Raw genomic sequence first — 56,618 nt, forward strand, 5'->3', positions numbered from 1 at the left:
GCTGACGGCGATCGCCGGCACCGCGCCGCGATGGTTCCGTGCCGTGGTCGGCATGGCCAACCCGTTCGTGGCGAGCGCCCTGCGCGAGCACGGCCTGGCCCGCGTCGCCTGGAGCGCGCGCGGCTTCGATGCGGTGGCCGCGGATCCGCAGGCGGTGGTCGCGCGTATCGAGCGCGATCTTGCGCCGGGCGCGATCGTATTGATGCACGAGGGCGCCCGGCACGGACGCAACGTGGAGACGCTGCGGCTGCTACTGCAACTGCTGGAAAACGAAGGATTCCGGACGCTGGTGCCGGCGGGGGAGGGGTGAGATCTGCGCACAGCAAAACGCCGCCCGGAGGCGGCGTTTCACCGTACGGCAGATGCTGCGCGAACCAGGGTTCGCCGGTCAGTAATCCAGCGCCGACTTCTCGCGCGCAAACGGGTTGAGCTTGCGCCAGTCGCCGGGGTACTTCGGCCAGTTGCCGGCCAGGTACGGGTGCCCCGGATCGGCCTTCTGCAGGCGTGCGCGGGTGTCCGCGGCCAGGGTCTCATTGCCCAGGCCCGTGTACGCAGCGGCGAGCGCGGCGATCGCGTCGTTCTGGTATTTGCTGTCGGGGTAGGTCTCCAGCAGGTAGGTCGCACGTTCCACCGCCGCGACGTAGGCCGTGCGGCGCAGGTTGTACAGCGAGACTTCCAGCTCATGCCGGGCGAAGGTGTTCTGCAGCTCGGCCATGCGCTCGCGCGCGTCGGCGGCGTAGAGGCTGTTGGGGTAGCGCTCCACGACGATGGAGAAGTCGTTGTAGGCCTGGTGCGGGGTGGCCAGGTCGCGGCGGCTGGGATCGAGCTTCCAGACCTTCTGCAGGAATACGGTGTCGCGGCTGGAGTTCACCAGCCCGCGCAGGTAGTACAGGTAGGCGATGTTGCGGTGCGTCGGGTAGGTACGGATGAAGCGGTCGATGCTGCTGATCGCTTCCTCGTGATTGCCGGCCTTGTACTGCGCGTAGGCGGTCTCGATCAGCGCCTGCTCGGTGTAGGCACCGTACGGGTACTGGGCGACCAGGCCCTTGAAGTTGTCGGCACCGGCCGACCAGTTGCCGCGCTTCATGGCGGCGTGGCCCTTCTCGTACAGCTCCTCCACCGGCGCGGCCTCCGGAGTGGTGTCTTTCTTCTTGAACATGGAGCAGCCGGGGCCGATGAAAGCGACGATCAGCAGCAGCGGCAGCACGCGGAGGGGGGCATAACGATGGGTCATGGTCGATATCACGGGCGCCGGGGGCACGAAGCGCCGATAATAGCAGTCCCGCGCCGTGTGCCCTTAACCGTGTCCTGCCAATGAGCCAACCCGACATCGCCCTCCAGGCCACCGTGCCCGCCGCCGCCGCGGGACGCCGCTTCGATGCCGTGGTGGCGGAACTGTTCCCGTCCTATTCGCGCTCGCGTCTCTCCACCTGGATCAAGTCCGGGGAAGTGCTGCTGGACGGCAACGCCGTGCGCCCGCGCGACCCGGTGCACGGCGGCGAGCTGGTCAGCCTGAACGTGACGCCGGACGTGCAGACGCGCTCGGAGCCGGAGGACATTCCGCTGGACGTCCTGTTCGAGGACGAGCACGTGATCGTGATCGACAAGCCCGCCGGCCTGGTGGTGCATCCCGGCGCCGGCAATCCGGACGGGACGCTGGTCAACGCGCTGCTGTACCGCCAGCCCGACCTGAACGCGCTGCCGCGCGCCGGCATCGTCCATCGCCTCGACAAGGACACCTCCGGGGTGATGGTGGTGGCGCGCACGCTGGTGGCCCACACCGCGCTGGTCGAGCAACTGTCATCGCGCGAGGTCTATCGCCAGTACCTGGCCGTGGTGTCGGGTGCGCTGGTGTCGGGCGGCACCGCCAAGGCGCCGATCGATCGCCACCCGCGTGACCGCATCCGCATGGCGGTGCGCGAGGACGGTCGCGACGCGATCACCCACTTCCGCCTGCGCGAGCGCTTCCGCGCACACACCCTGCTGGAGTGCCGGCTGGAAACGGGCCGCACCCATCAGATCCGCGTGCACATGGCCCACCTCAAGCACCCGATCATCGGCGATCCGCTGTACGGCGGGTCCTTGAAACTGCCGCGTGGCGCGAATGTGGCGCTGGTGACCGCGCTGAAGGGGTTCAGGCGTCAGGCCCTGCACGCCGAGACGCTGGAGTTCGTCCATCCGGTGACCGGCGAGGCAGTGCGCTGCAGCGCGCCGATGCCGGCGGACATGCAGGCCCTGGTGACTGCTCTGCGCGACGACACCGCCGAGGCCATCGAGCGAGCGCGCTGAGTGGGCGCCTCGCCCCTACTGTCCGCTGACTGGCCCGCGCCGCGCGGGGTGCACGGGCTCACCACGCTGCGTTACGGCGCGGGTGTGTCGGTGGCGCCGTTCGAGCGGTTCAACCTGGGCAACCGCTATGCCGCCGATGGCGACGATCCCGCGGCGGTGGACGCCAACCGGGCGGCGCTGGTCGGCGTCGCGGGGCTGCCCTCGGCTCCGGTGTGGTTGCGGCAGGTGCATGGCGCGGGGGTGTTTCGCGCGGCAGGGAGCCATGCCGCTTCAACGGCGTCGACGGGCAACGGACCGTCGAGCGGTGGCGCTCAGGTTGAAGCATCCAACGAGCCGGAAGCCGACGCCGCGGTGACGTCCGTGCCCGGCACGGTGCTGGCCATCCTCACGGCCGATTGCCTGCCGGTGCTGTTGTGCGCCGATGACGGCAGCGAGGTGGGCGCCGCCCACGCCGGCTGGCGGGGCCTGGCCGGTGGCGTGCTGGAAGCCACCGTGAACGCGATGGCGACGTCGCCGAAGCGCCTGATCGCCTGGCTGGGACCGGCCGCCGGTCCGCAGCACTACGAGGTAGGTACCGAGGTCCGCGATGCGTTTGTCTCTCGCGACCGCTGGGCGGAGAACGCCTTCATCGCCACCCGTCCCGGACACTGGAATGTCGACCTGTACGCGTTGGCGCGTCGGCGGCTGGGGCAGGCGGGACTGGCGGCCGAGCGCATCTTTGGCGGCGGGCTGTGCACGATCGCCGACCCGGCGCGCTTCTACTCGCACCGCCGCGACCAGCGCACCGGGCGGATGGCGTCGCTCGTCTGGCTCCAGCCCGATTCCTGAACCCGCTCGAAAGCAGGCGGGTGCGGATCGAAGCCGCTATTTGCCGTCGAACGCGTTCAGCCCCAGTCGCATCCAGCGTTTCGCCACTTCGTCGCGATCCACCAGCACGTCCCACAGGGTGTCCTCGCTGAGGATGCTGTACTCGCCGTGGCACTCGAGGGGCACGTTGTTGGCGTGGTCCTCGCGCCACTGCGGGCTCTGGTAGTACGCCTGCAGTTCGTGCAGCAGGGCCTGCGCCTCCAGCCACTGCTGTTGCGCCTCTTCCTGCTGCCGGTGCAGTTGGCGCCATCGCTCGTACTTCTGCTGCATTGCCTGGGGATCGTATTGGGGCATGTGGCGTTCTCTTTTTTGGGGATCATGGCGCAACGGCGATGACCGGCGTGCAAACAGCCGCGGGCATCTTGAACTGGCGTCCATAAACCACATGTCTTGGGTATCGCGACCCGGCGCGGTCGCCCTGAATTTCGAGGACACGACATGCGGATGGACAAGCTCACATCGCGCTTCCAGCAGGCGCTTGCGGACGCGCAATCGATGGCGGTCGGGCGCGACCACAGCGTGATCGAACCGGTGCACCTGCTGACGGCGCTGGTCGACCAGAAGGATGGCAGCACGCGCCCGTTGCTGTCGCAGGCGGGCGTGAACATGCCGTTGCTGCGCGAGCGCCTCGGCGAGGCGCTGCAAAAACTGCCCACGGTGTCCGGCCAAGCCGGCAACGTCAGTGTCGGCAACGATCTCTCGCGCCTGCTCAACCTGGCCGACAAGTACGCCCAGCAGCGCGGCGACGGCTTCATCGCCACCGAGCTGTTCGTGCTGGCCGCGTTGGAGGATGGTGGAGAAGCCGGCCGCGCGCTGAAGGCCGCCGGCGCGGACAAGTCCCGCCTGGAGGCGGCGATCGACAGGATTCGTGGAGGTGAGGCCGTGCAGTCGGAAAACGCCGAGGACCAGCGCCAGGCGCTGGAGAAATACACCGTCGACCTCACCGCGCTGGCCGAGTCGGGCAAGCTCGACCCGGTGATCGGGCGCGACGAGGAAATCCGTCGCACCATCCAGGTGCTGCAGCGCCGGACCAAGAACAATCCGGTGCTGATCGGCGAGCCCGGCGTGGGCAAGACCGCGATCGCCGAAGGCCTGGCCCAGCGGATCATCAACAACGAGGTGCCCGAAGGGCTGCGCGGACGTCGCCTGCTGTCGCTGGACATGGGCTCGCTGATCGCCGGGGCGAAGTTCCGCGGCGAGTTCGAGGAGCGCCTCAAGGGCGTGCTCAGCGACCTGGCCAAGAGCGAGGGCCAGGTGATCCTGTTCATCGACGAGCTGCACACCGTGGTCGGCGCCGGCAAGGCCGAGGGTTCGATGGACGCCGGCAACATGCTCAAGCCGGCGCTGGCGCGTGGCGAGCTGCACTGCATCGGCGCGACCACGCTGGACGAGTACCGCCAGTACATCGAGAAGGATGCCGCGCTGGAGCGCCGCTTCCAGAAGGTGCTGGTCGGCGAGCCCAGCGTGGAGGACACCATCGCGATCCTGCGCGGTCTGAAGGAGCGCTACGCGGTCCACCACGGCGTGGAGATCACCGACCCGGCTATCGTCGCCGCCGCCACCCTGAGCCACCGCTACATCGCCGACCGCCAGTTGCCCGACAAGGCGATCGACCTGATGGACGAGGCCGCCAGCCGGATCCGCATGGAGATCGACTCCAAGCCCGAGGAACTGGACCGCAAGGAGCGCCGCCTGATCCAGCTGAAGATCCAGCGCGAGGCGCTGAAGAAGGAGAAGGACGAGGCCAGCAAGCAGCGCCTGGCCGACCTGCAGGACGAGATCGCCGTGCTTGAGCGCGAGTTCAACGATCTGGAAGAGGTCTGGAAGGCCGAGAAGGCCACCCTGCAGGGCGCGACGAAGATCAAGGAGAAGATTGAGGCCGCCAAGCTGGAGCTGGAGGCCGCGCAGCGCGCGCAGGACTACGGTCGCATGAGCGAGATCCAGTACGGCCGCCTGCCCGAGCTGGAGAAGCAGGCGCAGGCCGCGCACGAAGCCGAGACCAAGGGCTTCACCCTGCTGCAGGACAAGGTCACCGACGAGGAAATCGCCGAGGTCGTCAGCCGCTGGACCGGCATTCCCGTCTCGAAAATGCTCGAGGGCGAGCGCGAGAAGCTGCTGCAGATGGAGGACCTGCTGCACAGGCGCGTCATCGGCCAGGACGAGGCGATCAAGGTCGTCTCCGATTCGGTGCGCCGCTCGCGCGCCGGGCTGTCCGACCCCAACCGCCCCAGCGGCTCGTTCCTGTTCCTCGGACCCACCGGCGTGGGCAAGACCGAGCTGTGCAAGGCGCTGGCGGAGTTCCTGTTTGACAGCACCGAGGCGATGATCCGCATCGACATGAGCGAGTTCATGGAGAAGCACGCGGTCAGCCGGCTGGTCGGCGCGCCCCCGGGCTATGTCGGTTACGAGGAGGGCGGCTACCTGACAGAGGCCGTCCGCCGCCGGCCCTACAGCGTGATCCTGCTCGACGAGGTGGAGAAGGCGCATCCGGACGTCTTCAACATCCTGCTGCAGGTGCTTGACGATGGTCGCCTGACCGACGGCCAGGGCCGCACGGTCGACTTCCGCAACACGGTGATCGTGATGACCTCCAACCTGGGCAGCCAGATGATCCAAGAGATGGACGGTGATGACTCACCCGAGAGCTACACCCAGATGAAGGCCGCAGTGATGGGCGTGGTGCAGAGCCACTTCCGGCCGGAGTTCATCAACCGGCTGGACGACATCGTCGTTTTCCATTCGCTGGACAAGCAGCAGATCCGCGAGATCGCCAAGATCCAGCTGCACGGCCTGGACAAGCGCCTGGCAGAACGCGGCCTGGCCCTGGAGTTGTCCGACAGTGCGTTGGCCCTGCTGGCCGATGTCGGCTTTGACCCGGTGTACGGGGCGCGGCCGCTGAAGCGCGCAATCCAGCAGCAACTGGAGAACCCGCTGGCGAGCAGGATCCTGTCGGGCGAGTTCCTCAGCGGCGAGACGATCCACGTCGATGCCGAGCGCGGGCATCTGGTGTTCAAGAAGTCCTGACGCGCAGCCGGACTGAACCGCGTCCACTGCAAGCCGCTTGACCGAAATGGAAAGAGCCCCGCAAGCGCGGGGCTCTTTTTTTATCGCTCCGGGCCGGGCCGGCGCCGGCTACACAGCGAAGGTGCTTACCACTTGTAGGCGATGCGGCCGTAGACGAATGCGCCGTTGAAGCCGCTCGGCGACTGGCTGCTGTAGGGGAACTGGTTGTGGTTGGCGTTGGGCGCGATCGTGCGGTCGGGATACTCGTTGAGCAGGTTGTCGGCACCCACCGTCAGCGCCCAGCCCTGGCTGGGCTTGAAGCTGGCCGAGGCGTCCACCGTCCAGATGGCGCCGTAGGTCTGGTCGAAGTCCGGGTTGCCCGTCTCGCCGACGCGGGTGGTGAACTCACCGTAGCGCGTGGCACCCAGCACGAAGTCCCAGCGGTCCAGGTTCCACGCGCCGCTGAGGGTGGTCTTGTCGCGCGGGAACCCTTCCTCGATCCGGCCCTGCTCGTCGCGGCCGACGCGATAGAAATCCGCGTCCAGGGCGGTGAGCACGGCCGGGTTGGGCGCCACGCGGGTGATCTCTGTCTTGTTGTAGTTGTAGCCGGCGGTGAGGGTGAGCTTGCCGGTCTGCAGCGGAATGCCATAGCTGCCGATCACGTCCACGCCGCGGGTGCGCGTGTCGATCGCGTTGTTGAAGTACCGCGCGGCGGTCACGCCGTTGATCCCGAGGCTTGCCAGCAGTGCCTGCGCGGCGGCGTTGGAGCCCAGCGGCAGGTTGGACGAGAGCACGATGCGGTCGTCGATTTCGATCTGGTAGGCGTCGACGGTGACGTACAACTGATCGATCGGCTGCAGCACCAAGCCCAGGCTGTAGGACAGCGAGGTCTCGGCCTGCAGCGGCTCCGCGCCGAGGGCACGCGCCGCGGCGCTGCTGGCGGGGAAGGTCCCGGAATCAAAGAATCGGTCCAGCGCCCCGTTGTAGTTGGAGGTCACCACCTGGTAGTGCTGCTGCGACAAAGACGGCGCGCGGAATCCGCTGGCCACCGTGCCGCGCAGCGCCACCGCGTCGGTGAAGGCATAGCGCGCCGAGAGTTTGCCGGACGTCTCGCTGCCGAAATCGCTGTAGTCCTCGTAGCGCCCGGCGATGCCGGCGGAGAACTTGTCGGTGAAATCCGCCTCCAGGCCGATGTAGGCCGCGTAGCTGTCGCGATCGAAATGGCCGGAGTTCTGCGGCGTGAAACCCTGGAAGCCCTGTGCGCCGCCGTTGGCATAGGAGTTGGGCTCGCCGGGTGACTGGTTCCACTTCTCGCGCCGGTACTCGGCGCCAAACGACAGCGTCGCCGGGTACTGCATTCCCCAGTCCAGGGTCCTGGTGACATCGGCGTTGGCGACGTTCTGGGTGTACTCCAGCGCGCCGTCGTAGAACCGGGTCGGGCTGGCGCTGCCCAGGCTGTAGTTGAGCGTGTTGCGGGTCTGGAAATCGATGTGGTTGTAGCCGTAGTTGTAGCTGACGTCCCACGTCCAGCCGCTATCGGTGCCGCCTTTGAGGCCGGCGACCAGCGACCGGTCCTGCGAGAGCATCGCGATTTCCGGCACGTAACCGGCGTCAAAGAACTGCGAGATCAGCGCGCCCTGGCCGCTGTGGTTGCGCGAGCGGTGGAAGGCGTACGAGGTGATGTCCCGATTGCTGGCCGCCGCGGTGGCGTAGGCGCTGACGTTGTCGCTGAAATCGAAGCCGGCGTTGGCCGAGACCACGCGCGAGTCGACCTGCGGATCGCCGTACATGTAGGCCACCTCGCCCAGCCCGGGGTTGTTGCCCTGGTTGGGCAGCGCCGTCGGCGAGTAGGGCTGGAACGGTCCGGCGCGGTTGGTGGCCTCCTGCTGGCCCAGCTGCCCTGCGACGTGCACGAACCCGCGGTCTTGGGAGAAGCGCGCGCCGGTGTCGCCGGAGATCTGGAACTGCGAGCCGTCGCCAGCCGAGTAGCGGCCGAAGTCCACCGCCAGTCCGCCGCCGCCTTCGCTGCCCTTGAGAACGATGTTGACCACGCCGGCGATCGCATCCGACCCGTACTGGGCGGATGCGCCGTCACGCAGCACTTCCACGCGCGCGATCGCCGCGACCGGGATCGCGTTGAGGTCCACCGCCGACGACCCGCGGCCGATGCTGCCGTTGACGTTGAGCAGGGCGGATACGTGGCGGCGCTTGCCGTTGACCAGCACCAGCACCTGGTCGGGCGAGAGGCCGCGCAACTGCGCTGGACGGATCGCGCTGGTGCCGTCTGTCACCGCCGGACGCGGGAAGTTGAGCGAGGGAAGGGCGCGCGCGAGCGCCGTCGCCAGCTCGGTGGTGCCCGTGGCCTGCAGGATCTCGGGGGTGATGATGTCGATCGGCGACTGCGACTCGGCGACCGTGCGGTCGGTGACCCGGGTGCCGGTGACGATGATCTGATCGAGCGTGGTGGGGGTTTTGGGAGCCGGGGCGGTCTGCGCGAAGGCGACGGGCGCAGCGATGGCCAGTGCAATGGCGAGGGGAAGGCGTCGGGGCGTCATGGGGGACTTTTCCGGATTTGGCCGTATGCACGGCGTCCTCCCTATTAACGCAATTTTAGCGCTCCGGTCAAACCATCCGCATGGAATGCCGGGTGAACACGCGTGCAACGACGGGCTGCCCGCAAGATGAATGGGCACCCGCCCGTTTCTCAGTCGCTTGCGACGCGAGGGAGATGGTTTGCACCGCGGTAGGGAGGCGTGGCCATCACCATCTCCGCCAGGCTGTGGGCCAGTTCGCGCTCGGCCAGCACCACCCCGTCCGCGCCGTGGGCAAGCAGGTGTTGCACTTCGCCGTCGCTGTGCGCGCGTGCCAACAGGGTCAGCGAGGGGTTGATCGCGCGCAACTTGGCCATGGTCTCGCCGGCCTCCAGCGGTTGCGGAATGGCGAGGATCGCGATGGTCGCGTTTTCGGGGTGTGCCTCGGCCAGCACCAGGTCGGCGGCGGCGTTGCCGCGGATCGCCGGGATGCCCATCGCGTGCGCGCGGTCGACGTGATGGCCGCTGTCGTCGATCACCAGCACCGGCACGTCGTTTTCTCGCAGCAGCTTGACCAGCTCGCGGCCGACCCGACCGAAGCCGATCACGATCGCGTGGTTGTCCAGCTCCAGCGCGGGACCGGCCGTGGGTACCGGCGCTCCCTGCTCGGCCCCGCGCTGTTCGTTGCGCGCCTGCCAGCGATCCACCAGCACGAAAATCAGCGGGTTGAGCATGATCGTGATCAGCGCCCCGGCCAGTACCAGGTCCTGCGCCTCGTCATTCATGATCCCCAGCGCCACGCCCAGGCCAGCGATGATAAAGGCGAACTCGCCGATCTGGGCCAGGCTGGCGGAAATGGTCAGCGCGGTGATGTTGGGGTAGCCGAACGCGCGCACGATGACGTACGCCGCCGCGGATTTGCCGAACAGGATGATCAGCACCGTGGCCAGCACATGCAGCGGCTGTTCCACCAGAATCCGCGGGTCGAACAGCATGCCCACCGAGACGAAGAACAGCACCGCGAAGGCATCGCGCAGCGGCAGCGAGTCACTGGCCGCCTTGTGGCTGAACTCCGACTCGTTGAGCAGCAGCCCGGCGAAGAACGCGCCCAGCGCGAACGACACCCCGAACAGCTCCGCCGAGCCGTAAGCGACGCCCAGCGCGATGGACAGTACCGCCAGCGTGAACAGCTCACGCGACCCGGTGCCCGCCGTGCGCTCCAGCACCCACGGAATCACCCGGCGCCCGACCACCAGCATCACGGCGACGAAGGCCGACACCTGCATCACCGTCAGCACCATCGAGACCACGATCGACCCGAAGGTGTGGACCTCGCCGCCGGGGCTGGGGTTGGTGATCTCGCCCAGCACCGGCATCAGCACCAGGGCGACCACGCAAAGCAGGTCCTCGACGATCAGCCAGCCCACCGCGATGCGGCCGCGGTTGGTGTCCAGCAGGCGGCGGTCCTCCATCGCCCGCAGCAGCACGACGGTACTGGCGGTGGCCAGCGAGAAGCCGAACACCAGCCCGTGCACGGTCGACCAGCCCATCCACGAGGCCAGTCCCCAACCGAGCAGCGTGGCGACCGTGGTCTGCGCCAGCGCGCCCGGGATGGCGATCCACTTCACCGCCATCAGGTCCTTGATCGAGAAGTGCAGCCCGACCCCGAACATCAGCAGCATCACGCCGATCTCGGCCAGCTGCGCGGCCAGGTCCTGGTCGCCGACGAAGCCGGGGGTGAATGGCCCGGCCACGATGCCGGCGGCGAGGTAGCCGACCAGCGGCGAAAGCCGCAAGCGGTTGGCCAGCGCGCCGAACACGAACGCCAGCAGCAAGCCCACGGCAATGATGTTGATCAGGTCGGTTTCGTGGGGCATCGCCGGTCCGTGCGCGTTCGGGAGTCGATCATGTCGGTGCCACTGTGCATCCACAAGCGCGATGGTCGCGTGCGACGGTGCGTGCCCGGCGGCTGAATGCATCGGCCCGCGCGTGCTGACCCGGACCCGCGCGCCCGTTGCCGCGGGCGGCGCCCACGTACAATGCCGCGATGATTGCCTTCAAAGATTTCGCCCTTCGCCGCGGCGAGCGCCTGCTGTTGTCCAAAGTCGACCTGGTCCTGCAGGCCGGGTGGCGGGTGGGCGTGATCGGCCGCAACGGCACCGGCAAGTCCTCGCTGTTCGCCGCGATGCAGGGCGAGCTGGAGGCCGATCGCGGCGATCTGGACATTCCCGGGCGGGTGCGTGTCGCGAGCGTCGCCCAGGAGACGCCGTCGCTGCCCGATGCCGCGATCGACTTTGTCCTCTCCGGCGACGCGCCGGTGCATGCGGCGATCCAGGCCGAGGCCAATGCCTTCGCCAGCGAGGACTGGGAAGCCGTCGCCGAGGCGCACCAGCGCCTGGAAGAACTCAATGGCTACGACGCCAGCGCGCGCGCCGGCAAGCTGCTGCACGGGCTGGGCTTTGCCGCCGAGGCCCACTCACGGGCGGTGAGCACCTTCTCCGGCGGCTGGCGCGTGCGGCTCAACCTGGCCCGCGCGCTGATGACCCCCAGCGACCTGCTGCTGCTGGACGAGCCGACCAACCATCTGGACCTGGACGCGGTGCTGTGGCTGGAGCAGTGGCTGCTGCACTACCCCGGCACGCTGCTGCTGATCAGCCATGACCGCGAGTTCCTCGACGAGGTCACCAGCCACACGCTGCACCTGCACGACGGCAGCGCGCGCCTGTATACCGGCAACTACACGGCCTTCGAGCGCCAGCGCGCCGAGCATCTGCGGCTGCAGCAGATCACCCACGAGAAGACCCAGGCGGAGCGCGCCCACCTGCAGAGCTTCGTCGACCGCTTCAGCGCCAGCGCCGCCAAGGCCAAGCAGGCACAGTCGCGGGTCAAGCGCCTGGCCAAGATGGCCGACACGGAAGCGGTGCGCGTCGAGCGCGCGTTCCGCATCGAATTTCCGGCGCCGGCCAAGCTGCCCTACGCCCTGCTGCGCATCACCCATGCCGATTGCGGCTACAGCACCGCATCGGGGCCGGCGACGATCCTGCACGACATCGGCTTCATCCTGGAGGCCGGCGACCGGATCGCGCTGCTGGGCCCCAACGGCGCCGGCAAGTCGACGCTGGTCAAGACCCTGGTCGGCGAGCTGCCCCTGCTGGCGGGCGAGCGCAGCGGCCATCCGGACCTGCGCATCGGCTACTTCGCCCAGCACACCGTAGAATCCCTGCGCGCCGGTACCAGCGCCATCGACCACCTGGCCGACATCGCGCCAGGCGTGTCCACCCAGCAGCTGCGCGATTTCCTGGGCAAGTGGAATTTCCCCGGCGATCGCGCCTTCGAGTCGGTGGACACCTTCTCCGGCGGCGAGCGCGCGCGGCTGGCGCTGGCCCTGATCGCGTGGCGGCAGCCCAACGTGCTGCTGCTCGACGAGCCCACCAACCATCTGGACCTCGACATGCGCGAGGCCCTGGCGGAAGCGCTGGCGGTATTTGAAGGCGCGATCGTGCTGGTCAGCCACGATCGCCACCTGATCGGCCTGGTCTGCGACACGTTCTGGCGCGTGGCCGACGGCACTGCGCAGGAATTCGATGGCGACCTGGATGCGTACGCGGTCTGGCTGCGCTCGCGCGACAGTTCCAATGATGGCAAGGCGCGCGAAAAGAAGGTTGGTGTCGCACCTGAGGTGACGTCCGCGCCTGCTGCCGCCCCGGCAAAGCCGCGTCGCGGCAAAGCCAACGCCCACAAGCTGGCGCGGGCGGAGGAGCGGGTCGGCGAGCTCGAAGCGCGTCTGGCGAAACTGGAGGCCCGTCTCGCCGACCCGTCGGTGTACGCCGACGGCGGCGCGCAGGCGGTCGAACTGGGGCGTGAGCAGGCGCAGCTGCAGGGCGAACTGGATGCCGCGGAGGCCAAGCTGCTGGAGCTCTACGAGGAAGACGCGGCCTGAGTCCCGGCGCTCGTGCGAGCCTTGCGGACGTAACCGTATCGCGGAAGCCCGTCCGGGCCTGGTACCGACGCACATTAGGCAGCCGCGGCCCTCGCGCTCAGCCTCGCGGATGGTGGTTGGCGTGCAGTTGCTTGAGCTTCTCGCGCGCCACCAGGGTGTAGATCTGGGTCGTGGACAGCGAGCTGTGGCCCAGCAGCATCTGCAGGGTGCGCAGATCCGCGCCGTGGTTGAGCAGGTGGGTGGCGAAGCTGTGGCGCAGGCCGTGCGGGCTGATCTTTTGTGGATCAATGCCGGCACCGGTGGCGTAGCGCTTGACCAGCTGCCACAGCTGCTGCCGCGACAGCGCTTCGGCGGAGCCGTCGATGAAGACCGCATCGCGGACCGCGCCGCCGGCCAGGCGCGGGCGCGCCTCGGCGAGATAACGCTCCACCCAGTGCCGGGCCTCATCGCCCAGCGGCACCAGGCGGTCGCGATTGCCCTTGCCTGTGACCCGCAACACGCCCTGGCGAAGGTTGACTGCGCCCATCGACAGGTCCGTCAGTTCGCTCGCGCGCAGCCCGCAGGCGTACATGAGTTCCAGCATCGCCCGGTCGCGCAGGCCGAGGTCGGTGCTGTCATCGGGCGCGGCCAGCAGGGCCTCGACCTGGCTCTCGCTGAGCGCCTTGGGCAGCAGGCGTGGCAGGCGCGGTGGTTCCAGCAGCGCGGTGGGGTCGTCGCGCCGCGCGCCGCGGCGGACCTGCCAGGCATGGAAGGCGCGCAGGCTCGACAGCAGGCGCGCGGTGCTGCGCGGCGAGTAGCGCTGGCGGCTGCGCCATTGCAGGTAGTCGTAGAGCGCCGCGGGATCGGTGCCGCCCAGGCCCCCGGCGCGGCCGTTGTGCCAGCGGGCGAACCCCTGCAGGTCCCGTCGGTAGCTGGCCAAAGTCGGTTTGGCGAGGCCGTTTTCGGCCCAGATCGCCTCCAGGAACGATTCGATCAGCAGCGCATCGGCGTCTGCCAGTGGCGGCTGCGCCATGGCCACCTGCCGGCGCTCGGCAGGCGTGGTCGGCGTGGTCGGCGTGGCGGGAAGTGTCGGGTCGCTCATGCGGGCAGCTTAGCGGAGCGGTCCGCGGCGGCGTGGCCTAGAATTCGCGGGCTTGCCGACAAGCGATACCCCCGATGCCGTGCCGATGAATCCAGCGCCCGCCCCGTCCTCCCGCGCCCCGCGGCATCCAGCGACGCACTCCGCCTCGCCGTTGCTGGGCTGGCGACTGCTCGCGCTGGTGTACGACTTCTTCCCGGCGCTGGGCCTGTGGCTGCTGGTCGCGGCGATGTTTGTCGCCGCCCACCACGATGCGATCACCGGTGGCTTGCTCGGCTCGCTGGAGTTCATTGCGCTGTGGCTGGTCACCGCGGGTTACAGCATGGCCAGTTGGCGCTTCGGCGGCCAGACGCTGGGGATGCGGCCCTGGCGCCTGCAGGTGGTCGGGGCGGACGGAGGCGTGCCGTCGTGGCGTGCGCTGCTGGTCCGCTACGCGGTCGGCAATCTGTCGCTGTTGCTGGGCGGGCTCGGATTCTGGTGGGCGTGGTGGGACCGCGATGGCCTGACCTGGCACGACCGCGCCAGCGGCACCCGGATGCGGCGCCTGGCAAAGGCCGACTGAGCAAAGGCCGACTGAACCGGCGCTCAGCCCGAGCGCTTGCGGAACAGCAGCATCGACACGCCGACCATGATCACCGTGGGCAAGGCGTACGCGACGCGGAAGTCGAACTTGAACGCGCTGGCCATCTTCACGAACTGGGTCTGCAGCAGCCAGAAGCCCAGCGCGAACACGATCCCGATGAACAGCCGCTTGCCCAGGCCGCCGCTGCGCAGGCTGCCGAAGGCGAACGGGATCGCCGCCAGGCACAGCGCCAGCACGTTGAGGGGGTAGAACCAGCGGCCCCAGTAATGCTCTTCGTAGTCGCTGGCGTCCAGGCCGTTGCGCTGGCGGTAGGCGACCGATTCGTGCAGTTCGCGGGCGGTCAGATAGCGCGGACGGTCGATGTCGGCGCTCAGCGCGGTGGCGTCCAGCTGCGAGTCCCAGCGCTCCTCGGCGACCTGGGTGCGCGTCACCGAGTCGGCGTCAAAGGTGGTGCGGGTGACCTCGCGCAGCAGCCAGCCGCCGGGGCGATGCTCGGCGATCTTGGCCACCGCCAGCGACTGCAGCCGGCCGTCGTCTTCGAATTCGTACAGGCGCACGTCACTGAGCTCCAGCCAGCGGTCGTCGCCGTCGCTGCGCTCCTCGCCGCCCTCGGCGTTGAGGATGATGGCGCCCTCGCGCGCCCACACGCCCGAATAGCGCGCAACGATCAGGTTGTTCGACCGCGACGAGGCCTTGAGGACATCCGCGCTGCGCTGGCCCATCGGTGCCAGCGTTTCGCCATTGATCACCATCAGCGCGGTCAGCAGGGAGAGAGCGATCATCACCGCCAGGGTCATGCGCCGGCGGGAAAGCCCGATGGCGCGCAGCGCAGTGAGCTCCGAGGTGGCCGCCAGTTGCCCCAGCGCCATCAGGGCACCGATCACGGCCGCGGTCGGAAACAGCGTGTAGGCGTGGCGCGGGACGGTGTAGAGCACGTAGGTCAGCGCCTGGACGACGCCGTAGCTGCCCTCGCCGACATTGCCGAACTCGCTGACCATCGACAGCATCATGTCCAGGCCGAGCAGCACCGCCCAGGTCAGCATCACAGTGGTCAGCACGGTGCGTGCCAGGTACAGGTCGTGGATCTTCGGGAAACTCACCGCGCGGCCCCTCATGGCGCTGCCGCCTTGCGCAGGCGCAGGCGGGGAATGGCGATCGCCCCGTCCTTGACGTACATCCACACGCCCGCAGCCAGCAGCGGCAATACCAGCCACCACAGTCCGAGCGCCGGCGGAATGCGTCCGCTGCCCAGCCAGCCCTGGCCGACCTGCATCAGGTTCATGCCGATCAGGTAGGCGAAGAAGCCCATCATCGCGCCGCCAAAGCGGGCCTGGCGCGGGGTGCTGCGCGCCAGCGGCACCGCCAGCAACGCGAACGCCAATGTCAGCAGCGGCGGTGCCAGGCGACCGTGCAACTGGGCGATGGAGGCCCGGCGCGGATCGCCCAGCAACTCCAGCGTGGGCATCGTCCGCGGGTCATTGGGGTCGTAGCGCTCCTTGCCGGCCGGCAGGCGCACGTCGTTGCTGGCGTAGCGCATCAGGCGGTAGTCCTTGCCGCCATCCACCGGTCCCTCGACCTGGAAGCCGTTGTCCAGGGTGAGGTAGCGCTCCCCGTCGTCCTCCACGCTCAGCGAGCCGGTGTTGGCGGTGGTGACGTCCAGCCGGCCCTCGTTCTTGCGGTAGATGAAGATGCGGTGGAAACGGGTGCCATCACCGGACATCGAGCCGACATAGACCACACCGCCGCCGCCGGGAATCTCGGTGAAGCTGCCCGGCGACAGGCCGGAGATGACCAGGTTGCGGTTGGCTTCGTTGATCATCTGCCGCGATATCCGCTCCGCCGTCGGCCCCAGCCACAGCGAGCACAGCGCCACGATCACCACGACCGGCAGCACCAGCGCCATGACCGGACGCAACAGGCGGACCGGGCCGACGCCCATCGCGTGGATCACCGGCATTTCCGAGTCGCGGTAGAGCCGGCCGATGCCGAGCATCATCCCCAGCATCAGCGCCAAGGGCAGGATCAGGGGTAGCCAGCTCAGCAGGACCAGGCCCAGCTGGCTGAGCATCAGCCCCGCCGGCAATCGCCCGGAAGCGATGTCCTTGAGCACGTCGGTGATCACGCCGCCGACGCTGACGACGAGCAACACCACCAGCGTGGCAAAGGTGGATTGGGCGAGTTCGCTCAGCAGGTATCGGTCGAGCTTGAGCATCGGAGGCCTTGGACGTGCGCGCCACGCGGCGCTTTTTTTAATAGGACAGGGCTTGCTTTAGACTTGCAGGTTCGTTCGCTCGCTTCCAGCCTGGTCGAACCGGCCGGTATTGTCGCCCGGATCGGCGCTTTCCGCCGCCGCGACAGCGCGAACGCTCCCTCCCACTTCCCGGAAGTTGCTGTATGGCCCTCGAATTCGACCTGAACCATGGTGAGCTCGCCACTGTAAAGGCGGACTGCATCGTCGTTGGCGCTTACGCCAACAAAACCCTGAACGCCGCCGGCTCCGCGCTCGACAGCGCGACCAACGGCCGCCTGAAGGCGCTCGTGGAGCGCGGCGACGCCAGTGGCAAGATCGGCAAGACCGCCATCGTCCACGACCTGGACGGCGTGACCGCACCGCGCGTGCTGATCGTCGGCCTGGGCGATGCCGACAAGCTCGACGCGGCGCAGTACCTCAAGGCGGTCGACGCCGCCGCGCGGGCGCTGACGACCGGGCCGGTCGAGCATGCCGTGTTCGCCTTTGCCGATGCCCGGATCAAGGGCCGCGATGGCGCCTGGGCCGTGCGTCACGCGGTGATTGCCGCCGACCACGCCTGCTACACCTACACCGCCACCCTGGGCGAGAAGAACAAGGCCAAGGCCGGTGAGCCGGGCCTGCGCCGGGTCTCGGTCAGCGTGCCCTCGGGCATGGCCGATGCCTCCCAGGCGCTGGAGCACGGCGCCTCGATCGCCGCCGGCGTCGCGTTTGCGCGCGAGCTGGGCAACCTGCCGCCCAACGTGTGCAACCCGGCGTACCTGGCCGACCAGGCGGTCGAGTTCGCCGGTCGCTCCGGTGACACGTCCTGCGAGGTGCTCGAAGACACGGACATGGAGAAGCTCGGCATGGGCTCGCTGCTCGCCGTCGCCCGCGGCTCGGCCAACCGCCCACGCCTGATCGCGATGAAGTACAACGGCGCCGGCGACGACAGCAAGCCCTACGTGCTGGTCGGCAAGGGCCTGACCTTCGACACCGGCGGCATCAACCTCAAGGTCCAGGGCGGCATCGAGGAGATGAAGTTCGACATGTGCGGCGGCGCCAGCGTGATGGGCACCTTTGTCGCCGTGGTCGGCATGAAGCTGAAGATCAACCTGGTGGTGATCGTGGCCGCCGTGGAGAACATGCCCGACGCCGACGCCTACCGTCCTTCGGACGTGCTGACCAGCATGTCGGGCACGACCATCGAGGTCGGCAACACCGACGCCGAGGGTCGCCTGGTGCTGTGCGATGCGCTGACCTGGTCGAAGAAATTCGAGCCGGTCGCGCTGGTCGACGTCGCCACCCTGACCGGGGCGTGCATGGTCGCGCTGGGCAAATATGCCAGCGGGCTGATGACCAAGACCGACGACCTGGCCGAGGAGTTGCTGGCGGCCGGCGAGAAGACCTACGACCGCGCCTGGCGCCTGCCGCTGTGGGACGAGTACCAGACCATGCTGGAGTCCAGCTTCGCCGACGTCTACAACATCGGCGGCCGCTGGGGCGGCGCGATCACTGCCGGCTGCTTCCTGTCGCGGTTCACCGAGGACCAGCGCTGGGCGCACCTGGACATCGCCGGCAGCGGCAGCGAGGAAGGCAAGCGCGGCATGTCCACCGGTCGCCCGGTCGGCCTGCTCAGCCAGTGGCTGATCGACCGCGCCGCGCAGTAAGCGCCGACCGTGCGTGCCGATTTCTACCTGATCCAGAAGCCGCGGTTCCGCGAGGAGCCGCTGCTGCTGGTCTGCGAACTGGCCCGCAAGGCCCAGCAGGCGGGGCAGGCGTGCATCGTGCTCGCGCGCGATGCCGCCCAGGCCGAGAAGCTCGACGACCTGCTGTGGTCCTTCGATCCGGACGCCTTCATCCCGCACCAGATCGTCGATCCGGACATGGAGGAGGGCGACGATGAGGAAATCGAGGTCCTGATCGCCACGCCCGAGCACGACGTGGCCCTGCGTCCGCTGGTGATCAACCTGCGCGACGCGGCGGTGGATGGCGCGTTCGAGCGCGTGCTGGAGGTGGTGCCCGCCGACGATTCCGCACGCGGCCCGCTGCGCCAGCGCTGGGTCCAGTACAAGGACCGCGGCTTCACCCTCAACAAGCACGACATGTAGCCGATGGCGCCCGGTCCACGGGTGCCTGTGTTCCTTTTTCCGCGACGATCCCGATGACCGACACCCTCGCCTCCAGCTACGACCCGACCCAGTTCGAAACCCGGCTGTACGAGCAGTGGGAGGCCAGCGGCGTGTTCAAGCCGAGCGGGCAGGGCGAGCCGTACAGCATCCTGCTGCCACCGCCCAACGTCACCGGCACCCTGCACATGGGCCACGCCTTCCAGCACACCCTGCAGGACGCGCTGGTGCGCTACCACCGCATGCGCGGCTTCGACACCTTGTGGCAGGTCGGCAGCGACCACGCCGGCATCGCCACCGAGATGGTGGTGGCACGCAACCTGGGCGTGAAAGGCAAGGGCGAGACCCGCGACTCGCTCGGCCGGGACGGCTTCATCGACAAGGTCTGGGAGTGGAAGCAGCACTCCGGCGACACCATCGAGCGGCAGATGCGCCGCATCGGTGCCTCCGGCGACTGGTCGCGCAGCGTGTTCACCATGGATCCGATGGCGGCCGAGGCGGTCATTGAGGCCTTCGTGAAGCTGCACGAGCAAGGCCTGGTCTATCGGGGTCAAAGACTGGTCAACTGGGATCCGGTGCTGAAGACCGCGATCTCCGACCTGGAGGTCCTCAGCGAGGAGGAAGACGGTTTCCTGTGGTCGATCCGCTACCCGCTGGCCGACGGCGCCAGCTACGAACACGTCGAGCAAGACGCCGACGGCAACGAGACCCTGCGCGAGACGCGCGACTACCTGGTCGTTGCCACCACGCGCCCCGAGACCATGCTGGGCGACACCGCGGCGATGGTGCACCCGGACGACGCCCGCTATGCCGGCCTGGTCGGCAAGGACGTGGCCCTGCCGCTGACCGCCCGCCGTATCCCGGTGATCGCCGATGACTATGTCGACCGCGAGTTCGGCACCGGCGTGGTCAAGGTCACCCCGGCGCACGACTTCAACGATTACGCGGTCGGCCAGCGCCACGGCCTGCCGCTGATCAACATCTTCACCCCCGACGCGGCGACCAATGACGACGTGCCGGAGCCATACCGCGGCCTGGACCGTTACGAGGCGCGCAAGGTCGTACTCGCCGACCTGGAGGCCCAGGGCCTGCTGGTGGAGACCAAGCCGCACAAGCTGCAGGTGCCGCGCGGCGACCGTACCGGCCAGGTCATCGAGCCGTACCTGACCGACCAGTGGTTCGTGAAGATGGACACCCTGGCCCAGCGTGGCCTGGAGCTGGTGCAGGGCGTGGACGGCCAGCCGGGCGCGGTGAAGTTCGTGCCGCCCAACTGGATCAACACCTACCGCCACTGGATGGAGAACATCCAGGACTGGTGCATCAGCCGCCAGCTGTGGTGGGGCCACCGCATTCCCGCCTGGTACGGTGATGACGGGCGCATCTTCGTCGGCCGCGACGAGTCCGAAGCGCGGGCCAGTGCGGAAGCCGCCGGCTACACCGGCCCGCTGCGCCAGGACAACGACGTGCTGGAGACCTGGTTCTCCTCGTCGTTGTGGCCGTTCAGCACCATGGGCTGGCCGAATCCGCAGAGGATGGACGAGCGCGGCTTCGAGCGTTTCGTGCCGTCCTCTGCGCTGGTCACCGGCTTCGACATCATCTTCTTCTGGGTCGCCCGGATGATCATGATGACCGACCACTTCACCGGCCAGGTGCCGTTCAAGGACGTCTACATCACCGGCCTGATCCGTGATGCGCACGGCCAGAAAATGTCCAAGTCCAAGGGCAACATCATCGATCCGCTGGACCTGATCGACGGCATCTCCGCCGATGACCTGGTCGCCAAGCGCACCACCGGCCTGATGCGGCCCACCGACGCGCCCAGGATCGAGAGGGCGACCCGCCGCGAGTTCCCCGAAGGCATCCCGGCGTTCGGCGCCGACGCGCTGCGCTTCACCATCGCCGCGCTGGCCACCCACGGCCGCGACATCCGCTTCGACATGGGCCGCGCCGAGGGCTACAAGAACTTCTGCAACAAGCTCTGGAACGCCACCCGGTTCGTGCTGATGAACACCGAGGGCGCAAGCTTCACCGGCGTACCGCAGCCGCAGACCGATGCCGGGCGCTGGATCCTGTCCCGGCTGGACCAGGCGGCCGCGCAGGCCGAAAAGCATTTCGCCGCCTACCGCTTCGACCTGCTGGCCCAGACCCTGTACGAGTTTGCCTGGAACGATTTCTGCGACTGGTTCGTCGAACTGGCCAAGCCGGCCTTGCATGGCGAGGACAGCGAGGCCGCCCACAACACGCGCCACGTCCTGCTGTACGTGCTGGAGCGGCTGCTGTGCCTGCTGCACCCGCTCATTCCGTTTGTCAGCGAGGAGCTGTGGCAGTCGGTGGCGCCGCGCCTGGGCATCGATGGCGCCACGATCATGCTGCAGCCCTATCCACAGGCCGGCGACATCAGTGTCGAGGACGCCGACCGTGCAACGGCCGACGTGGAGTGGCTCAAGGCGATGGTGTCCGCGGTCCGGCGGGTGCGCAGCGAGCTCAACGTGGCGCCTTCCAAACAGGTCACCCTTCTGCTGGCCGGCGCCTCCGACCGCGAGCGCGAGCGCACCGCCCGCTTCCATGGCTCGCTGTCGTTCCTGAACCGGCTGGAGCGCATCGAACTCATCGATGACGTCGACAACGCGCCGGCCGCGGCAACCGCGGTGGTCGGCGAACTGAAGCTGCTGGTCCCGCTGGAAGGACTGGTGGACCTGGACGCGGAGCGTGCGCGGCTCGACAAGGAGCTGAAAAAGGTCGAGGTCGAGATCGGCAGGTGCAAGGGCAAGCTGGCCAGCGAGACCTTCGTCAACAACGCGCCGCCGGCGGTGGTCGAGCAGGAGCGCAAGCGCCTGGGCGACTGGAACTCGCAGCGCGAGGCCTTGGCGGCGCAGCGGACCCGGCTGGGATAAGCTCCGCCGCGAGCGCCGGCAGCGTCCCCGTTTCCCCGGTTTTCGGTTTTCGCCTTCGCCTTCGCTCGGAGCTCGGAGCTCGGAGCGCGGCTGGCCGTGCAGAAGACGCCGATCAGTCGTCGTTGAACAGTTCCAGTGCCATCACCAGGGCGTCCTCGCGGCCCTTGCGCGCCGGGTAATAGCGCGGCCGGCGGCCGATCTCGTTGAAACCCTCGTCGTGGTACAGCGCAATGGCGTGTGGATTGCTCGGCCGCACCTCCAGGAAGATGCGTTGCACGCGACGCGCACGGGCGATCTGCAGCAGCACGTGCAGCAGCGCGCGGCCGTGGCCTTGTCCCTGCAGTTCGGGAGCGATGCAGATGTTGAGGATGTGCGCCTCGCTGGCGGCGATGCTGAGCAGGAAGTAGCCGACGATGGCGCCATCGCGCTCAACCACCCGGGCCGGGTAGTCCGAGGCCAGGCAGTCACGGAAGATGCCCTGGGTCCACGGAAATTCGTAGGCGCGCACTTCCAACGCGTGCACCGCGGCCAGGTCCTCCGGGCGCATCGGCCGGTGGGGCAGCGGCTGGAAGGACGGTTCAGCGGCCATGGCGCTCACCCGTCCCGGTTTTGGCGCGCCTTGCGCATCTGCTGCCACAGGCTGCGCTTGGCCGCAGGATCGCTGCGCAGGCGGACCAGGTCGATCCGCCAGGCCTGCGCCGCGACCTCGAACACCGGTGCCTCCATCCCGCTGACCCGCAGGATTGCCAGCAGGAGCGGATCCTCGCTGGGCAACAGCGGCCGGCGTATCGCCCGTCGCGCACCGCGTGCCGCGTCCAGGGCAGCCCTTTTCGCCGCGGCATCGGTGCGCGCCGCTCGAGCCACCGGTTCGCGTGCGGGCGCGTCGGGCGCGCTGGGCGGCACGATCACCGGAGACGGTCGCGCCGCTTGCTGCGGGTGACCCGTGTCGGCGCTCCGGGGTTGTGCAGGGGCGGCCGGCGCCTGCAGGGACGGATCCCCGGCGAGCAACAGGACCGGGTGGCCGAGGGCCTGCAACCACTCGTGTTGCTGGACCGTCCACAGGCTCATGGCGTCGCCGCTTCCACCGGCGTTCGGCGCACGCGCCGGTAGATGGCATGCACGGGACCGGACATCGCGTACAGTGCAATGATGGCGAGCAGCACCCGCGGCGGATCAATGGCGATGGCCGCTACCACCGCGACGACCACCAGCACGGAAAGGAACGGCAGGCGGTCGTGCTTGGGCCCGCCGCCCTTGAAGCTGAAATAGCGGATCGGACTGACCATGAGCAGCGCCGCGACTACGGTGGCGAACACGGCCAGATAGCGCAGTTCGACTCCCGAGTAGCCCATCGCGAAACAGGTCCAGACGAAGCTTGCGAGCAGGCCGGCGGCGGCCGGACTGGCCAGGCCGATGAACCAGCGCTTGTCCACCTGGCCGACCTGCGAGTTGAACCGCGCCAGCCGCAGCGCGGCGCAGGCGGCGTACAGGAACGCCGCCACCCAGCCGATCTTGCGCGCGGTGACGCCGTCCAGCGACATCGAGGCCAGCGACCAGTGGTACATCACCAGCGCCGGCGCCAGGCCGAAGCTGATCAGGTCCGCCAGCGAGTCGTATTGCACCCCGAACTCGCTCTGGGTATTGGTCAGCCGGGCGACCCGGCCGTCCAACCCATCGAGGATGGCGGCAACGAAAATCGCGATGCAGGCATTGTCGAAATGGCCCTGGGTGGCGGAAATGATCGCGTAGAAGCCGGCAAACAGGCCGCCCGTGGTGAACAGGTTGGGCAACAGGTAGATGCCGCGCGGTCGCTGGCGTGCCGGCGGGGTAAGGGGTTGCGTAGGTTCCATTTCAGCAGTCTAGCGCTTGCTTGCGTTGCGGCGGAATGCTGCAATCATGGCGATGTCATCCCCCGACACTGCAATGGAAGCGCTCATGACCGGTCTGCCTGCTCTGCCTGTACGTCGCCTCGCGGCCCGCCTGGCCCTTGCCACCTCGTTGGTGGCCGGCCTGGTGGTGGCCTTGCCGCTCTCGGCCGGTGAGCTGTTCCAGTGGAAGGATGCCAGCGGGGTCACCCATTACTCCGATGCGCCACCGCCCAGCGGCAAATACCAGAACCGTCGCATCACCACCGCGGGCGCCGGCACCGCCAGCGAGACGACCGCGCAGGCGCCGGTCGAGAACAGCCAGTGCACCACCGCGCGTGCCAACCTGGCGCTGCTCGATGGCGAGGGCCCGATCCAGATGCAGGGCAGTGATGGCAATGGCGATGGCACCGCGATGAACGCCGAGCAGCGCGAAGCGCAGAAGCAGCTCGCGCAAGCGGCCATCAACGCCTACTGCAGCGGCGCGGCCAACCAGTAGCGGCCTGCTACGAGCGCCGCGCCGGCACCTCAGGGCCGCGCGCGCCTGCACGGGCTGACTTACAATGGTCGGCCCGTCGACCTGTGGTTTTCCGCACATGATCGTGCTCGAGGGCGCCTCCGCCCTGTCTGCGTTCCGACGCGAACGTCTCCAAGCCCGGCTGCAGAGCCACCACCCCGACGTGCGCCTGCTGGGCGCCTGGCCGGTGTACTGGGTCAAGCCCGACCAGGGCGCACGGGTGGATTGGCCGGTGCTGGGCCGGATCCTGCAGGCCGGGCCGGAGTTTGCATCCCGCCAGGATGGCGCGGTCTCGCGTTTCGTCACGCCGCGCCTGGGCACCCTGTCGCCTTGGGCGAGCAAGGCGACCGAGCTGGTTCGTGATGCCGGGCTGCCGGTGTATCGCGTCGAGCACGGCACCCGCTTCGACCTGGCCGGCTGGCCGGAGGATCCCGCGGTCTGCGAGCGGCTCGCCGCCGAGCTGCACGACCCGATGACCCAGTCGCTGCTGTCCTCGCGTGAGGCGGCGCTGGCGCTGTTCGAGGTTCCGCAGCAGGTCGCGCTGGAACGGATCGAGCTGGATGGGCTGGAGGCGGCCAACAGCCGTCTCGGCCTGGCCCTGGCCGATGACGAGATCGCCTACCTGCGCGAACGCTATGCGGAGTTGGGCCGCGCGCCATCCGACGTCGAGCTGATGATGTTCGCCCAGGCGAACTCGGAGCACTGCAGGCACAAGATCTTCAACGCCAGTTGGACGATCGATGGCATCGACCAGCCGATCTCGCTGTTCGGGATGATCAAGCACACCCACGCGACCACGCCGCAGCACACCCTGTCGGCGTACAGCGACAACGCGGCCGTGGTGGCGGGCTACCCCAGCCATCGCTTCCGGCCCGATCCGATCAGCGCTGCCTATCGCCTCGAGCCGGTGGTGGATTCCGCGTTCTGCATCAAGGTCGAGACCCACAACCACCCCACGGCGATCTCGCCCTTTGCCGGCGCCGCCACCGGGGCAGGCGGCGAGATCCGAGACGAGGGCGCCACCGGCCGTGGCGGCAAGCCCAAGGCCGGCCTGTGCGGCTTCACCGTCTCGCACCTGCGCATCCCGACCCTGCCGCAGCCGTGGGAAGGCGAGCGCGCACTCAACCCGCGCATGGCCAGCGCGCTGGCGATCATGCTCGACGGCCCGCTGGGCGCGGCGGCGTTCAACAACGAATTCGGCCGCGCGAACCTGACCGGCTACTTCCGCAGCTTCGAACTGGCCGATACGGCCAGCGACGCGACGACGCTGACGCGCGCCTACGACAAGCCGATCATGCTCGCCGGCGGACTGGGCGCGATGGACCGCATCCAGGTCGAGAAGCTCGGCCTCAAGCCCGGGCATGCGGTGGTGGTACTGGGCGGTCCGTCGATGCTGATCGGCCTGGGCGGCGGCGCCGCCAGCTCGGTGGCGTCCGGTGACAGCGACGAGGCGGTGGACTTTGCCAGCGTCCAGCGCGACAACCCGGAGATGGAGCGGCGCTGCCAGGAAGTCATCGACAGCTGCGTGGCGCTCGGCGCGGACAACCCGATCGACACGGCACACGATGTCGGCGCAGGTGGCCTGTCCAACGCGATCCCCGAGCTGCTGCACGACTCCCGCCTGGGCGGTGTCATCGACTTGGCCAAGGTGCCCAGCGACGACCCGTCCCTGTCGCCGATGCAGCTGTGGTGCAACGAATCCCAGGAGCGCTACGTGCTCGGCATCGCCGCCGACCGCGTGGCCGAGTTTGCGGCGATCTGCGAGCGCGAGCGCTGCCCGTTCGCCGTGGTCGGCCATGCGACCGCCAACGAGCGGCTGGTGGTGGGCTACGGGGTGACCGTCGACACCATCTACGGCGCGGACGGCGCCACGGCCGCTGCGGATGCCCGGGTTGCGGCGGACGCTGCCGGCCACCCGATCGACCTGCCGATGGACGTGCTGTTCGGCAAGGCGCCCAAGATGCACCGCGACACCCGCCGCCCCGCCGCACCGGCCTGGCCGTCGCTGGCCTGGGACGGCCTTGACCTGCGCGACGCCGCCCTGCGCGTGCTCGCCCACCCGGTGGTGGCGGCCAAGCAGTTCCTGATCACCATCGGCGACCGCAGCGTCGGCGGCCTGACCGCGCGCGACCAGATGGTGGGCCCGTGGCAGGTGCCGGTGGCCGATTGCGCGATCACGTTTGCCGGTTTCAGCGGCTTTGCCGGCGAGGCCATGGCGATCGGTGAGCGCACCCCGCTGGCGCTGCTGGACGCCGCGGCGTCCGCGCGCATGGCCGTTGGCGAGGCGATCACCAACCTGTGCGCGGCGCCGGTGGAATCGCTGGAGCGGATCAAGCTGTCCGCCAACTGGATGGCCGCCGCCGGTCATGACGGCGAAGACGCCCTGCTGTTCGATGCCGTCAAGGCGGTGGGCATGGAGCTGTGCCCGCAGATCGAGTTGAGCATTCCGGTCGGCAAGGACTCGCTGTCGATGCAGGCGCAATGGGACGTGGACGGTACGTCGCACAAGTCCGTATCGCCGGTATCGCTGGTGGTCAGCGCGTTTGCGCCGGTCACCGACGTGCGCCGCCAGCTGACGCCGCTGCTGACCTCCGGCCAGGACTCCGAGCTCTGGCTCATCGGCCTGGGCGCAGGCAAGCAGCGCATGGGCGGCTCGGTGCTGGCGCAGGTCCATCCGCACGCCACGGCCGGCGGCAGCGCGCTGCCGGCGTTTGCCGGGCAGTCGTCCGAGGACGGTCGCCGGACCTCGGGCGTGCCGGACCTGGACGATCCGGAGCGCCTGCGCGCCTTCTTCGAACTGATCCGCGACGCTCGCGCCGCCGGCCTGCTGCAGGCCTATCACGACCGTTCCGACGGCGGCGCATTCGCCACCCTGTGCGAGATGGCGTTCTGCTCGCATACCGGCCTGGACATCAACCTGGACGGCTGGGGCGAGGACGCGTTCCGGACGCTGTTCAACGAAGAACTGGGCGCGGTCGTGCAGGTCAACGCGGACGACCGCGTCGAATTCGCCGACCTGCTGGCCCGTCACGGACTGGTCGATTGCGCGCAGCGCATCGCGCGGCCAAGCACCGCGGCGGGCATCCGCGTGCACGGCGGGGGCGAGCTGCTGGCGCAGTGGGCGTGGGACGAACTGTTCGATGCGTGGTGGTCGACCACCCACGCGATGCAGAAGCTGCGCGACAACCCCGAGTGCGCCGACCAGGAACGCGCGGCCATGCGCGATTTCAACGCGCCCGGCCTGTCACCGAAGCTGTCCTTCGATCCGGCCGAGGATGTGGCCAGCGCCTTCGTGCACGTCCAGCGCAGGCCGCGGGTGGCAATCCTGCGCGAGCAGGGTGTCAACGGCCAGATCGAGATGGCCGCGGCCTTCGACCGCGCCTGTTTCGAGGCCGTCGATGTGCACATGAGCGACCTGATCAGCGGCCGGCTCGCACTGGACGGGTTCAAGGGCCTCGCCGCCGGTGGCGGTTTCAGCTACGGCGACGTGCTCGGCGCGGGCCGCGGATGGGCCACCTCGATCCTGGAGCACCCGGCCTTGCATGACGGTTTTTCCGCGTTCTTCCAGCGCGAGGACACTTTCACCCTGGGAATCTGCAACGGCTGCCAGATGCTGAGCCAACTGGGCTCGATCATCCCGGGAGCGGGCCATTGGCCGCGGTTCCTGCGCAACCGCAGCGAGCAGTTCGAGGCCCGCCTCAGCCTGCTGGAAATCGCCGACTCACCGTCGATCTTCATGGCCGGCATGGCCGGCTCGCGGATTCCGGTGGTGGTCTCGCACGGCGAGGGCCGCGCGGCGTTCGCGAACCCGGCCGACCAGGCGGCGGCACACCCGGTGGCGCGCTATGTCGCCGCGGGTGGACAGCCGGCGGTGGATTATCCGGCCAATCCGAACGGCTCGACCGATGCGATCGCCGCGGTGACCAGTACCGACGGCCGGGCAACGATCCTGATGCCGCATCCCGAGCGCACCCTGCGCACCGCCAACCTGAGTTGGGCCCCGTCGGAGTGGGGCGAGGACTCGCCGTGGCTGCGGATGTTCCGCAACGCGCGCGTGTTCACCGGCTGAGTTCCCGCCACGGGGCGGCGCACACTGCGCGTCGCCCCGCCGACTTGAACGCGTGTCCGGACCGGCTGCGCGGCGACGTACATCCGGACAGGAAGTGACCACTCAAGGGCCGTGGTTGCAGGCATTTCGATGGGGGTCGCGATGCACGGGGTGGACGACAGGCATTGGCGGGTTGACGGTCGGGTCCCATCGGTGTCGCGCGCATTGCGCCTCGTTGGGGCGACGGTTGTGGCGCTCGCACTGCTGGCGGGCTGTACTGCCGGGCCCGCCACTCCGCCGGCGCTGGCCGGACCGCCCGACACCGCTGGCGACCCCCGCAACGCGCCCTGCGCGGTAGTCACCCGCCAGATGGTGGCATCCGCCTTCTCCATCGATGCAGCACTGATCGAGCAATCCTCGATGTCGTCGCTGTGCGCCTACCGCTGGGAGGACGAGCGCGACCTGCTGGAGGTGACCGTGCATGTCCGCGCGGTCGCCGCAAGCCGCGCGCAGGCGCGCGAGCTGTTCCAGGAAGCCACCGCCGGCGAGGCGCCACGGCTTCCGCCGGCGAACCCCTCGGGCCCGTTTGAGGAGGTCGCCGGGATTGGTGCAAAGGCACGGCTTGATACCGGAACCAGTGACCTGCACGTCCTCGGCGACGGTCTCTACTTCACCCTCAACGCGTATTCCGGAGCAGGCGGGCGGACCGCCGCGGACGGCGCGGGGACGGCGGGCGCAGTGGATGCACGCACCCGCTGGTGGCAGCACACGCTGCCGCAGCGGCGCCAGCACACGCAGGCGTTGGGCCGTGTGTGGAGCGGATCGCGCCAAGAACCTTGAGGCCGGCGCGTCCGCGCTGCAGCCCACTCGCCCGCACTCGGCCGCCGGACCTGCGCTGATGGCCATGGCGCCTGCGGTGTATCCTCCCGGCCAAGGGAGGCGACGCCGGCATCGGTCGCGCATCAGGAGAGGGACTCCGCGATGGGGAAGGGATTGAAAGCCGTTCGGGTCGAACCGGACGGGGGTTTGGAGCCGGACATGGCCGGGGCGGGCGCTGCCGATCTGGCACCGCTGCTGTACCCCGACCTGCGGCGCGCCGCGCGGGGCATCCGTGCGCGCTCGTCCGGCAGCGCACTGCAGACGACGGCGCTGATCCACGAGGCCTACATGAAGATGGCCAACGTGGGGCCGTGGAAATCGCATCGGCACTTCCTCGCGTCCGCTGCGGTCGCGATGCGCCACGTGATGGTCGATGAGGCGCGCTCGCGGTTGCGCCTGCGCCGCGGCGAGGGTCGCGTGCCGATCTCGCTGGACGATCCGGACAACCACACCCAGGCCCAGGCGGCGCTGATGGTCACCGAGTGCGAAACCCGTGTGGTGGTGGGCGAGGCGGTCGAGCAGCTGGCCGCCATCGAACCGCGGATGGCGCGGGTGGTGGAGTGCCGGTATTTCGCCGGCTATACGGAAGTGGAAACCGCCGACATCCTCGGCGTGACGGAGCGCACCGTGCGCCGGGACTGGATCAAGGCGCGTGCGTGGCTGCAAAAGGCGCTGGGTGACTACCGCGGACACGCTTCCCTCGACGGGGACGAAGCCGGCGAGGACGGGGAGCGCGACGGCGGCTGAGTTGCCCCGCAACTTGCGCTGGACGATGCGACCGCACGCCCGCGGTTACTCGCGCCATTGCTCCTGCAGGGTCTCAAGCTGCGCCAGATAGGCGGCGCCGGCCGGCCCCATCGCCTGCAGCCGTTGCCTGGCCAGCCCCAGCGCGGCGCTGGCTGCGTCGGTATTGCCTTCAGCCCGCTCCACCCGGGCCCGCGAGATCTCGAGCATGGCCGCGAACGGATGCTCGCTGCCGAAGGTCGCCATGATCGCCGGGGCCAGGCTGTCGAGCTTTTCGCGCGCCGGTGCGATTTCGCCGATCCCGGCCAGCGCGTCCACCAGGCCGAGGCCGGCGGCGAGCGCGATGGTTCCGGTCTCGCCACCGGCGTGCTCGTGCCCCATCGCAATCGCCTCGCGCAGCAACGGGACGGCCTCCTCGTGGCGGTCCAGCTGGCTGAGGGTCTTGCCCAGGTTGTTCATCAGTGCCGCCAGTGCACCGGAGGGGCCGTACAGCTTGCGCCGCAGCTCCAGTGTCCGATAGTAGATTTCCGCCGCCTCTTCGCGTCGGCCGGACTGGACCGCGGCGCTGGCCCAGTTGTTCAGCGTATTGAGCGCATCGGAGCTCTTTTCCTGGCCGAGCGTCTGCCAGATGGCGTGCGCACGCTTCAACTGGACGATCGCGTCGTCCAGCTGGCCGAGCTGGTAGTAGGCCAGGCCGAGGTTGTTGATCAGCACCGCGGTGTCGCGGTGTTGCAGGCCGGACAGTTCGACGCGCTGCGGCAGCGCTTCCTCCAGCGTGCGCAGGGCAAGCCCCGGATCGCCCAGCGCCCGCTGGATCTGAGATTGCAGCAGGCGGCTGTCCAGCAGCTCTGCGCGGTACGTGGCCGGCTCCGCGTTCCAGAACTTCTGCGCCTGGTCGAGCAGGTCGCGCGCCTGGTCGGTCTGGCTCTCGCGGAAGCTGACCTGGGCCAGGTCGTGCATCGCCATTGCGCGGACGTGCTCGGCGACGCCGGCGTCGTCGCGCAGCAGGCGCACCAGCAGGGGCCGTGCGCCGGTGTAGTCGTTGATCTGGAAATACAGCTCGGCCAGCGCCAGGGCCACGTCGGCGTAACTTTCGGGGTCACCAGCGAACTCGTCATGGACCCGCTTGGCGGCGCCGTCCAACACCGATTTGGCGGTGACTTCGTCATGCTCCTGGGTACCGCTGGCGGTGCGGAACATCAGCGTCAGGTACTGGCGGACGGCGTCGTTGCGTACCGCCTGCCGGCGCGCGTGGTCGCGTTCGATGGTGGCCTGCCGGCCCTGCCATGCCACGCCCACCAGGCCCAGCGCGAGGCTGGCAAACACCGCGGCAGCCAGGGCGTAGGCGACGCGGTGGCGGCGGATGCGGCAGCCCAGCCGATAGCCAAGCGTCTGCCTGCGTGCGGCGACCGGATGTCGACCCAGATGCGCGCGCAGATCCGACGCCAGCTCGGCCACCGTGCGATAGCGTTGCGCCGGGTCGGTCTGCAGCGCCTTGAGCACGATGGCGTCCAGGTCGCCGCGCAAGGCCTTGCGAATCCGCCCCTCGACGCGCGTGCTGGGCGGTTGCGGGGCCGGCAGTGACAGACGCTCGAGGGCACGGATCTGGGCCGCGCCGGTCAGCTGCCAGGGCCGGTGCTGCGTCAGCAATTCGTACAGGATCACGCCCAGCGAATAGACGTCGGTCGCGGTGGAGATCGGCGCGCCCGTCAGCTGCTCGGGCGCGCAGTAGTCCGGCGACGCGTGCCCGGTGGCGGCGGGTTCGCTGTCCCGCTCGGCTGCCGGCGCCAGGTGTTTGGCAATGCCGAAATCCAGCAGCTTCAGCCGTCCTTCCGGGGTGACCAGCATGTTGCCCGGCTTCAGGTCCCGGTGGATCACCAGGTGCTGGTGGGCGTGGCTGACCGCGTCGCACGCCTGCAGGACCAGCGCCAGCTTCCGCTCCAGGCCGAGGTCCGGGGCGCGGGTCAACGGCACCCCTTCCACGTATTCCATCACCGCGTACGGAACACCGTTGACCTCGCCGCCGTCCAGCAGGTGCGCAATGCCGGGATGCTCCAGGCGGGCGAGGATCTGCCGCTCGGCGACGAAGCCGGCGCGGTCCTGCGCCGAATCCATCCGCATCAACAACTTGAGCGCGGCGCGCTGTTCGAAATCGCCGCCGAAGCGGTGCGCCATGTAGACCTCGCCCATGCCGCCACGGCCGATCAGGTGCTCGATTTCCCAATGACCGATCCGGGTGCCGGGTGCCAGCAGCGGGGGCGGCGGCTGGCGCAGCGCGTCGGTATGGACAGTGTGGGTGTCGGCGTCGTGGAACAGCGCCTGGACCTCCGCGCGGATCGCCGGGTCGGCCTCCAGCGTCTCCAGCTCGGCGCTCCGCACCTCCGGGGCGCGCTCGGCGAGCAGGTCGAACAGCTCCCACACCCGTTGCAACCGCTTCGCATCCTGCATCGAACCGCTCCCCGTTTCGCTGGTGGGGGCAATGCACGGCCGTGCCGCGTCCTGCGATCCGCGTCCCGCTTCTCCCCCGAGTCTCCGGATGATAGCCAAAGCCGGTGTCGGGCAGCGATCCGCCGCCACGCGCAGCTGATAAAGTCGAGGGTGGCAGGCAAAAGGACGCCACGTGGAAGCTGGAATCATTGCCCGGGTTGACGACACGGACGGCGGGGTCGATGCCTCGCTGGTCGATGCGCTGCGCGCCAAGGGGCGGCTGAAGGACGTCGACCTGGCCCGCGCGCGGCGGCTGCACGAGGAGACCGGCGGCAGCCTGCTGGCGCTGCTGGCCCGACTGGGTCTGGTCTCCGAGCGCGACCACGCCGAGACCGTGGCCGAGGTGCTGCAGTTGCCGCTCGTCAGTGCCAAGGACCTGCCCGAGTTGCCGCCCGAGGGCGTCACGCTCACCACCAAGTTCATGAAGCAGTTCGCGATCTGCCCGGTGGCCGAAAGCGCGGAGGCGGTCGAGGTGCTTGCGGCGGACCCGCAGGATCCCTACACCCTGGACGCGGTGCGCCTGGCGACCGGCCGCGAGGTGCGCGCCAGCGTCGCCCTGCGCTCGGAGATCGATGAGCTGATCGAGCGCTGGCATGGCCAGGGCCGCAGCGCGATGGGCACCATCATCGAGACCGCCGAGGGCGAGAGCGGCGGTGACCTGGACGACGTGGAGCACCTGCGCGATCTCGCCTCCGAGGCGCCGGTGATCCGCCTGGTCAACCTGGTGATCCAGCGCGCGGTCGAGTTGCGGGCCTCCGACATCCACATCGAGCCGTTCGAGAACCGGCTCAAGGTGCGCTACCGCGTCGATGGGGTGTTGATCGATGGCGAGAGCCCGCCGGTCAACCTGACCGCGGCGGTGATCAGCCGGATCAAGATCATGGCCAAGCTCAACATCGCCGAGCGACGGCTGCCGCAGGACGGGCGGATCATGCTGCGGGTGCAGGGTCGCGAACTGGATTTGCGCGTGAGCACGGTGCCGACCGCGCACGGCGAATCGGTGGTGATGCGCCTGCTGGACCGCGAATCGGTGGTGCTGGATTTCCACCGGCTGGGATTCACCGATGAATTCCTGCCGCAGTTCGAACACGTGTTGCAGCAGCCGCACGGGATCCTTCTGGTGACCGGGCCGACCGGCTCGGGCAAGACCACCACGCTGTACACCGCGCTGAGCAAACTCAACACGCCGGGGGTGAAGATCATCACCGTCGAGGACCCGGTCGAGTACCAGATCGAAGGCATCAACCAGATCCAGGCCAAGCCGCAGATCGGCCTGGATTTCTCGCACGCGCTGCGCTCGATCGTGCGCCAGGATCCGGACATCATCATGATCGGCGAGATGCGCGATCTGGAAACCGCGCGCATCGCCATCCAGTCCGCCCTCACCGGACATCTGGTGCTGAGCACGCTGCACACCAACAACGCCGCCGGCGGCATCACCCGCCTGCTGGACATGGGGGTGGAGGACTACCTGCTGACCTCCACCATCAACGGCATCCTCGCCCAGCGGCTGGTGCGGCGGCTGGAGCCGACCCACGCCGAGCGCGTCCCCGCCACGGTCGAGGAGATCGAGCGCTTCGAGCTGCGCCGCTACCAGCCCGAGGGCGAGATCCTGCTGTTCCGCCCCAGGCCGTCCGCACTGGCGCCGACCGGCTACCAGGGACGCACCACGATCATGGAGTTCATGGTCATCAACGACGCCCTGCGCAGCGCCGTGATGCGCCACGCCGGCATGGGCGAGATCGAACGCATCGCCCGCGACGGCGGCATGCGCACGATGTACGAGGACGGCATGCTCAAGGCCTTGGCGGGGCTGACCACGATCGAGGAAGTCCTGCGGGTCACCGAGGACGCCTGAGCCGATGGCCCTCTACACCTACAAGGCGATCAACGCCCGCGGCGAGATGCTCGACGGCCAGATGGAGGCCGCCAGCGATGCGGAGGTCGCCGCGCGCCTGCAGGAGCAGGGCCATCTGCCGGTGGAGGCGCGCTTGGCCAGCGAAGGCAGCGGCCTCCCGGTGTGGCGCGCGCTGTTCAAGCCGCGTCCGTTTGCCGGCGAGCGGCTGGTCCAGTTCACCCAGCAACTGGCGACCCTGCTGGGCGCCGGCCAGCCGCTGGACCGCGCGCTGACGATCTTGCTGGAGCTGCCCGAAGACGAAGCGGCGCGGCGGGTCGTCAGCGACGTGCGCGACGCGGTGCGCGGGGGCGCGTCGCTGTCGAGCGCACTGGAGCGCCAGCACGGCACGTTTTCGCGGCTGTACGTCAACATGGTGCGCGCCGGCGAGGCGGGCGGCAGCATGCACGAGACGCTGTCGCGCCTGGCCGACTACCTGGAGCGCTCGCGGGCGATGCAGTCGCGGGTCATCAACGCGCTGATCTACCCGGCGATCCTGCTGGTAATGGTCGGACTCAGCCTGCTGTTCCTGCTGGGCTATGTCGTGCCCGAGTTCGCCCAGATGTACGAAAGCCTGGACGCGCCGCTGCCGGGGTTCACCAAGATCGTGCTGGGGGTAGGCCTGTTTGTGCGCGACTGGTGGATCATGCTGGTGGTGATTCCGGCAGTGGCGTTGCTGGTGTTTGATCGCAAGCGCCGGGATCCGGCATTCCGCGCGAAGCTGGACGGCTGGCTGCTGCGCCGGCGTTTCTTCGGTGACCTGGTCGCCAAGGTCGAGACCGCGCGCCTGGCCCGCACGCTGGGCACGCTGGTGCGCAACGGCGTGCCCTTGATGGCCGCACTGGGCATCGGCCAGAAGGTGCTGGGCAACCGCGTGTTGGCCGCGGACGTCCTGCTGGCCAGCGACGAGGTCAAGAACGGCGTCGCCCTGTCCACCGCGCTCGCGCGCGGCAAGCGCTTCCCGCGCCTGGCCCTGCAGATGATCCAGGTCGGCGAGGAATCCGGTGCGCTGGATACCATGCTGGTCAAGACCGCCGAGACCTTAGAGCACCAGACCTCGATCGCCCTGGACCGCATGCTCGCGGCGCTGGTGCCGATAGTTACCGTCGTCCTGGCCGGACTGGTCGGCGTGGTGGTGATGGCGGTGCTGACGCCGCTGTACGACCTCACCAGTTCGATCGGATGACCCGCGCGCCTCCGGTGGCCGGCTCACCGGCAAGCACTCTCCCCCTAAAGGACCTTCACCAATGCGCAACAAACGTTCCCTGACCCGTTCCCCCGCCGCGTCGCAGGCCGGCATGAGCCTGATAGAGATCATCATCGTGATCGTGCTGATCGGCGCGGTGCTCACTTTTGTCGGCTCGCGCGTGCTGGGGGGTGCCGACCGCGCCAAGGCGAACCTGGCCAAATCCCAGGTGATGACGCTGGGCCAGAAGGTCGAGGCATTCCAGATGGACACCGGCCGGCTGCCGGCCACGCTGGATGAGCTGGTGACCGCGCCCGGCAACGCCGCCGGCTGGCTGGGACCGTACGCCAAGCCGGCCGAGCTGAACGACCCGTGGGGGCATCCGGTGGAGTACCGCACACCCGGTGAAAGCGGCCCGTTCGATCTGGTCGTGCTGGGCAAGGACGGCAAGGTCGGCGGCACCAGCGTCGACAGCGACATCCACTACGACTGACCTTGCGCGCGCTCCTGCCAGCGGACATGCGCATCGGGGGGAGCGCGGGACCATCGTCGAGCCGTCGCCAGCGGGGCATTTCGCTGCTGGAGATGCTGCTGGTGATCGGCCTGATCGCAGGCGCCAGCCTGCTCGCGGCTGCGGCCTTCAGCGGCGGGATGAAGGGCACCCAGCTGCGCGCGGAGGTGAAGGAGGTCGCCGCGCAGTTGCGCTTCACCCGTACCCACGCGATCGCGACCGGTGAGCCGCAGCGCTTCGTGATCGATCCCGCTGCGCGAACCTGGCAGGCGCCCAAGGGCCGCGCCGGCACCATTCCGGCCGCGATCGATGTGCGTTTCATCGGTGCCCGCCAGATCCAGCCCGCCGAGGGGCAGGGCGCGGTGATGTTTTTCGCCGACGGCGCCGCCACCGGCGGCCGGGTCCAGCTCAGCCGGGACGGCGCGGTGTGGGACATCGACGTGGCCTGGCTGACCGGGCAAGTCAGCGTCAAGCGCGCCGGGAGCGGCAACTGATGCAGAGGCCCACAACCCAGCGCGGATACACCCTGATCGAGGTGATCGTCGCCTTTGCGTTGCTGGCGCTGGGGCTGACCCTGCTCCTGGGGACCTTGTCCGGCGCGACCCGCCAGGTGCGCTGGTCGGCCGACGCGGGACGCGCGGCGCTGCACGCGCGGTCGTTGCTGGACACGGTCGGCATCACCGAGCCGCTGCGGCCGGGGCGCCGCGACGGCGATTTCGAGGACGGGCGCTACCGCTGGACCCTGTCGATCAAGCCGTGGCAGGACCCGGCATTGGCCAACCTGCCGCAGTCTCCGGCAGACCAGCGCTTGCTCGAGCTGGATATGACCGTGCAGTGGCGCGCGGCTGGCCCGGGCGAGCAGTTGCAGGTGCGCAGTTTGCGGCTGGCGCCGCCCGATACCTCTGTGGGCAGTGTCCCGTGAGGTGCTCTGTGGAAACAGGAGGCGGGGTGCGCGGGCGCTTGGCTATCGCAGGCCGTTGCGACGGCATCATTCGCATGGGACCGGACAGGGCGAGAGGGCGCGGCTTCACCCTGGTCGAGGTGATGCTGGCGACGGTGCTGCTCGCCGCCGGGCTGGCGCTGGCGTTTGCGACCTTGACCGCGGCCAGCCAGACCGCGACCCGCGGCGAAGCGCTGGCCGAGCGCAGCGAGCGCATGCGCGCGGTGGAGGGCTTCCTGCGCAGGCGCATCAGCGCGGCGCGGCCGGTGGCCTTCCACACCGGCCAGGCGAATGAGCGTCCGCAACGCTTCCTCGGCGAGCCGGAGCGGATGCGCTTCGTCGCCGATCTGCCCGATTACCTGGGCCGCGGCGGTCCGTATTCGCACGATTTCCAGGTCGAGCGCAGCGAAGGCTTCTATCGGATCGTCCTCGCACTGGACATCGTGTCGGCGGGGGAGACCGTGGAGGACCCTCGCGGCCGCGCCCCTGACATCCTGGTGGACGGGCTGGCCTCGGCGCGCTTCCGCTACCGCGGCATCGACCCGGAAAGCGGTGAGCTGGGCGCGTGGACCGACCGCTGGGCCGCGATCGACCGCTTGCCGGTGCTGGTGGAGGCCAGCCTCACCGATGCCGATGGCGGCAAGTGGCCGACGCTGGTGGTGGCGATTCCGCAGGCCGTGGGCGTCGTCTCCGGCCCTGCAGGCGGCAGCTGGTGAAGCCGGTCCCCCGCCATCCGCACCCATCCTCGCGACCGGGCAGTAGTGGCGCCGCCTTGCTGCTGGTGCTGTGGATGATCGTCCTGCTCACCGCGCTGGTAGGCGCGTTCGCGATGACTGCCCGGGTCGAGCACATGCAAGGCCAGGTCCTGGCCCGAGGCATGAACGCCCAGGCCGCCGCGCGCGCCGGGCTGGAGTACGCGCTGCATCGTCTGGCCCAGTCCGATCCGCGCGTGCAGTGGCAGCCCGACGGGCGTCCCTATGAGTGGGAGTACGCCGGCGCGCAGGTGCAGGTGCGGATCGTGGCCGAAGGTGGCAAGGTCGACCTCAACCACGCCGACGCGACGCTGCTGGCCGGCCTGCTGCGGGTGCTGGGCAGCGATCCGGGCGAGGCCACGCGCCTGGCCGGGGCGATCATCGACTGGCGCGACCCGGATTCGCTGAGCCAGCCCGCGGGCGGCGCCGAGAACGCCGACTACGCGGCGGCCGGGCGCGCCTACGGTGCCAAGGACGCCGAGTTTGAAAGCATCGCCGAACTGGAGCAGGTGTTGGGCTTCACCCCGGAGCTGTATGCGAAGATCGCCCCGCACGTGACGGTCTACAGCCGCTCGCCGCGCCCCGACCCCGCCTTCGCCGCTGCTCCGGTCCTCGACGCCATGGGCATGGACGGCGAGCGGATCGTCGCCGGACGCGGCGTCGTCGATCCCGCCACCGGACTGCCCATGGCCGGGGGCGGCGCGTCGCCCGGTCTGGGCGGCGGTTCGGCAGCGGGCGGAACGTATAGTATCGACAGCCGCGCGCAGTTGGCCGACGGCCGTCGCTCACTGTTGCGCGCCGTCGTGCTGACCAACCCCCCCGTTGGCCCAGGCCCGGCCTACACCACGTTGTACTGGGAAGAGGGAGCTTCGCCACGATGAGCCAGCCAGGTTCCACCATCGGCGTCCGACTGGGGCGCGTGGGCACGCACCTGGTGCCGGGCGTGGGTGGCTACCTGTCGTGGTGGGGCCGCTCGCTGGCGGCTGGGCTGCCGCCGGCGTTGCGCCAGACCCTGGGATTCGGCCGCGGTCGCGTCCTGCTCCAGGTCGACGCGGACGAAATGCAGCTGTGCCGGCAATGCGATGACGCGCTGATCGACATGGCGCGGGTCCCGTTGCCGCCGCTGGTCGCCCGCTCCCATGCCGATGGCGATGCGCTGGGGTCCTTGCTGGGGCCACGCCTGGCCGAGCTGCCGCGCTGGTTGCTGCTGCCCGCGGCCAGCAGCCTGACGCGACGGATCAACCTGCCGGCAAGTGCGCTGGAACGTCTGCGCGACGTGGTCGGTTTCGAGATCGACCGGCAAACCCCGTTCACCGCCGAGGCCGTCGCCTTCGATGCGCGCGTGCTGGGACGCCGCGAAAGCGATGGCCAACTGGACGTGGAACTGGTGGTGGTGCCGCGGCATCTGCTGGATCAGCAGCGCACCGCGATGGGGCCGTTGGCATCGGAACTGGCCGGGGTCGACGTGGCCGGGACGGATGGGGCGCCGTTGGGGGTCAACCTGTTGCCGCCAGAACAGCGCCGGCGCCGGCGCGATCCGGCGGCTGTGTGGAATGCCGTGCTCGCCGGCGTCGCGCTGCTGGCCACGGTCGCCCTGCTGTGGCAGCTGCTCGAGAACCGGCGCAGTGCCGCAGCGGCGCTGGAGCAGGTCATTGCCAGCCAGGCCGACGCCGGCCGTCGGTCGGCCATGCAGCGCCAGCAATTGACGGCGGTGCTGGAAGGACAGGTGTTCCTCGATCGCTTGCGTGCGGAGCGCGCGCCGACGACCGAAATCCTCGATGAACTCACCAGGCGGCTGCCCGATACCACCTACCTGGAAAAACTCTCCATCAACGGCGACCAGCTGATGCTGATCGGTCTGAGCACGAAAGCGGCCGCGCTGATCGGCGAACTGCAGGGGGCCGAGCAGTGGCGGTCGCCCGCGCTCGCCGGCGCGTTGCAGCCTGATCCGCAAAGCGGTCGCGACCGCTTCACGTTGACCGCCAACCTCGCCGCTCCCGCAGCAACACCCGATCCGACAAATCCCGCCCCGCCGAAGACCGCCGATGCGCCTGCACCACGCGACCGCTGAGGTGCCGTCGCGTCGCGACCGCTGGCTTGCTGCCGGTCTGCTGCTGGCCGTGCTGGCGATCGCCTACGGTGTGCTGGTGCATCCGTGGTGGACCGTTCCGATGCGCGAGGCGGACGCACGGATCGAGTCCCTGCAGCAACGCGAGTTGCGCCTGCGGATGCAGCTGCAGCAGGCACCCCAGGTGGCCGCACGCCTGCACCAGGTGAGGGAGCAGTACGCCGACACCCCCGGCTTCCTGCCGGAGGCGAACGCGGAACTGGCCACCGCCAGCCTGATCCAGCGCCTGGAAACGGTGGTGGCGGAGGCCAGCCCCGGCAATCGCAGCTGTGCAATCACCAACCGCTCGCCGCTCGATTCCGACAACCGCCAGTCGTATCGGCGCGTTGTCGCCCAGGTCCGCCTGCGTTGTGGCACGCTCGAGCTGAGCCGGGTGCTGTACCTGCTGGAAAGCGGCAGTCCGCGGCTGTTTGTGGACAACCTGAACATCCTGACGGAAACCCTCTACCTGAGCCGGAACCAGTCGGTGGATATGGGCGGCCTGGATGTGTCCTTTGATCTGGCGGGTTATCTGCTGCCCCTGGATGCGCCGACGACGGCCGGGGTGAGCGATGCGCCTTGATGTCGTGGGGCCGCGCACCTGGTTGCTCGCCGGTGTCGCCGGCTGGGCGCTGCTGGCCTGGGTGCTGGCCGTTGCTGGCATGGGCGGGCGGGTGGCGCTGCTGGCGGACGACCCGACCCTGCTGAACCCGCTGCCGCACATCCTGCCCACGCAGCCGGCGCTTGGCCCGTTCGACCAGTACCAGGGCATTGCCGAGCGTCCGTTGTTTGCCAAGGACCGTCGTCCGCATCCGTTTTTCATGGAAGGCGGCGAGGACGAGCGTCCATCCGGGGAGTTCGACTACGTCCTCACCAGCGTCCTGATTGCGCCGGGCACCACGATGGCCATCGTCCGCAAGCGCGAGAACGGCGAGCCGATCCGGGTGAAGCTGGATGCACCACTGGCGGACTCGGGCTGGCGCCTGGTCGAGGTGAGCCCGCGCGGCGCGGTTTTCGAAGGTCCGCAGGGCCGCCGCAGCCTTGAGCTGGCATTGTTCGACGGCAATGGCCCGGTCGCGACCAGCGCTGCGCTGCCGTCAGGTGGCGCTGCACCGGCGCCGGACAATCGCGCCGGCCGCAGCCCGCAGCCCGCCCGTGCGCCCTCTGCACAATCCGCTTCGCCGCCACCGGCGACGCCGCAACCCGAGGCTGCCTCCCCCAACCGGGAGCCGCAGCCCACGGAACCCGAAGGCGAAGCGGCCGACCCGTCCCAAACAAGCGAGCCGGCGCAGGCGCAGATGGATTCGATCCGGAAACGGATTGAAGCCCGCCGCGCCGCCCTGCGCAAAGACGAAATGTAGCCACTGACGTTCCAATAGAGTGCACGCAATGAAGCAACACGCCATCGATATCTCCATCGCGACGTCACCCCCGCGTCGCCCATGGCCGGCCAGCAGGCGGCTGCGCACGCTTGTCGCCGCCCTGGTGGTGCTGGGGTTGCTGGCCGCGTGTGCCAGCGCGCCGGTTCCCAGCATCCGCCGCGAGGCCGTGCCGCGCACCGCCGAGCAGGTGGCCCAGCCGGCGGCGGACGGCGTCCAGACGCACGCGCTGGGCAGTGTCACCCCCGCCGAAACCCACCAGGGCGGTCCGCGCCCGCAGATCCGGCGCGGCACGGGTCGCTTCATCGATACGGCGGTGGCCAACTCGCCGCCACCGGGCCTGCCGGCGACCACCGGCGAGGCGACCTTCAACTTCGAGGGCGAATCGCTGCACGCGGTGGTCAAGGCCATCCTGGGCGACATGCTGGGGCAGAACTACGTCATCGCGCCGGGCGTGCAGGGCACGGTGACCCTGGCCACGCCCAAGCCCGTCAGCGCGGCGGAGGCGATCAACCTGCTGGACCAGGTGCTGGGCTGGAACAACGCGCGCATGATCTACAGCGGCGGCCGCTACAACATCGTCGCTGCCGACCAGCCGCTCGCCGGCACGGTTGCACCGCGCGCCGGTGGCGCGGCCAGCGCACGCGGCTTCGAGGTCCGCACGGTGCCGCTGCGCTACGTGTCGGCCGAGGAGATGAAGAAGATCCTCGAGCCCTATGCGCGGCCCAACGCGATCGTCGACACCGACGCCTCGCGCAACGTGATCAGCATCGGCGGAACGCGCGCGGAGCTGCAGAACTACCTGCGCACGATCGAGATCTTCGACGTCGACTGGCTGGCGGGCATGTCGGTGGGCGTTTACCCGCTGCAGTCAGGCAAGGCGGTGCGCGTGGTGGAGGACCTGGAGAAGGTGTTCGGCCAGGACAGCAAATCACCGGTGGCCGGGATGTTCCGGTTCATGCCGCTGGAAGGCACCAATGCGGTGATGGTGATCACCTCCCAGCCCGATTACCTGGACAACATCCAGCAATGGCTGGAGCGCATCGACGGCGCCGGCGGCGCGGTGCAGCTGTATTCCTACCAGCTCAAGTACATCAAGGCGCGTGACCTCGCCGACCGGCTGGCGGAGGTCTTCGGCGGCTCGTCCGCCGGCGGCGACAGCGGGGCCAGCGACCGCGGCCCGAGCCTGATGCCCGGCCTGGATTCTGCGGAAATCACCTCCGGCGAAGACGGCTCCAGCATGGGCTTTGGCAACAAGGGCGGCGGCAGCGGCAGCGGCGGCAGCGGGGGCGCAAGCCTGTCCCTCGGGAGCACCCGCAGCGGCAACGCCAGCGTGTCGCTGGAGATCGGTGGCGACAAGGTCGGCGTCTCGGCGGTCGAGGAGACCAACGCCCTGCTGGTGCGTTCCACGCCGCAGGCCTGGCAGTCGATCCGCGACGTGATCGGCCAGCTGGACGTGATGCCGATGCAGGTCCACATCGAGGCCCAGGTGGTCGAGGTGCAGCTGTCGGGCGAGCTGGAATACGGCGTCAACTGGTTCTTCGAGAACGCGGTGACCGACAACGACCTGCCCAGCGCGCTCGGTCGCACCACATGGAGCACGCTGGCGGGCAGCGTCGGCGACGCCAAGGGCACGACCGGCGGCCTGGCATGGACGTTCCTGGGCCGCAATGCGGCGGCGGTGATCAAGGCGCTGGACGCCGTGACCGACGTCAACATGCTGCAGACCCCTTCGGTGGTGGTGCGCAACAACGCCGAGGCGACCTTCAACGTGGGCAGCCGCATCCCGGTGTCCTCGGTGACGGTCAATCCGGGCATCGGCAACGACACCAGCTACAGCCAGGTCCAGTACCTGGACACCGGCGTGATCCTGACGGTCCGCCCGCGCATCACCAAGGACGGCATGGTGTTTCTCGACATCGTCCAGGAGGTCAGTGCCCCCGGCGGCGAGCCGGACCGGTTCGGCAACGTGCGCATCGACACCCGCAAGCTGAAGACCGAGGCGGCGATCCAGAGCGGCGACACGGTGATGCTGGCCGGCCTGATCCGCGACAGCGCAGCCCGCGGGTCGCGCGGCTTCCCGGGCCTGAACCGGATCCCGGTGCTGGGCGGTCTGTTCGGCACCCAGACCTCGACCACCCGGCGCGAGGAGACCATCGTCCTGCTGACGCCCAAGATCATCCGCGACCCCAACGAGGCCCGCGAGCTGACCGACGAATACGGCCGCCGCTTCCGTGCACTGCAGCCCCTGCGGCCGCCCGCGCGGCCGTGATGCCTGTGCCGGCTGGCCCGGTGCGGGTGTGGGTGTCGGTGCCGCGCGCCACGCGCGTCGCCGCGCATGGCTGAGGACGCAACGCCGATGGACGCCGACATCGGCGTGGTGGTGGTCAGCTACCAGAGCCTGGCCACCATCGATGACTGCCTGGCGCGGCTGCGCGACGCTGCCGGCGTGGCGGCGATCCGGGTGGTCGACAACGACTCCACCGATGGCACCGTGGAAGTGATCCAGCGCCACGCCGTGGCCGATCCGCGCGTCCAGTTCATCGCCAACCCCGACAACGCCGGCTTCGGAGTGGCCTGCAACCAGGGCGCCGCGGCGATCGCCGCGCAGGCGCCGTCGTGTCGCTGGCTGGCCTTCGTCAATCCCGATGCACTGGTGGAAGTCGACACCCTGTCGCGCCTGCGTCAGCTTGCGCTGCAACGCCGTGCCGCCGGTGTCGAGGTCCTGCTGGGCGTCGATCTGGTGGATGAGGCCGGAGTACGTGATGCTGCCGCGCGCCGCCGCGCCCCGGATTTTTGGGCAATGCTCGCGGGCGTCGCGGCGCGGCTGCGCGGACGCGACGCCGGAGACGCCCAGGCGCTGGCGATCGAGCCCGACGACGATCTGGAACTGCAGTCGGTGGAGGCGATTTCCGGCGCCCTGATGTTCCTCGCGCGGGCGCGTTTCGAGCGCATTGGCGGCTTCGACGAGGCCTACCGCCTGCATGCGGAGGATCTGGATCTGTGCCGCCGGCTGGCCGCCGATGGCGTCGAGCTCGCGGTCGCGAACCGGGTGCGGGTCGTGCACGTGCGCGGCGTTTCCAGCCGCTCCAATCCCTGCTTCGTGGAGTGGCACAAGCACCGCGGGCTGTGGCGCTACTTCCGCAAGTTCGAGGCCGCCCAGCGTGGCGTCGGCGTGCGAGCGCTGGTGTTTGCCCTCATCTGGGCCCGGTTTCCGTTCGCGGTGGTCCGGGCGATGCTGTCCAGCCGGACCTGAGCCTCAGCGGTAGCGGTTGATCTGCTCGCGCAGCGTGCGCGCCGCGGCGGCCGCGGCATGGGCGAAGTCATCCCCGCTCGAGGCGTACAGCACGGCGCGCGAGGAGCTGACCACCAGCCCGCTGCCATCGTCGGTCCGAGCGTTGCTGACCACCGCCTGCACGTCGCCGCCCTGCGCGCCGACTCCGGGCACCAGGAAGGGCATGTCGCCGACGATCGCGCGCACCTCGCGCAGCTGGCCCGGCCAGGTCGCGCCCACCACCAGCATGCAGTTGCCGTGCCCGTTCCAGTCGCGCGCGATCATCTCGGCGACGCGCTGGTACAGCGGCCGGGTGCCGCCATCGTCGTTGGCGACCGGCAGGTCCTGCAGGTCGCTTGCGCCGGGATTGGAGGTGCGGCACAGGATCACCACGCCGCGGTCGCCGCGGTCCAGGAACGGCTGCACGGAGTCACGGCCCAGATAAGGGTTGGCGGTCACCGCATCGGCGCGGTAGCGCTCGAACGCCTCGCTCGCGTAGTGCTGCGCGGTGCTGCCGATGTCGCCGCGCTTGGCGTCCAGGATCACCGGGATTCCCGCGTGACGCTCGTGGATATGCGCGATCAGCCGTTGCAGGGCATCTTCGGCACCCAGCGCGGCAAAGTGGGCGATCTGCGGCTTGAACGCGCAGACGTGCTCGGCGGTCGCGTCGACGATGTCACGGCAGAAATGGAACACCGCATCGGGGTCATCGGCGAAGCGCGCCGGGAACCTGGACGGCTCCGGATCGAGCCCGACACAGACCAGCGAATCGGCCGCCGTCCAGCGCTGCCGCAGTGCCTGCATGAAGCCCATCGTCCTCTCCTGGTGTCGGTGCGCGCACGCCCACCGGCGCGGCGGGCATGCGGGTGCGTGCTTTCGCGTGCGCCTACTTCAGCGCGCTTACTTCAGCGCCTTGAAACGCAGGCGCTTGGGCTGGGCGCCTTCCTCGCCGAGGCGACGTTTCTTGTCTTCCTCGTACTCGCGGTAGTTGCCCTGGAAATACTCCACGTGCGAATTGCCCTCGAAGGCGAGGATGTGGGTCGCGATGCGGTCCAGGAACCAGCGGTCATGGCTGATCACCACCGCGCAGCCGGGGAACTCCAGCAGCGCGTCTTCCAGCGCACGCAGGGTCTCCACGTCCAGATCGTTGGACGGCTCGTCCAGCAGCAGCACATTGCCGCCCTGCAGCAGGGTCTTGGCCAGGTGCAGGCGGCCGCGCTCACCGCCCGACAGGGTGCCCACCAGCTTCTGCTGGTCCTGGCCCTTGAAGTTGAAGCGGCCCAGGTAGGCGCGCGACTGGATCTCGGTGCCGTTGATGTTGAGGATGTCGGCGCCGCCGGAGATTTCCTGGAACACGTTGTGGTTGCCTTCCAGCTTGTCGCGGCTCTGGTCGACATAGGCGATGTTGGTCGACGGGCCCTTGATGATCTCGCCGCTGTCAGGGGTTTCCTGGCCGGTGATCATCTTGAACAGGGTCGACTTTCCGGCACCGTTGGGGCCGATGATGCCGACGATCGCGCCGGGCGGGATGATGAAGCTCAGGTCGTCGATCAGCAGGCGGTCGCCGAAGGACTTGGAGACGTTCTTGAACTCGATCACCGAGTTGCCCAGGCGCTCGCCGGGCGGGATGAAGATCTCGTTGGTCTCGTTGCGCTTCTGGTACTCGACCGAGTTGAGCTCCTCGAAGCGCGCCAGTCGCGCCTTGCCCTTGGTGCGGCCGCCCTTGGCGTTGCTGCGCACCCATTCCAGCTCCTTGGCCAGCGCCTTCTGGCGGGCCTTCTCACCAGATTCTTCCTGCTTCAGGCGCTCGCCCTTCTGCTCCAGCCACGCGGTGTAGTTGCCCTTCCACGGGATGCCGCGGCCGCGGTCCAGCTCCAGGATCCACTCGGCCGCGTTCTCGAGGAAGTAGCGGTCATGGGTGACGGCCACGACGGTGCCGCTGTAGCGGGCCAGGAACTGCTCCAGCCATTCCACCGACTCGGCGTCCAGGTGGTTGGTCGGCTCGTCCAGCAACAGCATGTCGGGCTTCTGCAGCAGCAGCTGGCACAGCGCCACGCGGCGCTTCTCGCCACCCGACAGCTTGCCCACGATCGCCTCCCACGGCGGCAGGCGCAGCGCGTCGGCGGCCACTTCCAGCTGGTGCTCCAGCGTGTGCGCATCGCCGGCGGCGAGGATCGCCTCCAGGCGCTGCTGCTCGGCGGCGAGCTTGTCGAAGTCGGCGTCTTCCTCCGCGTAGGCCTCGTACACCCGGTCCAGCGCGGCCTGCGCATTGATCACCTCGCCCAAGCCTTCCTCGACCGCTTGGCGCACGGTGTGTTCGGGGTTGAGCTGCGGCTCCTGGGCGAGGTAGCCGACCTTGATGCCTTTGGCCGCGCGCGCCTCGCCGCTGAAGTCCTGGTCGACGCCGGCCATGATCTTGAGCACGGTCGACTTGCCGGAGCCGTTCAGTCCGAGCAGGCCGATCTTGGCGCCGGGGAAGAAGGACAGGGAGATGTCCTTGATGATCTCGCGCTTGGGCGGAACGGTCTTGCTGACACCGTTCATGGTGTAGATGTATTGCGCTGACATGGGGTGCTCCGCAGACAGGCGACCATGCCCGGCACGCGGCAGGGCGATCGAAAAGAATTAGCCGATCATTATCGCGCATCTACAGGCTTTTTGCAGGGCCGGCAATCCCCAAGCAGCCCGGCGTGGGCGACGCGCCGCAGCGGAGGCTAAACTGGGCGACTACCGCCCTCATCCGCTCCTGGAGTGACCATGTTCCCGCGCGACGCACGCATCGAAGGTTTTGACCCCGAACTCGCCCAGGCCATCGCCGACGAGAACCGCCGCCAGGAAGACCACGTCGAGCTGATCGCCAGCGAGAACTACGCCAGCCCGCGGGTGATGGAGGCGCAGGGCAGCCAGCTGACCAACAAGTACGCCGAGGGCTACCCCGGCAAGCGCTATTACGGCGGCTGCGAGTTCGTCGACATCGCAGAGCAACTGGCGATCGACCGGCTGAAGGAACTGTTCGGCGCCGACTACGCCAACGTGCAGCCGCACTCGGGTTCGCAGGCCAACCAGGCGGTGTATTTCTCGCTGCTGCAGCCCGGTGATACCGTTCTCGGCATGAGCCTGGCCCACGGCGGCCACCTCACCCACGGCGCCAAGGTCAACATCAGCGGCAAGCTGTTCAACATCGTCCAGTACGGCGTCGATGACGCGGGAATGATCGACTACGACGAGATGGAGCGCGTGGCGCTCGAGCACAAACCGAAGATGCTGATCGGCGGCTTCAGTGCCTACTCGCAGGTGGTGGACTGGGCGCGGATGCGCGAGATCGCCGACAAGGTGGGCGCGATCTTCTTCGTCGACATGGCCCACGTGGCCGGCCTGATCGCCGCCGGCGTGTACCCCAACCCGCTGCCGCACGCGCACGTGGTGACCTCGACGACCCACAAGACCCTGCGCGGCCCGCGCGGCGGCATCATCCTGGCCAAGAACCCGAGCGAGGACCTGGTCAAGAAGCTGCAGAGCATCGTCTTCCCCGGCCTGCAGGGCGGCCCGCTGATGCACGTGATCGCGGCCAAGGCGGTGGCCTTCAAGGAAGCGCTGGAGCCCGAGTTCAAGGCCTACCAGCAGCAGGTGGTCAAGAACGCCCAGGCGATGGCGGAAACCATCCTCCATCGCGGCTACAAGATCGTCTCCGGCGGCACGAAGAATCACCTGATGCTGATCGACATGATCGGCAAGGGCATCACCGGCAAGGACGCGGAGGCGGCGCTGGGCAAGGCCCACATCACCGTCAACAAGAACGCCGTGCCCAACGACCCGGCCAAGCCGTTCGTGACCTCGGGCCTGCGCATCGGCACCCCGGCGGTGACCACCCGCGGCTATCGCGAGCCGGACTGCGTCGCCCTGGCCAATTGGATCTGCGACGTGCTCGACAACCCCAACGACGAGCAGGTCATCGCCGCGGTGCGTGAAAACGTCACGCAGCAGTGCGCCCAGTTCCCGGTCTACGGTTGAGCCTTGCACTGCCTCTTCTGCCAGCACGTAGACACCCGCGTCATCGACTCGCGGGTGTCCGATGACGGCGCGACGATCCGCCGCCGTCGCGTCTGCGAGGCCTGCGGTGAGCGGTTCTCGACCCTTGAGACGATCGAGCTGAAGCTGCCGGTGATCATCAAGTCCGATGGCCGGCGCGAGGCGTTCGATGCCCGCAAGCTGCGCGCCGGGTTTGACCGCGCCCTGCAGAAACGGCCGGTGGCTGAGGAGCAGATCGAGGCGGCGGTGCGCGCGGTGGTGCACCAGCTGCGCCGCACCACGGAGCGTGAGCTGTCCTCGATTCGCGTCGGCGAGTTCGTCATGGGCGAGCTGCGCAAGCTCGACCACGTGGGCTACGTGCGCTTCGCCTCGGTGTACCGGGCGTTCCAGGACGTGGCCGATTTCCGCGACGAGCTCGACCGGCTGGAGAGCGACAACTCCGGCGACGAGCAATTGCCGCTGCTGGGCGGCGGTGACGACCCGCTGCCGTCGGCCACGCGCAAACGTTGAGCCGGACCTTGGTCGCACCCCTTAACTGCAGGAACCTGTGTTGATGCCCGAGTTCACCGCCACCGACCACCTGATGATGACGCGCGCGCTGCGCCTGGCCGAGCGCGGCGCCTACACCACCCGGCCCAACCCGATGGTCGGCTGCGTCATCGTCAAGGGCGACGAGGTGGTCGGCGAGGGCTGGCACCAGCGCGCCGGCGAAGGCCATGCCGAGGTGCTGGCCCTGCAGGAGGCCGGCAAGCGGGCCAAGGGTGCAACCGTGTACGTGACGCTGGAGCCGTGCGCGCATACCGGCAGTACGGGCCCGTGCGCGGATGCCTTGATCGCCGCCGGTGTGTCGCGCGTGGTCGCGGCGATGCGCGACCCGTTCCCACAGGTCGACGGTGCGGGCTTCGAGCGCCTGCGCGAGGCCGGCATCGAGGTCGCGGAAGGCCTGATGGAAGACCAGGCGCGCGCGCTCAACCGCGGCTACCTGTCGCGACTGGGCCGGGGCCGGCCGTGGGTCCGGATCAAGCTGGCGGCGAGCATGGACGGACGCACCGCGCTGGCCAACGGCGAGTCGAAATGGATCAGCGGACCGGCCTCGCGCAATGACGTGCAGCACTGGCGCGCCCGCGCCGGGGCCATCCTCACCGGCGCCGGCACGGTGCTGGCCGATGACCCGTCGCTGACGGTGCGACTGGACGAGGACATCGCGTTCGTACCGCCCCTGCGCGTGGTGCTGGATCCCGGCTTGGCGACCATCGCGCGCGGCAAGGTGCGCGAGGGCGATGCACCGACGCTGTACATCCACGCTCCCGACACCAAGCTCGCTCGCGGCATCAGCGCGCAGCTGGCGGTGGTGCCGGTGAAAGCGGGCCGCTTTGATCTGGCGGCGGTGCTCAAGCTGCTCGCCGATCGGGGCATCAACGAGGTGATGGTCGAAGCGGGCGCCACGCTGGCGGCCGCCTTCCTGGAGGCCGGACTGGCCGATGAGGTCCTGCTGTACGTCGCGCCGGTCCTGCTGGGCTCGAACGCGCGACCGCTGTTCGACGGCCTCAACGTCGACCACATGGACCAGGTGATGCGCATGGAGACGGTCGAGACCCGGCTGCTGGGTGAGGACATCCGGGTGCTGCTGCGTCCGCGCCCGTCAGGGGCGCGTCCAGGCTAGCCCAGCGCCCAGTCGATCGCCGGGCGGCACAGCGGCAGGTCGGGTTGCTCGCGGCGCTTGCTCAAGGCGCGGCGGGCCGACTGCAGGGCGGTGCGCAGGCCTTCCTCCACCGTCGGGTGGTAGAAGGGCAGGTGCAGCATCGTATCGACGGTCATCTCCTGCTGGATCGCCCAGGCGAGCAGGTGCAGCAGGTGCTCGGCGTCGGGTGCGACCGCCTCCGCTCCCAGGATCCGGGCGTTGCCGGCGTCGACGTAGATGTGCAGCACTCCGGCGTTGCGCCCGGCCATCACCGCGCGGCCCTGGCGGCTGTAGTCGATCTTGCCGACCACGACGCCGGACTCCGGCAACTCGCTGTAGGACAGCCCGGCCTGGCCGGCACCCGGTTCGGTAAAAACGATGCCCAGCGGTGCGCGACGCATCAGGCAATCGGCTTCGGGATGCAGCGCGTGGTAAGCGGCGATGCGTCCCTCATCGGCAGCCTCGTGCAGCAGCGGGCGCTGTCCGCTCACATCGCCGGCGATGTAGACCGGCAGGTCGCCCACCTGCAAGGTTTTGGGATTGAAGGCCGGCATGCCGCGCTCGTCGAGTTCGACGCCGAGGGTGTCCAGGCCGAGACCCTCGATGTTGGGTTGCCGGCCGATTGCCGCGAGCACCCAGTCCACGACGACGCTCCGTTTGCCATCGTCGATCACCGCCCCATTTCCGTCAGCGCGCACCGACATCTCCACGTCGGTGCTGATCGACATCTGTTGGCCGAGCGCGGCCAGCAGGCTGGCGTTGACCTCGGGATCCTTCAGCCCGGCGATCTGGCCGCCCTTGGTGAACCCGTGGACCTCGCACCCCAGCTGCGCGAATGCCTGCGCCAGCTCGACGCCGATCGGGCCTAGCCCGACCACACCCAGGCGCTGACCGGGCGACACCAGTTCAAACACCTCGTCGGAGGTGACCAGCCTGTCGCCGATGGCGCGCCATGCGTCGGGCACGATCGGGCGGGTACCGGTGGCGATGATCACGGCGTCGGCGTGGATCATCTCGCCGTCGACCTCCAGCGTGTTGGCATCGATGAAGCGCGCCTTGCCGCGGATGCTGCGATCGCCCAGGTCCTGGGCGATCTGGATCGAGCCGGCAGTGAAGCGGTCGCGCAGCGTGCGCACGTGCGCCATGACGATTTGCAGATCCGGCTTCAGGCCTCTGGTGCCGTCGATGCCGACCGTGCCAAGCCAGTCCTTGCGCGCGTAGGTGTGGGCGACCTCGATCAGCGCCTTGGACGGCATGCAGCCGACCCGCGCGCAGGTGGTGCCGTAGGGGCCGTGGTTGATCAGCAGCACGTCGTCGGTGTAGCGCTGGGCCTCCTTGAGCGCTGTCAGGCCGGCAGTCCCGGCGCCGAGGATCGCGATGCGGACGCGTCGTGTCATGTTGGGGCTCCCTTGAACGGTTGGCCGGCCAGTATGACGGTCCGTCGATGAGCCATCGGTCGAGGGAGTGCCTCACAGGACGGGTTTCGGGGTTCGCTATGCTCGGGGACCGCGATCCGCCGCCGTGATCGCATCCACCACCCGGCAAGGTCCGTCTGCGACCGCGCCGGGGACAGGAGCCGAACCATGACGAGTCTGGCCAGTAGCCAGCGCGAGCACCTCGCAAAAATGATGGACGAGCGTGAGCCGGTGCTGCGCGAGGAAATCCGCGCCGGACTCAGGCGCATGCGCGTGGAGGGCTACGACGAGTTGCTGTCCGGCACCTCCGACGCCGGTGATGAGTCGCTGGCCTCGCTGGTGACCGACATCAACAACGCCGACGCCAAGCGCGACGCGGTCGAGCTGCAGGACATTTTCGCGGCCCGCGCGCGCATGGCTGACGGCACCTACGGGATCTGCATCGACTGCGACGTGGCGATTCCGTACGAGCGCCTCGAGGCCTATCCGACGGCCAAGCGCTGCCTTGCGTGCCAGCAGGTCCACGAAGCCAAGCGGGCGCAGCGCTGACAAGCTGAGCGCCGCCCCGCGGGTTGCACCGTTCCACCCCGCGCGGCGTCCCGGCGCTCGCCCACTGCTAGAATCGAACCGTCCTCGCATCCGCGAGGGCACACGTAACGTCTTCAGGGCGGGGTGCGATTCCCCACCGGCGGTAGGTCGCCGGCAGCCGGTCACCATGACCGATCGCCACGACAAGCCCGCGAGCGCTCCGGTACCGGCCAAGGCCGATGCAGGGGGTCAGCAGATCCGGTCCGATTCCGGAGCCGACGGTCACAGTCCGGATGAAAGAAGACGGCTGCGCATGGCCCTGTGCCGTGCGCACGCCATGCCTTGTGGCGTTTTTCGCAGACCTCCTACGCGGGAAACGATCCATGTCCAGAGCTGCCTATTTCCTTCGCCGTCCCTGTTCCTGCGTTGTGCAGCGGGAGGCGCGCTGATGTTTACCGGCATCATTGAAGGCGTCGGCCGCATCGCGGCGCGCGAGGCCGTCGGCGGTGACGCCCGGCTCACCATCGAGGTCGGCTCGCTGGCGTTCGACGCGGTGGCGCTGGGCGAGAGCATCGCCGTCAACGGCACCTGCCTGACCGTGGTCGAGTTTGACGCCGACTCCTTCCAGGCCGACGCATCCACCGAAACGCTCGCCCTGACCACCCTGGGCCGACTGGCCGTGGGCGCGCCAGTCAACCTGGAGCGTGCGATGCGTCCGACCGACCGGCTCGGCGGCCATATGGTCAGCGGTCACGTCGACGGCGTCGGCGCGGTCGCGGCGATCACCGACGATGGCCGCGCCCAGCGCTGGCGGTTCACCGCGCCGGCCGATCTGATGCGCTACATCGCGCGCAAGGGCTCGATCTGCGTGGACGGGGTCAGCCTGACGGTGAACGAGGTCGATGCGAGCGGTTTCGCGGTCGCCCTGGTCCCGCACACGGTCTCCCACACCGCCTTTGCCGCCACCCACGTGGGTGATGCGGTCAACCTGGAAATCGATCTGGTGGCGCGTTATGTCGAGCGCCTGCTGGGCCACGCCGATGCCAACGGAGCCACGTCATGAGTTTCGCCCCCATCCCCGAACTGCTGGAAGAGATCCGCGCCGGCCGCATGGTCGTGATCGTCGATGACGAGGGCCGCGAGAACGAGGGCGACCTGATCATGGCCGCCGAGCTGGTCAAGCCGACCGACATCAACTTCATGGTCACCCACGCACGCGGCCTGGTCTGCCTGTCGTTGACCCGCGAGCGCTGCCGCCAGCTGGGCCTGCCGCCGATGGTCCGCGACAACACCTCCCAGCACCACACCAACTTCACCGTCAGCATCGAGGCCGCCGAGGGCGTCACCACCGGCATCTCGGCCTACGACCGCGCACACACGGTGCGTACCGCAGTGCGGCCGGACGCCTCGGCCAGCGACCTCAACCAGCCCGGCCACATCTTCCCGTTGCAGGCCCAGCCCGGCGGCGTGCTCAGCCGCGCCGGCCACACCGAGGCGGCCGCCGATCTGGCGATGATGGCGGGCATGGAGCCGGCCGGGGTGCTGGTGGAGATCCTCAACGCCGACGGCACCATGGCCCGCCGCCCGGAGCTGGAGGTGTTCGCCGCCGAGCACGGCCTGAAGATCGGCTCCATCGAGGACCTGATCCGCTACCGGCTGGAAACCGAGCACACCGTGGAGCGCGTCGATTCGCGCACGATCGAGACCGAGCACGGCCTGTTCCAGCTGATGAGCTACCGCGACCGGCTGAGCCATGGCCTGCATTTCGCACTGACCCTGGGCGAGGCGGATCCGTCAGTGCCCACGCTGGTGCGCGTGCAGGTGCAGAATCCGCTCGCCGACGGGCTGCGCTGGCGTCGCCCGGACTTCGGTCCGGCCGTCGGCGACGTGCTTGCCGCGATCGCCGCGGCGGGTCGCGGTGCGCTGGTGTTGCTGGAGGATCGCGCCGACACCGACGCCTTGCTCGCGCGCATCCGCCATGCCGCCGACCAGGCGCCGCCGCCGGCCAGCGAGGGCGAGACGCTGCACGAGTGGCGTCGCAACGGCGCCGGCAGCCAGATCCTCGCCGACCTGGGGCTGGGCCGGCTGCGGGTGATGGGCACGCCGCGCAAGCAGGTCGGCCTGGCCGGCTTCGGCCTGGAGGTGGTCGAGTACGTCGACGCCGGGCCGCGCTAACCCGGCGCGCGCTAAACTGTCCGGTCGCGCAACAGCGCGATGCCGCTTACCTACAAGGCGTTCGTTCCCATGTCCCATATCGAAGGCGATCTGCGCAGCCCCGACGGCGCGCGTTTCGCGATCATCGCCAGCCGCTGGAATCCCCGCATCACCGACAGCCTGGTCGAGGCGGCGCGCAAGGCGTTTGCCGAGCACGGCGTCACCGAGGAAGCCATCGACGTGGTGCGGGTGCCCGGCGCGTGGGAGATCCCGGTCACTGCGCGGCAGCTCGCCACCGCCGGCAAACATGTGGCGATCGTGGCCCTGGGCTGCGTGGTGCGCGGCGACACGCGCCACTACGAGCAGGTCGCCGATGGCTGCTCGGAAGGCCTGATGCGCGTCGCGCTGGATACCGGCGTGCCGGTCTGCAACGGCGTGCTGGCGGTCGAACGGCATGAGGATGCGCAGGCACGCGCCGGCGGCAACCACGGCAACAAGGGCGAGGAAGTGGCAATGGCAGCGCTGGAAATGAGCAACCTGATGGAGCGCCTGGCATGAACCAGCGTCGACGCCCCGGTGGCATCGATCCGATCGGGCGCTCGCGCGCGCGCCGGCGTGCGCTGCAGGCACTTTACGCGTGGCAGATGTCGGGCTCCCGCGCCAACGAGATCGTCAGCCAGTTCGCCCATGAACAGGCCCGCGAGGTCGCCGACCTGGCGTACTTCGAGGACCTCGTGCATGGCGTAGCCAAGCACCGCGCGGAGCTCGACGACAGCCTGGCGCCTTTCCTGGACCGGGAGATCGGCCTGGTCGACGCCATCGAACTGGCCGTGCTCCGGATCGCGGCCTATGAGCTGCAGCACCGCCCCGACGTGCCCTACCGCGTGGTCATCAACGAGGCGATCGAGTCGGTCAAGCGCTTCGGCGCCGAGCACGGCCACACCTACGTCAATGGCGTGCTCGACCATGCCGCCGCGCAGTGGCGTGCGGTGGAAGTCGGCGCGTCCCGGCGCTGAGCCGGGCATCGCCGCGCACGCAGGCCGGTCAGCCCGTCCGCATCGGAACGAGGAGGGCGCATGGCCGAGTTCGACCTGATTGAGCGGATCCGCTCGCGCGCGCCTTCCCGCGCGGACGTGGTGCTGGGCATCGGCGATGACGCGGCGGTGGTGCGGGTGCCGGCGGACCGCGAGCTGGTCATCTGCACCGACACGCTCAATGCCGGCGTGCATTTCCCGCTGCACACCGCGCCGTTCGATATCGGCTGGAAGGCGCTGGCGGTAAACCTGTCCGATCTTGCCGCCATGGGCGCGCAGCCTGCCTGGTGCACGCTGTCACTGTCGATTCCCGGCGATGATCCGGTCTGGCTGGACAGCTTCCTGGACGGTTTCCTGGCCCTTGCCGGACAACACGCAATCGCGCTGATTGGCGGCGACACCACGCGCGGACCGCTCTCGATCGGCGTGACCGTGCACGGATTGTTGGAGCCGGGCCGCGCCCTGCGGCGCAGCGGTGCGCAGCTGGGGGACGACATCTGGGTCAGCTGCACCCTGGGCGACGCCGCGGCCGCGCTTGTGCTGATGGGCAAAGCCGATGCCGGTGCGATTGCAGGCGGGGACACGAACGCCAGTCCCCTGGCCGAGCTGCGCGAGCGTCTGGACCGGCCGCAGCCGCGCGTGGCGCTTGGCCTGGGGCTGGTCGGGGTCGCCCACGCGGCGATCGATATCTCCGACGGCCTGTGGTCCGACCTCGGCCACGTGTGCAAGGCAAGCGGGCTGGGCGCCGTGCTCGAGGTGGATGCACTGCCGGCCTCGCCGGCCCTGGCGCTGGGGTTCGACACCACGGCCCGCCGCACGCTGCAGGCATCCGGTGGCGACGATTACGAGCTGTGTTTCACCGCACCGGCGGGCGCCCGCGCGCAGATTGAAGCGATCGCGGTGCAGACCGGCACGCCAGTGACCCGTATCGGCCGAATGGTCGCAGGCACCCAGGTGGCCGGCGTCGACGCCGACGATGCTCCCTGGGTGCCCGAACGCACGGGTTGGGTGCATTTCTCCGACTGAATCGGCGCGGCCGATGCGGTCTCGCTCAAACGCTCAGAGCGGCTCGAAGCGGTTGGCGTCGACGTTCTTGCGCACGTGCGCGGGATCCCAGATGCGGCCGTTCATGGCGATGTGCACACCCCCGGGCAGCGACTGCACCGCGCCCACGGCGGTACCGATGTTGAACACCGCATCGGAGCCGTGGAAGCGCGCCGGGTTGAGGGCGCCGGTCAACACAATCGTCTTGCCCTCGATGCCGGCCAGGACCTTGGCCGTTTCCACCATCGAATCGGTGCCGTGGGTCACCAGCACGTGGCGGAGGTCCTGCGCGGCGATGGTCGCGCGGATCAGTTCGCGGTCGCCGTCGTCCAGGTGCAGGGAATCCTTGCGCAGGATCGGGATGACGCGGTAGCGGAAAGCCACGCCCAGCTCCTCCAGGATGCGGCCGATCTGCGGCTCGCCGATCTGGTAGTCCGACTTGTCATCGAAGTAGATCTTGTCGATGGTGCCGCCGGTGGTGACGATGCAGAGCTGGTCCATGGAGCGTCCGGGCTGGAGGGGACCGCCAATTATAGGCGCGTCCAGCCGCACTCCCGACCGGCCGCATTCGGCCGGCTGCCGGCACTCAACCGGATCCACGCGCCGCGC

The 56,618-nt window shown here is 69.1% G+C and carries 49 protein-coding genes and 1 riboswitch (1 of these 50 cut by a window edge); of the genes, 34 read left to right on the forward strand and 15 right to left on the reverse strand.

The features are described from left to right. Positions 1–310 carry the 3' end of a polysaccharide deacetylase family protein gene (locus INQ41_RS02055; protein ID WP_193985811.1) on the forward strand. Its footprint begins 473 nt before the window's first position, so 310 of the gene's 783 nt are visible here — the last part of the coding sequence; its start codon lies beyond the left edge, outside the window; the stop codon is at positions 308–310. Positions 311–388: 78 nt separating this feature from the next. Here the strand turns inward: INQ41_RS02055 and INQ41_RS02060 are convergent, their stop codons facing one another. Next, entirely contained in the window at positions 389–1,234 is an 846-nt protein-coding gene (locus INQ41_RS02060) for an outer membrane protein assembly factor BamD (protein ID WP_193985813.1), read from the reverse strand. Positions 1,235–1,314: 80 nt separating this feature from the next. On the opposite strand from INQ41_RS02060, the gene rluD reads away from it, so the two are divergent. Beyond that, positions 1,315–2,289: a 23S rRNA pseudouridine(1911/1915/1917) synthase RluD gene (gene rluD / locus INQ41_RS02065; RefSeq protein ID WP_193985815.1), complete on the forward strand. Its 975-nt coding sequence runs from the start codon at positions 1,315–1,317 to the stop codon at positions 2,287–2,289. After that, complete coding sequence (gene pgeF, locus INQ41_RS02070; RefSeq protein WP_193985817.1) at positions 2,290–3,117, forward strand: peptidoglycan editing factor PgeF; 828 nt, start codon at positions 2,290–2,292, stop codon at positions 3,115–3,117. A 36-nt stretch (positions 3,118–3,153) separates the two neighbouring features. Here the strand turns inward: pgeF and INQ41_RS02075 are convergent, their stop codons facing one another. Further along, positions 3,154–3,450, reverse strand: coding sequence for a DUF4298 domain-containing protein (locus INQ41_RS02075; protein ID WP_193985819.1), 297 nt, complete (start codon positions 3,448–3,450; stop codon positions 3,154–3,156). 144 nt (positions 3,451–3,594) lie between these two features. Here INQ41_RS02075 and clpB point away from each other — a divergent pair, with 144 nt between their 5' ends. After that, on the forward strand, positions 3,595–6,180 hold the full coding sequence (gene clpB, locus INQ41_RS02080) for an ATP-dependent chaperone ClpB (protein ID WP_193985821.1): 2,586 nt from the start codon (positions 3,595–3,597) through the stop codon (positions 6,178–6,180). Positions 6,181–6,305: 125 nt separating this feature from the next. Here the strand turns inward: clpB and INQ41_RS02085 are convergent, their stop codons facing one another. Both INQ41_RS02085 and ybaL read right to left on the reverse strand, forming a co-directional pair. Continuing rightward, positions 6,306–8,714: a TonB-dependent receptor plug domain-containing protein gene (locus INQ41_RS02085; protein WP_193985823.1), complete on the reverse strand. Its 2,409-nt coding sequence runs from the start codon at positions 8,712–8,714 to the stop codon at positions 6,306–6,308. 149 nt (positions 8,715–8,863) lie between these two features. Then, positions 8,864–10,567, reverse strand: a complete 1,704-nt coding sequence (gene ybaL / locus INQ41_RS02090; protein ID WP_193985825.1) for a YbaL family putative K(+) efflux transporter — start codon at positions 10,565–10,567, stop codon at positions 8,864–8,866. 170 nt (positions 10,568–10,737) lie between these two features. On the opposite strand from ybaL, the gene INQ41_RS02095 reads away from it, so the two are divergent. Further along, entirely contained in the window at positions 10,738–12,630 is a 1,893-nt protein-coding gene (locus tag INQ41_RS02095; protein WP_193985833.1) for an ABC-F family ATP-binding cassette domain-containing protein, read from the forward strand. 97 nt (positions 12,631–12,727) lie between these two features. Here INQ41_RS02095 and xerD read toward each other — a convergent pair whose 3' ends face one another. Continuing rightward, complete coding sequence (gene xerD / locus INQ41_RS02100; RefSeq protein WP_193985835.1) at positions 12,728–13,711, reverse strand: site-specific tyrosine recombinase XerD; 984 nt, start codon at positions 13,709–13,711, stop codon at positions 12,728–12,730. Positions 13,712–13,796: 85 nt separating this feature from the next. On the opposite strand from xerD, the gene INQ41_RS02105 reads away from it, so the two are divergent. Next, entirely contained in the window at positions 13,797–14,270 is a 474-nt protein-coding gene (locus INQ41_RS02105) for an RDD family protein (RefSeq protein WP_193985837.1), read from the forward strand. A 23-nt stretch (positions 14,271–14,293) separates the two neighbouring features. Here INQ41_RS02105 and lptG read toward each other — a convergent pair whose 3' ends face one another. Further along, on the reverse strand, positions 14,294–15,406 hold the full coding sequence (gene lptG, locus INQ41_RS02110) for an LPS export ABC transporter permease LptG (protein WP_193985839.1): 1,113 nt from the start codon (positions 15,404–15,406) through the stop codon (positions 14,294–14,296). Continuing rightward, entirely contained in the window at positions 15,403–16,503 is a 1,101-nt protein-coding gene (lptF, locus tag INQ41_RS02115) for an LPS export ABC transporter permease LptF (protein ID WP_193985841.1), read from the reverse strand. Before lptF ends, lptG begins: the two co-directional genes overlap by 4 nt. A gap of 182 nt (positions 16,504–16,685) precedes the next feature. Here lptF and INQ41_RS02120 point away from each other — a divergent pair, with 182 nt between their 5' ends. Genes INQ41_RS02120 through INQ41_RS02130 form a run of 3 tightly spaced genes read left to right on the forward strand, consistent with a single transcriptional unit; the run spans position 16,686 to position 21,541 of the window. Then, entirely contained in the window at positions 16,686–18,188 is a 1,503-nt protein-coding gene (locus INQ41_RS02120; RefSeq protein ID WP_193985843.1) for a leucyl aminopeptidase, read from the forward strand. Positions 18,189–18,197: 9 nt separating this feature from the next. After that, positions 18,198–18,629 (forward strand): DNA polymerase III subunit chi, encoded by a 432-nt coding sequence (locus tag INQ41_RS02125; protein WP_193985844.1) that lies wholly within the window; start codon positions 18,198–18,200, stop codon positions 18,627–18,629. A gap of 53 nt (positions 18,630–18,682) precedes the next feature. Next, positions 18,683–21,541 (forward strand): valine--tRNA ligase, encoded by a 2,859-nt coding sequence (locus INQ41_RS02130; protein WP_193985850.1) that lies wholly within the window; start codon positions 18,683–18,685, stop codon positions 21,539–21,541. A 112-nt stretch (positions 21,542–21,653) separates the two neighbouring features. Here the strand turns inward: INQ41_RS02130 and rimI are convergent, their stop codons facing one another. The 3 genes from rimI to pssA are packed head-to-tail and all read right to left on the reverse strand — an operon-like array spanning position 21,654 to position 23,391. Continuing rightward, entirely contained in the window at positions 21,654–22,130 is a 477-nt protein-coding gene (gene rimI / locus INQ41_RS02135) for a ribosomal protein S18-alanine N-acetyltransferase (RefSeq protein WP_193985851.1), read from the reverse strand. 5 nt (positions 22,131–22,135) lie between these two features. Beyond that, complete coding sequence (locus tag INQ41_RS02140) at positions 22,136–22,609, reverse strand: hypothetical protein (protein ID WP_193985852.1); 474 nt, start codon at positions 22,607–22,609, stop codon at positions 22,136–22,138. After that, positions 22,606–23,391 carry a CDP-diacylglycerol--serine O-phosphatidyltransferase gene (pssA, locus tag INQ41_RS02145; protein WP_193985853.1) on the reverse strand — a complete coding sequence of 262 codons (786 nt, stop codon included), beginning with the start codon at positions 23,389–23,391 and terminating at the stop codon, positions 22,606–22,608. The genes INQ41_RS02140 and pssA overlap by 4 nt, the downstream gene beginning before the upstream one ends. Before the next feature lie 85 nt (positions 23,392–23,476). Here pssA and INQ41_RS02150 point away from each other — a divergent pair, with 85 nt between their 5' ends. The 4 genes from INQ41_RS02150 (at position 23,477) to INQ41_RS02165 (ending at position 29,597) form a co-directional block, all read left to right on the forward strand. Continuing rightward, complete coding sequence (locus tag INQ41_RS02150) at positions 23,477–23,905, forward strand: DUF4124 domain-containing protein (RefSeq protein WP_193987158.1); 429 nt, start codon at positions 23,477–23,479, stop codon at positions 23,903–23,905. A 97-nt stretch (positions 23,906–24,002) separates the two neighbouring features. After that, positions 24,003–27,992, forward strand: coding sequence for a phosphoribosylformylglycinamidine synthase (purL, locus tag INQ41_RS02155; RefSeq protein WP_193985855.1), 3,990 nt, complete (start codon positions 24,003–24,005; stop codon positions 27,990–27,992). Between the two features lie 228 nt (positions 27,993–28,220). Beyond that, complete coding sequence (locus tag INQ41_RS02160; RefSeq protein ID WP_193985857.1) at positions 28,221–28,811, forward strand: hypothetical protein; 591 nt, start codon at positions 28,221–28,223, stop codon at positions 28,809–28,811. Between the two features lie 198 nt (positions 28,812–29,009). Next, positions 29,010–29,597: an ECF-type sigma factor gene (locus tag INQ41_RS02165; protein WP_193985859.1), complete on the forward strand. Its 588-nt coding sequence runs from the start codon at positions 29,010–29,012 to the stop codon at positions 29,595–29,597. A gap of 45 nt (positions 29,598–29,642) precedes the next feature. On the opposite strand, the gene INQ41_RS02170 is transcribed toward INQ41_RS02165, so the two are convergent. After that, entirely contained in the window at positions 29,643–32,042 is a 2,400-nt protein-coding gene (locus INQ41_RS02170; protein ID WP_193985861.1) for a protein kinase domain-containing protein, read from the reverse strand. A gap of 187 nt (positions 32,043–32,229) precedes the next feature. Between INQ41_RS02170 and gspE the strand changes: the two genes are divergently transcribed. The 12 genes from gspE (at position 32,230) to INQ41_RS02230 (ending at position 44,106) form a co-directional block, all read left to right on the forward strand. Next, positions 32,230–33,939 carry a type II secretion system ATPase GspE gene (gene gspE, locus INQ41_RS02175; protein ID WP_407074259.1) on the forward strand — a complete coding sequence of 570 codons (1,710 nt, stop codon included), beginning with the start codon at positions 32,230–32,232 and terminating at the stop codon, positions 33,937–33,939. Positions 33,940–33,943: 4 nt separating this feature from the next. Further along, on the forward strand, positions 33,944–35,161 hold the full coding sequence (gene xpsF, locus INQ41_RS02180; protein WP_193985863.1) for a type II secretion system protein XpsF: 1,218 nt from the start codon (positions 33,944–33,946) through the stop codon (positions 35,159–35,161). Positions 35,162–35,222: 61 nt separating this feature from the next. After that, positions 35,223–35,654 carry a type II secretion system major pseudopilin GspG gene (gene gspG, locus INQ41_RS02185; RefSeq protein ID WP_193985864.1) on the forward strand — a complete coding sequence of 144 codons (432 nt, stop codon included), beginning with the start codon at positions 35,223–35,225 and terminating at the stop codon, positions 35,652–35,654. A gap of 26 nt (positions 35,655–35,680) precedes the next feature. Further along, positions 35,681–36,166 (forward strand): type II secretion system protein XpsH, encoded by a 486-nt coding sequence (xpsH, locus tag INQ41_RS02190; protein ID WP_193987160.1) that lies wholly within the window; start codon positions 35,681–35,683, stop codon positions 36,164–36,166. Next, entirely contained in the window at positions 36,166–36,594 is a 429-nt protein-coding gene (xpsI, locus tag INQ41_RS02195; protein WP_193985866.1) for a type II secretion system protein XpsI, read from the forward strand. Before xpsH ends, xpsI begins: the two co-directional genes overlap by 1 nt. Before the next feature lie 74 nt (positions 36,595–36,668). Continuing rightward, positions 36,669–37,328 (forward strand): prepilin-type N-terminal cleavage/methylation domain-containing protein, encoded by a 660-nt coding sequence (locus INQ41_RS02200; protein WP_193985868.1) that lies wholly within the window; start codon positions 36,669–36,671, stop codon positions 37,326–37,328. Between the two features lie 74 nt (positions 37,329–37,402). Further along, entirely contained in the window at positions 37,403–38,245 is an 843-nt protein-coding gene (locus INQ41_RS02205) for a type II secretion system minor pseudopilin (RefSeq protein WP_193987161.1), read from the forward strand. Beyond that, positions 38,242–39,435: a PilN domain-containing protein gene (locus INQ41_RS02210; protein WP_193985870.1), complete on the forward strand. Its 1,194-nt coding sequence runs from the start codon at positions 38,242–38,244 to the stop codon at positions 39,433–39,435. Before INQ41_RS02205 ends, INQ41_RS02210 begins: the two co-directional genes overlap by 4 nt. Further along, the gene (gene gspM / locus INQ41_RS02215) at positions 39,410–40,054 is read left to right on the forward strand and encodes a type II secretion system protein GspM (RefSeq protein WP_193985872.1); all 645 of its coding nucleotides are present in this window, start codon (positions 39,410–39,412) and stop codon (positions 40,052–40,054) included. The genes INQ41_RS02210 and gspM overlap by 26 nt, the downstream gene beginning before the upstream one ends. Beyond that, the gene (locus INQ41_RS02220; protein WP_193985873.1) at positions 40,044–40,832 is read left to right on the forward strand and encodes a dihydrolipoyllysine-residue succinyltransferase component of 2-oxoglutarate dehydrogenase complex; all 789 of its coding nucleotides are present in this window, start codon (positions 40,044–40,046) and stop codon (positions 40,830–40,832) included. The genes gspM and INQ41_RS02220 overlap by 11 nt, the downstream gene beginning before the upstream one ends. A 28-nt stretch (positions 40,833–40,860) precedes the next feature. Next, on the forward strand, positions 40,861–43,122 hold the full coding sequence (gspD, locus tag INQ41_RS02225; protein ID WP_193985875.1) for a type II secretion system secretin GspD: 2,262 nt from the start codon (positions 40,861–40,863) through the stop codon (positions 43,120–43,122). Between the two features lie 66 nt (positions 43,123–43,188). Continuing rightward, a complete protein-coding gene (locus INQ41_RS02230) occupies positions 43,189–44,106 on the forward strand; it encodes a glycosyltransferase (protein WP_228076672.1) in 918 nt (305 codons plus the stop codon). 3 nt (positions 44,107–44,109) lie between these two features. Here the strand turns inward: INQ41_RS02230 and pyrF are convergent, their stop codons facing one another. Then, positions 44,110–44,937 carry an orotidine-5'-phosphate decarboxylase gene (gene pyrF / locus INQ41_RS02235; protein ID WP_193985877.1) on the reverse strand — a complete coding sequence of 276 codons (828 nt, stop codon included), beginning with the start codon at positions 44,935–44,937 and terminating at the stop codon, positions 44,110–44,112. An 87-nt stretch (positions 44,938–45,024) separates the two neighbouring features. Continuing rightward, entirely contained in the window at positions 45,025–46,692 is a 1,668-nt protein-coding gene (ettA, locus tag INQ41_RS02240; RefSeq protein WP_193985879.1) for an energy-dependent translational throttle protein EttA, read from the reverse strand. Positions 46,693–46,881: 189 nt separating this feature from the next. On the opposite strand from ettA, the gene glyA reads away from it, so the two are divergent. From glyA to ribD, 3 genes are read left to right on the forward strand one after another with little or no spacing between them, the layout of a single operon-like run. Beyond that, a complete protein-coding gene (gene glyA / locus INQ41_RS02245) occupies positions 46,882–48,135 on the forward strand; it encodes a serine hydroxymethyltransferase (protein ID WP_193985881.1) in 1,254 nt (417 codons plus the stop codon). Between the two features lie 3 nt (positions 48,136–48,138). Continuing rightward, positions 48,139–48,663: a transcriptional regulator NrdR gene (gene nrdR / locus INQ41_RS02250; RefSeq protein WP_193985883.1), complete on the forward strand. Its 525-nt coding sequence runs from the start codon at positions 48,139–48,141 to the stop codon at positions 48,661–48,663. A 43-nt stretch (positions 48,664–48,706) separates the two neighbouring features. After that, positions 48,707–49,816, forward strand: coding sequence for a bifunctional diaminohydroxyphosphoribosylaminopyrimidine deaminase/5-amino-6-(5-phosphoribosylamino)uracil reductase RibD (gene ribD, locus INQ41_RS02255; protein ID WP_193985884.1), 1,110 nt, complete (start codon positions 48,707–48,709; stop codon positions 49,814–49,816). Here ribD and INQ41_RS02260 read toward each other — a convergent pair. After that, on the reverse strand, positions 49,813–51,231 hold the full coding sequence (locus INQ41_RS02260) for a dihydrolipoyl dehydrogenase (protein WP_193985886.1): 1,419 nt from the start codon (positions 51,229–51,231) through the stop codon (positions 49,813–49,815). The genes ribD and INQ41_RS02260 overlap by 4 nt on opposite strands. Before the next feature lie 186 nt (positions 51,232–51,417). Between INQ41_RS02260 and INQ41_RS02265 the strand changes: the two genes are divergently transcribed. The 6 genes from INQ41_RS02265 (at position 51,418) to thiL (ending at position 55,991) form a co-directional block, all read left to right on the forward strand. After that, positions 51,418–51,798, forward strand: a complete 381-nt coding sequence (locus tag INQ41_RS02265; protein ID WP_193985888.1) for a TraR/DksA family transcriptional regulator — start codon at positions 51,418–51,420, stop codon at positions 51,796–51,798. A 105-nt stretch (positions 51,799–51,903) separates the two neighbouring features. Beyond that, positions 51,904–52,086, forward strand: a riboswitch (FMN riboswitch). A gap of 139 nt (positions 52,087–52,225) precedes the next feature. Continuing rightward, positions 52,226–52,840, forward strand: coding sequence for a riboflavin synthase (locus INQ41_RS02270; protein WP_193985890.1), 615 nt, complete (start codon positions 52,226–52,228; stop codon positions 52,838–52,840). Continuing rightward, entirely contained in the window at positions 52,837–53,952 is a 1,116-nt protein-coding gene (ribB, locus tag INQ41_RS02275) for a 3,4-dihydroxy-2-butanone-4-phosphate synthase (protein ID WP_193985892.1), read from the forward strand. Before INQ41_RS02270 ends, ribB begins: the two co-directional genes overlap by 4 nt. 69 nt (positions 53,953–54,021) lie before the next feature. Beyond that, on the forward strand, positions 54,022–54,489 hold the full coding sequence (ribH, locus tag INQ41_RS02280; protein ID WP_193985893.1) for a 6,7-dimethyl-8-ribityllumazine synthase: 468 nt from the start codon (positions 54,022–54,024) through the stop codon (positions 54,487–54,489). After that, entirely contained in the window at positions 54,486–54,947 is a 462-nt protein-coding gene (gene nusB / locus INQ41_RS02285; RefSeq protein ID WP_193985894.1) for a transcription antitermination factor NusB, read from the forward strand. The genes ribH and nusB overlap by 4 nt, the downstream gene beginning before the upstream one ends. 60 nt (positions 54,948–55,007) lie before the next feature. After that, complete coding sequence (thiL, locus tag INQ41_RS02290) at positions 55,008–55,991, forward strand: thiamine-phosphate kinase (protein ID WP_193985895.1); 984 nt, start codon at positions 55,008–55,010, stop codon at positions 55,989–55,991. A 33-nt stretch (positions 55,992–56,024) separates the two neighbouring features. Here the strand turns inward: thiL and INQ41_RS02295 are convergent, their stop codons facing one another. After that, positions 56,025–56,510: an asparaginase domain-containing protein gene (locus INQ41_RS02295; RefSeq protein WP_193985896.1), complete on the reverse strand. Its 486-nt coding sequence runs from the start codon at positions 56,508–56,510 to the stop codon at positions 56,025–56,027. Positions 56,511–56,618 lie beyond the last annotated feature (108 nt).

Origin of the sequence: Lysobacter ciconiae (assembly GCF_015209725.1) — a bacterium.
GTDB classification, from domain to species: domain Bacteria; phylum Pseudomonadota; class Gammaproteobacteria; order Xanthomonadales; family Xanthomonadaceae; genus Novilysobacter; species Novilysobacter ciconiae.

Excerpts from the sequence above, each read along its gene's own strand:
- INQ41_RS02060 (WP_193985813.1), bottom strand. The coding sequence starts at position 1,234 with ATGACCCATCGTTATGCCCCCCTCCGCGTGCTGCCGCTGCTGCTGATC.
- rluD (WP_193985815.1), top strand. The coding sequence starts at position 1,315 with ATGAGCCAACCCGACATCGCCCTCCAGGCCACCGTGCCCGCCGCCGCC.
- INQ41_RS02075 (WP_193985819.1), bottom strand. The coding sequence starts at position 3,450 with ATGCCCCAATACGATCCCCAGGCAATGCAGCAGAAGTACGAGCGATGG.
- clpB (WP_193985821.1), top strand. The coding sequence starts at position 3,595 with ATGCGGATGGACAAGCTCACATCGCGCTTCCAGCAGGCGCTTGCGGAC.
- INQ41_RS02085 (WP_193985823.1), bottom strand. The coding sequence starts at position 8,714 with ATGACGCCCCGACGCCTTCCCCTCGCCATTGCACTGGCCATCGCTGCG.
- ybaL (WP_193985825.1), bottom strand. The coding sequence starts at position 10,567 with ATGCCCCACGAAACCGACCTGATCAACATCATTGCCGTGGGCTTGCTG.
- INQ41_RS02095 (WP_193985833.1), top strand. The coding sequence starts at position 10,738 with ATGATTGCCTTCAAAGATTTCGCCCTTCGCCGCGGCGAGCGCCTGCTG.
- xerD (WP_193985835.1), bottom strand. The coding sequence starts at position 13,711 with ATGAGCGACCCGACACTTCCCGCCACGCCGACCACGCCGACCACGCCT.
- INQ41_RS02105 (WP_193985837.1), top strand. The coding sequence starts at position 13,797 with ATGAATCCAGCGCCCGCCCCGTCCTCCCGCGCCCCGCGGCATCCAGCG.
- lptG (WP_193985839.1), bottom strand. The coding sequence starts at position 15,406 with ATGAGGGGCCGCGCGGTGAGTTTCCCGAAGATCCACGACCTGTACCTG.
- lptF (WP_193985841.1), bottom strand. The coding sequence starts at position 16,503 with ATGCTCAAGCTCGACCGATACCTGCTGAGCGAACTCGCCCAATCCACC.
- INQ41_RS02120 (WP_193985843.1), top strand. The coding sequence starts at position 16,686 with ATGGCCCTCGAATTCGACCTGAACCATGGTGAGCTCGCCACTGTAAAG.
- INQ41_RS02130 (WP_193985850.1), top strand. The coding sequence starts at position 18,683 with ATGACCGACACCCTCGCCTCCAGCTACGACCCGACCCAGTTCGAAACC.
- rimI (WP_193985851.1), bottom strand. The coding sequence starts at position 22,130 with ATGGCCGCTGAACCGTCCTTCCAGCCGCTGCCCCACCGGCCGATGCGC.
- INQ41_RS02140 (WP_193985852.1), bottom strand. The coding sequence starts at position 22,609 with ATGAGCCTGTGGACGGTCCAGCAACACGAGTGGTTGCAGGCCCTCGGC.
- pssA (WP_193985853.1), bottom strand. The coding sequence starts at position 23,391 with ATGGAACCTACGCAACCCCTTACCCCGCCGGCACGCCAGCGACCGCGC.
- INQ41_RS02150 (WP_193987158.1), top strand. The coding sequence starts at position 23,477 with ATGACCGGTCTGCCTGCTCTGCCTGTACGTCGCCTCGCGGCCCGCCTG.
- purL (WP_193985855.1), top strand. The coding sequence starts at position 24,003 with ATGATCGTGCTCGAGGGCGCCTCCGCCCTGTCTGCGTTCCGACGCGAA.
- INQ41_RS02165 (WP_193985859.1), top strand. The coding sequence starts at position 29,010 with ATGGCCGGGGCGGGCGCTGCCGATCTGGCACCGCTGCTGTACCCCGAC.
- INQ41_RS02170 (WP_193985861.1), bottom strand. The coding sequence starts at position 32,042 with ATGCAGGATGCGAAGCGGTTGCAACGGGTGTGGGAGCTGTTCGACCTG.
- xpsF (WP_193985863.1), top strand. The coding sequence starts at position 33,944 with ATGGCCCTCTACACCTACAAGGCGATCAACGCCCGCGGCGAGATGCTC.
- gspG (WP_193985864.1), top strand. The coding sequence starts at position 35,223 with ATGCGCAACAAACGTTCCCTGACCCGTTCCCCCGCCGCGTCGCAGGCC.
- xpsH (WP_193987160.1), top strand. The coding sequence starts at position 35,681 with ATGCGCATCGGGGGGAGCGCGGGACCATCGTCGAGCCGTCGCCAGCGG.
- xpsI (WP_193985866.1), top strand. The coding sequence starts at position 36,166 with ATGCAGAGGCCCACAACCCAGCGCGGATACACCCTGATCGAGGTGATC.
- INQ41_RS02200 (WP_193985868.1), top strand. The coding sequence starts at position 36,669 with ATGGGACCGGACAGGGCGAGAGGGCGCGGCTTCACCCTGGTCGAGGTG.
- INQ41_RS02205 (WP_193987161.1), top strand. The coding sequence starts at position 37,403 with ATGATCGTCCTGCTCACCGCGCTGGTAGGCGCGTTCGCGATGACTGCC.
- INQ41_RS02210 (WP_193985870.1), top strand. The coding sequence starts at position 38,242 with ATGAGCCAGCCAGGTTCCACCATCGGCGTCCGACTGGGGCGCGTGGGC.
- gspM (WP_193985872.1), top strand. The coding sequence starts at position 39,410 with ATGCGCCTGCACCACGCGACCGCTGAGGTGCCGTCGCGTCGCGACCGC.
- INQ41_RS02220 (WP_193985873.1), top strand. The coding sequence starts at position 40,044 with ATGCGCCTTGATGTCGTGGGGCCGCGCACCTGGTTGCTCGCCGGTGTC.
- gspD (WP_193985875.1), top strand. The coding sequence starts at position 40,861 with ATGAAGCAACACGCCATCGATATCTCCATCGCGACGTCACCCCCGCGT.
- INQ41_RS02230 (WP_228076672.1), top strand. The coding sequence starts at position 43,189 with ATGGCTGAGGACGCAACGCCGATGGACGCCGACATCGGCGTGGTGGTG.
- pyrF (WP_193985877.1), bottom strand. The coding sequence starts at position 44,937 with ATGGGCTTCATGCAGGCACTGCGGCAGCGCTGGACGGCGGCCGATTCG.
- ettA (WP_193985879.1), bottom strand. The coding sequence starts at position 46,692 with ATGTCAGCGCAATACATCTACACCATGAACGGTGTCAGCAAGACCGTT.
- glyA (WP_193985881.1), top strand. The coding sequence starts at position 46,882 with ATGTTCCCGCGCGACGCACGCATCGAAGGTTTTGACCCCGAACTCGCC.
- ribD (WP_193985884.1), top strand. The coding sequence starts at position 48,707 with ATGCCCGAGTTCACCGCCACCGACCACCTGATGATGACGCGCGCGCTG.
- INQ41_RS02260 (WP_193985886.1), bottom strand. The coding sequence starts at position 51,231 with ATGACACGACGCGTCCGCATCGCGATCCTCGGCGCCGGGACTGCCGGC.
- INQ41_RS02265 (WP_193985888.1), top strand. The coding sequence starts at position 51,418 with ATGACGAGTCTGGCCAGTAGCCAGCGCGAGCACCTCGCAAAAATGATG.
- INQ41_RS02270 (WP_193985890.1), top strand. The coding sequence starts at position 52,226 with ATGTTTACCGGCATCATTGAAGGCGTCGGCCGCATCGCGGCGCGCGAG.
- ribB (WP_193985892.1), top strand. The coding sequence starts at position 52,837 with ATGAGTTTCGCCCCCATCCCCGAACTGCTGGAAGAGATCCGCGCCGGC.
- ribH (WP_193985893.1), top strand. The coding sequence starts at position 54,022 with ATGTCCCATATCGAAGGCGATCTGCGCAGCCCCGACGGCGCGCGTTTC.
- nusB (WP_193985894.1), top strand. The coding sequence starts at position 54,486 with ATGAACCAGCGTCGACGCCCCGGTGGCATCGATCCGATCGGGCGCTCG.
- thiL (WP_193985895.1), top strand. The coding sequence starts at position 55,008 with ATGGCCGAGTTCGACCTGATTGAGCGGATCCGCTCGCGCGCGCCTTCC.
- INQ41_RS02295 (WP_193985896.1), bottom strand. The coding sequence starts at position 56,510 with ATGGACCAGCTCTGCATCGTCACCACCGGCGGCACCATCGACAAGATC.